This is a genomic window from Paenibacillus sp. FSL H7-0323, from assembly GCF_038002725.1.
Taxonomy (GTDB): domain Bacteria; phylum Bacillota; class Bacilli; order Paenibacillales; family Paenibacillaceae; genus Paenibacillus_AQ; species Paenibacillus_AQ odorifer.
Genome location: NZ_JBBODB010000002.1, coordinates 1 through 51,605 on the forward strand (window position 1 = coordinate 1; position 51,605 = coordinate 51,605).

Annotated in this window: 86 protein-coding genes (1 of these 86 running past the window's edge); 4 read left to right on the forward strand and 82 right to left on the reverse strand. The window is 42.9% G+C overall.

The annotated features are described in order from the left end of the window. Window positions 1-38 precede the first annotated feature (38 nt). A complete protein-coding gene (locus tag MHH89_RS30810) occupies window positions 39-245 on the reverse strand; it encodes a helix-turn-helix domain-containing protein (protein ID WP_341088842.1) in 207 nt (68 codons plus the stop codon). A gap of 292 nt (window positions 246-537) precedes the next feature. Here MHH89_RS30810 and MHH89_RS30815 point away from each other — a divergent pair, with 292 nt between their 5' ends. Continuing rightward, window positions 538-756: a helix-turn-helix domain-containing protein gene (locus MHH89_RS30815; RefSeq protein WP_341088843.1), complete on the forward strand. Its 219-nt coding sequence runs from the start codon at window positions 538-540 to the stop codon at window positions 754-756. Window positions 757-980: 224 nt separating this feature from the next. Here MHH89_RS30815 and MHH89_RS30820 read toward each other — a convergent pair whose 3' ends face one another. The 7 genes from MHH89_RS30820 to MHH89_RS30850 form a co-directional block, all read right to left on the reverse strand. Further along, window positions 981-1,361: a LytTR family transcriptional regulator DNA-binding domain-containing protein gene (locus MHH89_RS30820; RefSeq protein ID WP_341088845.1), complete on the reverse strand. Its 381-nt coding sequence runs from the start codon at window positions 1,359-1,361 to the stop codon at window positions 981-983. 12 nt (window positions 1,362-1,373) lie between these two features. Then, window positions 1,374-1,511 (reverse strand): hypothetical protein, encoded by a 138-nt coding sequence (locus MHH89_RS30825; protein WP_341088846.1) that lies wholly within the window; start codon window positions 1,509-1,511, stop codon window positions 1,374-1,376. Further along, complete coding sequence (locus tag MHH89_RS30830; protein WP_341088847.1) at window positions 1,504-1,989, reverse strand: accessory gene regulator B family protein; 486 nt, start codon at window positions 1,987-1,989, stop codon at window positions 1,504-1,506. The genes MHH89_RS30825 and MHH89_RS30830 overlap by 8 nt, the downstream gene beginning before the upstream one ends. Further along, a complete protein-coding gene (locus tag MHH89_RS30835; protein WP_341088848.1) occupies window positions 1,982-2,644 on the reverse strand; it encodes a hypothetical protein in 663 nt (220 codons plus the stop codon). The genes MHH89_RS30830 and MHH89_RS30835 overlap by 8 nt, the downstream gene beginning before the upstream one ends. 108 nt (window positions 2,645-2,752) lie before the next feature. Further along, complete coding sequence (locus MHH89_RS30840) at window positions 2,753-2,998, reverse strand: hypothetical protein (RefSeq protein WP_341088849.1); 246 nt, start codon at window positions 2,996-2,998, stop codon at window positions 2,753-2,755. 119 nt (window positions 2,999-3,117) lie between these two features. Beyond that, window positions 3,118-3,456, reverse strand: coding sequence for a hypothetical protein (locus MHH89_RS30845; RefSeq protein WP_341088850.1), 339 nt, complete (start codon window positions 3,454-3,456; stop codon window positions 3,118-3,120). Between the two features lie 36 nt (window positions 3,457-3,492). Beyond that, window positions 3,493-3,651 (reverse strand): hypothetical protein, encoded by a 159-nt coding sequence (locus tag MHH89_RS30850; RefSeq protein WP_341088851.1) that lies wholly within the window; start codon window positions 3,649-3,651, stop codon window positions 3,493-3,495. Window positions 3,652-3,798: 147 nt separating this feature from the next. Between MHH89_RS30850 and MHH89_RS30855 the strand changes: the two genes are divergently transcribed. Together MHH89_RS30855 and MHH89_RS30860 are read left to right on the forward strand one after the other, a co-directional pair. Beyond that, window positions 3,799-4,023, forward strand: a complete 225-nt coding sequence (locus tag MHH89_RS30855; protein ID WP_341088852.1) for a DUF6471 domain-containing protein — start codon at window positions 3,799-3,801, stop codon at window positions 4,021-4,023. 2 nt (window positions 4,024-4,025) lie between these two features. Then, entirely contained in the window at window positions 4,026-4,301 is a 276-nt protein-coding gene (locus MHH89_RS30860) for a hypothetical protein (RefSeq protein ID WP_341088853.1), read from the forward strand. Between the two features lie 41 nt (window positions 4,302-4,342). Here the strand turns inward: MHH89_RS30860 and MHH89_RS30865 are convergent, their stop codons facing one another. The 7 genes from MHH89_RS30865 to MHH89_RS31415 all read right to left on the reverse strand — a co-directional run bounded on the left by MHH89_RS30865 (window position 4,343) and on the right by MHH89_RS31415 (window position 9,074). Beyond that, the gene (locus MHH89_RS30865) at window positions 4,343-6,712 is read right to left on the reverse strand and encodes a hypothetical protein (RefSeq protein WP_341088854.1); all 2,370 of its coding nucleotides are present in this window, start codon (window positions 6,710-6,712) and stop codon (window positions 4,343-4,345) included. A gap of 4 nt (window positions 6,713-6,716) precedes the next feature. After that, on the reverse strand, window positions 6,717-6,947 hold the full coding sequence (locus MHH89_RS30870) for a hypothetical protein (RefSeq protein ID WP_076316615.1): 231 nt from the start codon (window positions 6,945-6,947) through the stop codon (window positions 6,717-6,719). A gap of 4 nt (window positions 6,948-6,951) precedes the next feature. Continuing rightward, a complete protein-coding gene (locus MHH89_RS30875) occupies window positions 6,952-7,377 on the reverse strand; it encodes a hypothetical protein (protein ID WP_341088855.1) in 426 nt (141 codons plus the stop codon). 5 nt (window positions 7,378-7,382) lie between these two features. Then, window positions 7,383-7,667 carry a hypothetical protein gene (locus MHH89_RS30880; protein ID WP_341088856.1) on the reverse strand — a complete coding sequence of 95 codons (285 nt, stop codon included), beginning with the start codon at window positions 7,665-7,667 and terminating at the stop codon, window positions 7,383-7,385. A 513-nt stretch (window positions 7,668-8,180) separates the two neighbouring features. After that, the gene (locus tag MHH89_RS30885) at window positions 8,181-8,516 is read right to left on the reverse strand and encodes a YolD-like family protein (RefSeq protein ID WP_341088857.1); all 336 of its coding nucleotides are present in this window, start codon (window positions 8,514-8,516) and stop codon (window positions 8,181-8,183) included. 11 nt (window positions 8,517-8,527) lie between these two features. Next, entirely contained in the window at window positions 8,528-8,836 is a 309-nt protein-coding gene (locus tag MHH89_RS30890; protein ID WP_076316620.1) for a hypothetical protein, read from the reverse strand. Continuing rightward, window positions 8,826-9,074, reverse strand: coding sequence for a LexA family protein (locus MHH89_RS31415; protein ID WP_076316621.1), 249 nt, complete (start codon window positions 9,072-9,074; stop codon window positions 8,826-8,828). Before MHH89_RS31415 ends, MHH89_RS30890 begins: the two co-directional genes overlap by 11 nt. 149 nt (window positions 9,075-9,223) lie before the next feature. Between MHH89_RS31415 and MHH89_RS30895 the strand changes: the two genes are divergently transcribed. Beyond that, window positions 9,224-10,087: an ATP-dependent DNA ligase gene (locus tag MHH89_RS30895; RefSeq protein WP_341088858.1), complete on the forward strand. Its 864-nt coding sequence runs from the start codon at window positions 9,224-9,226 to the stop codon at window positions 10,085-10,087. Window positions 10,088-10,123: 36 nt separating this feature from the next. On the opposite strand, the gene MHH89_RS30900 is transcribed toward MHH89_RS30895, so the two are convergent. The 67 genes from MHH89_RS30900 to MHH89_RS31230 form a co-directional block, all read right to left on the reverse strand. Beyond that, window positions 10,124-10,342, reverse strand: a complete 219-nt coding sequence (locus MHH89_RS30900) for a hypothetical protein (RefSeq protein ID WP_340391916.1) — start codon at window positions 10,340-10,342, stop codon at window positions 10,124-10,126. 98 nt (window positions 10,343-10,440) lie between these two features. Next, a complete protein-coding gene (locus tag MHH89_RS30905; RefSeq protein ID WP_341088859.1) occupies window positions 10,441-10,719 on the reverse strand; it encodes a holin in 279 nt (92 codons plus the stop codon). 3 nt (window positions 10,720-10,722) lie between these two features. Next, window positions 10,723-11,577 (reverse strand): M15 family metallopeptidase, encoded by an 855-nt coding sequence (locus MHH89_RS30910; protein ID WP_341088860.1) that lies wholly within the window; start codon window positions 11,575-11,577, stop codon window positions 10,723-10,725. After that, complete coding sequence (locus tag MHH89_RS30915) at window positions 11,577-11,978, reverse strand: hypothetical protein (RefSeq protein ID WP_076273758.1); 402 nt, start codon at window positions 11,976-11,978, stop codon at window positions 11,577-11,579. The genes MHH89_RS30910 and MHH89_RS30915 overlap by 1 nt, the downstream gene beginning before the upstream one ends. Before the next feature lie 81 nt (window positions 11,979-12,059). Continuing rightward, a complete protein-coding gene (locus MHH89_RS30920) occupies window positions 12,060-12,191 on the reverse strand; it encodes an XkdX family protein (RefSeq protein WP_339189829.1) in 132 nt (43 codons plus the stop codon). After that, window positions 12,192-12,677, reverse strand: a complete 486-nt coding sequence (locus MHH89_RS30925) for an XkdW family protein (RefSeq protein WP_341088861.1) — start codon at window positions 12,675-12,677, stop codon at window positions 12,192-12,194. Between the two features lie 14 nt (window positions 12,678-12,691). Then, window positions 12,692-14,284, reverse strand: coding sequence for a hypothetical protein (locus MHH89_RS30930; RefSeq protein WP_341088862.1), 1,593 nt, complete (start codon window positions 14,282-14,284; stop codon window positions 12,692-12,694). A gap of 11 nt (window positions 14,285-14,295) precedes the next feature. Further along, window positions 14,296-14,904, reverse strand: coding sequence for a putative phage tail protein (locus MHH89_RS30935; RefSeq protein ID WP_340034043.1), 609 nt, complete (start codon window positions 14,902-14,904; stop codon window positions 14,296-14,298). 3 nt (window positions 14,905-14,907) lie between these two features. Further along, a complete protein-coding gene (locus MHH89_RS30940) occupies window positions 14,908-15,246 on the reverse strand; it encodes a hyaluronate lyase N-terminal domain-containing protein (protein WP_340034042.1) in 339 nt (112 codons plus the stop codon). Between the two features lie 11 nt (window positions 15,247-15,257). Then, complete coding sequence (locus MHH89_RS30945) at window positions 15,258-16,280, reverse strand: DUF2793 domain-containing protein (RefSeq protein ID WP_341088863.1); 1,023 nt, start codon at window positions 16,278-16,280, stop codon at window positions 15,258-15,260. A gap of 1 nt (window position 16,281) precedes the next feature. Continuing rightward, window positions 16,282-16,695 (reverse strand): phosphoglucomutase, encoded by a 414-nt coding sequence (locus tag MHH89_RS30950; protein ID WP_076144332.1) that lies wholly within the window; start codon window positions 16,693-16,695, stop codon window positions 16,282-16,284. A gap of 1 nt (window position 16,696) precedes the next feature. After that, complete coding sequence (locus MHH89_RS30955; RefSeq protein ID WP_341088864.1) at window positions 16,697-17,761, reverse strand: baseplate J/gp47 family protein; 1,065 nt, start codon at window positions 17,759-17,761, stop codon at window positions 16,697-16,699. Then, entirely contained in the window at window positions 17,748-18,161 is a 414-nt protein-coding gene (locus tag MHH89_RS30960; protein ID WP_341088865.1) for a DUF2634 domain-containing protein, read from the reverse strand. Before MHH89_RS30960 ends, MHH89_RS30955 begins: the two co-directional genes overlap by 14 nt. Further along, a complete protein-coding gene (locus MHH89_RS30965) occupies window positions 18,158-18,451 on the reverse strand; it encodes a DUF2577 domain-containing protein (protein WP_076138688.1) in 294 nt (97 codons plus the stop codon). Before MHH89_RS30965 ends, MHH89_RS30960 begins: the two co-directional genes overlap by 4 nt. Before the next feature lie 2 nt (window positions 18,452-18,453). Further along, complete coding sequence (locus MHH89_RS30970) at window positions 18,454-19,419, reverse strand: XkdQ/YqbQ family protein (RefSeq protein WP_341088866.1); 966 nt, start codon at window positions 19,417-19,419, stop codon at window positions 18,454-18,456. Window positions 19,420-19,425: 6 nt separating this feature from the next. After that, window positions 19,426-20,124: a LysM peptidoglycan-binding domain-containing protein gene (locus MHH89_RS30975; RefSeq protein ID WP_339246903.1), complete on the reverse strand. Its 699-nt coding sequence runs from the start codon at window positions 20,122-20,124 to the stop codon at window positions 19,426-19,428. A 13-nt stretch (window positions 20,125-20,137) separates the two neighbouring features. Next, the gene (locus tag MHH89_RS30980; RefSeq protein WP_341088867.1) at window positions 20,138-22,570 is read right to left on the reverse strand and encodes a tape measure protein; all 2,433 of its coding nucleotides are present in this window, start codon (window positions 22,568-22,570) and stop codon (window positions 20,138-20,140) included. A 57-nt stretch (window positions 22,571-22,627) separates the two neighbouring features. Next, entirely contained in the window at window positions 22,628-23,182 is a 555-nt protein-coding gene (locus MHH89_RS30985; RefSeq protein ID WP_341088868.1) for a hypothetical protein, read from the reverse strand. A 255-nt stretch (window positions 23,183-23,437) separates the two neighbouring features. Further along, the gene (locus MHH89_RS30990; RefSeq protein WP_339189810.1) at window positions 23,438-23,860 is read right to left on the reverse strand and encodes a phage tail assembly chaperone; all 423 of its coding nucleotides are present in this window, start codon (window positions 23,858-23,860) and stop codon (window positions 23,438-23,440) included. 26 nt (window positions 23,861-23,886) lie between these two features. Then, window positions 23,887-24,348: a phage tail tube protein gene (locus MHH89_RS30995; protein ID WP_341088869.1), complete on the reverse strand. Its 462-nt coding sequence runs from the start codon at window positions 24,346-24,348 to the stop codon at window positions 23,887-23,889. Then, entirely contained in the window at window positions 24,349-25,665 is a 1,317-nt protein-coding gene (locus MHH89_RS31000) for a phage tail sheath family protein (protein ID WP_341088870.1), read from the reverse strand. It abuts the gene before it with no gap. 3 nt (window positions 25,666-25,668) lie between these two features. Next, window positions 25,669-25,863, reverse strand: a complete 195-nt coding sequence (locus tag MHH89_RS31005) for a hypothetical protein (RefSeq protein WP_036684228.1) — start codon at window positions 25,861-25,863, stop codon at window positions 25,669-25,671. After that, window positions 25,860-26,282, reverse strand: coding sequence for a phage tail terminator family protein (locus tag MHH89_RS31010; protein WP_341088871.1), 423 nt, complete (start codon window positions 26,280-26,282; stop codon window positions 25,860-25,862). The genes MHH89_RS31005 and MHH89_RS31010 overlap by 4 nt, the downstream gene beginning before the upstream one ends. A gap of 2 nt (window positions 26,283-26,284) precedes the next feature. Beyond that, window positions 26,285-26,689 carry an HK97 gp10 family phage protein gene (locus tag MHH89_RS31015; RefSeq protein WP_076296346.1) on the reverse strand — a complete coding sequence of 135 codons (405 nt, stop codon included), beginning with the start codon at window positions 26,687-26,689 and terminating at the stop codon, window positions 26,285-26,287. Then, window positions 26,686-27,060, reverse strand: coding sequence for an ABC transporter ATP-binding protein (locus tag MHH89_RS31020; RefSeq protein ID WP_341088872.1), 375 nt, complete (start codon window positions 27,058-27,060; stop codon window positions 26,686-26,688). Before MHH89_RS31020 ends, MHH89_RS31015 begins: the two co-directional genes overlap by 4 nt. Window position 27,061: 1 nt before the next feature. Next, window positions 27,062-27,430, reverse strand: a complete 369-nt coding sequence (locus MHH89_RS31025; protein ID WP_339189800.1) for a phage head-tail connector protein — start codon at window positions 27,428-27,430, stop codon at window positions 27,062-27,064. Further along, window positions 27,414-27,722, reverse strand: a complete 309-nt coding sequence (locus MHH89_RS31030; RefSeq protein ID WP_341088873.1) for a hypothetical protein — start codon at window positions 27,720-27,722, stop codon at window positions 27,414-27,416. Before MHH89_RS31030 ends, MHH89_RS31025 begins: the two co-directional genes overlap by 17 nt. A 45-nt stretch (window positions 27,723-27,767) precedes the next feature. Continuing rightward, a complete protein-coding gene (locus tag MHH89_RS31035; RefSeq protein ID WP_341088875.1) occupies window positions 27,768-28,811 on the reverse strand; it encodes a major capsid protein in 1,044 nt (347 codons plus the stop codon). 23 nt (window positions 28,812-28,834) lie between these two features. Then, on the reverse strand, window positions 28,835-29,206 hold the full coding sequence (locus tag MHH89_RS31040) for a hypothetical protein (RefSeq protein WP_341088877.1): 372 nt from the start codon (window positions 29,204-29,206) through the stop codon (window positions 28,835-28,837). Between the two features lie 19 nt (window positions 29,207-29,225). Beyond that, the gene (locus tag MHH89_RS31045) at window positions 29,226-29,870 is read right to left on the reverse strand and encodes a phage scaffolding protein (protein ID WP_341088879.1); all 645 of its coding nucleotides are present in this window, start codon (window positions 29,868-29,870) and stop codon (window positions 29,226-29,228) included. A 412-nt stretch (window positions 29,871-30,282) separates the two neighbouring features. Further along, a complete protein-coding gene (locus MHH89_RS31050; protein ID WP_341088880.1) occupies window positions 30,283-30,531 on the reverse strand; it encodes a hypothetical protein in 249 nt (82 codons plus the stop codon). Between the two features lie 5 nt (window positions 30,532-30,536). Further along, window positions 30,537-32,297: a minor capsid protein gene (locus MHH89_RS31055; protein ID WP_341088883.1), complete on the reverse strand. Its 1,761-nt coding sequence runs from the start codon at window positions 32,295-32,297 to the stop codon at window positions 30,537-30,539. Next, a complete protein-coding gene (locus MHH89_RS31060; protein ID WP_341088884.1) occupies window positions 32,294-32,518 on the reverse strand; it encodes a hypothetical protein in 225 nt (74 codons plus the stop codon). The genes MHH89_RS31055 and MHH89_RS31060 overlap by 4 nt, the downstream gene beginning before the upstream one ends. Beyond that, a complete protein-coding gene (locus MHH89_RS31065; protein ID WP_341088886.1) occupies window positions 32,499-34,013 on the reverse strand; it encodes a phage portal protein in 1,515 nt (504 codons plus the stop codon). The genes MHH89_RS31060 and MHH89_RS31065 overlap by 20 nt, the downstream gene beginning before the upstream one ends. 20 nt (window positions 34,014-34,033) lie before the next feature. After that, on the reverse strand, window positions 34,034-35,317 hold the full coding sequence (locus MHH89_RS31070) for a PBSX family phage terminase large subunit (RefSeq protein ID WP_341088888.1): 1,284 nt from the start codon (window positions 35,315-35,317) through the stop codon (window positions 34,034-34,036). 83 nt (window positions 35,318-35,400) lie between these two features. Beyond that, a complete protein-coding gene (locus MHH89_RS31075) occupies window positions 35,401-36,336 on the reverse strand; it encodes a terminase small subunit (protein ID WP_341088890.1) in 936 nt (311 codons plus the stop codon). 51 nt (window positions 36,337-36,387) lie between these two features. Continuing rightward, complete coding sequence (locus MHH89_RS31080; protein ID WP_339246860.1) at window positions 36,388-36,906, reverse strand: hypothetical protein; 519 nt, start codon at window positions 36,904-36,906, stop codon at window positions 36,388-36,390. 164 nt (window positions 36,907-37,070) lie between these two features. Beyond that, the gene (locus tag MHH89_RS31085) at window positions 37,071-37,292 is read right to left on the reverse strand and encodes a hypothetical protein (RefSeq protein WP_341088891.1); all 222 of its coding nucleotides are present in this window, start codon (window positions 37,290-37,292) and stop codon (window positions 37,071-37,073) included. 164 nt (window positions 37,293-37,456) lie between these two features. Then, the gene (locus MHH89_RS31090) at window positions 37,457-38,047 is read right to left on the reverse strand and encodes a sigma factor-like helix-turn-helix DNA-binding protein (RefSeq protein WP_341088892.1); all 591 of its coding nucleotides are present in this window, start codon (window positions 38,045-38,047) and stop codon (window positions 37,457-37,459) included. A gap of 265 nt (window positions 38,048-38,312) precedes the next feature. Then, entirely contained in the window at window positions 38,313-38,492 is a 180-nt protein-coding gene (locus tag MHH89_RS31095; protein ID WP_341088893.1) for a hypothetical protein, read from the reverse strand. Then, entirely contained in the window at window positions 38,485-38,691 is a 207-nt protein-coding gene (locus MHH89_RS31100; protein WP_341088894.1) for a hypothetical protein, read from the reverse strand. Before MHH89_RS31100 ends, MHH89_RS31095 begins: the two co-directional genes overlap by 8 nt. A 98-nt stretch (window positions 38,692-38,789) precedes the next feature. Further along, window positions 38,790-39,077 (reverse strand): hypothetical protein, encoded by a 288-nt coding sequence (locus MHH89_RS31105; RefSeq protein ID WP_341088895.1) that lies wholly within the window; start codon window positions 39,075-39,077, stop codon window positions 38,790-38,792. Window positions 39,078-39,092: 15 nt separating this feature from the next. After that, the gene (locus MHH89_RS31110) at window positions 39,093-39,491 is read right to left on the reverse strand and encodes a YopX family protein (protein ID WP_341088897.1); all 399 of its coding nucleotides are present in this window, start codon (window positions 39,489-39,491) and stop codon (window positions 39,093-39,095) included. A gap of 42 nt (window positions 39,492-39,533) precedes the next feature. Next, complete coding sequence (locus tag MHH89_RS31115) at window positions 39,534-39,674, reverse strand: hypothetical protein (protein ID WP_179087019.1); 141 nt, start codon at window positions 39,672-39,674, stop codon at window positions 39,534-39,536. A gap of 341 nt (window positions 39,675-40,015) precedes the next feature. Continuing rightward, entirely contained in the window at window positions 40,016-40,168 is a 153-nt protein-coding gene (locus tag MHH89_RS31120; RefSeq protein WP_341088898.1) for a hypothetical protein, read from the reverse strand. Between the two features lie 272 nt (window positions 40,169-40,440). Then, entirely contained in the window at window positions 40,441-40,587 is a 147-nt protein-coding gene (locus tag MHH89_RS31125; RefSeq protein ID WP_341088899.1) for a hypothetical protein, read from the reverse strand. Then, window positions 40,580-40,930, reverse strand: coding sequence for a hypothetical protein (locus MHH89_RS31130; protein WP_341088901.1), 351 nt, complete (start codon window positions 40,928-40,930; stop codon window positions 40,580-40,582). Before MHH89_RS31130 ends, MHH89_RS31125 begins: the two co-directional genes overlap by 8 nt. After that, window positions 40,927-41,268 (reverse strand): hypothetical protein, encoded by a 342-nt coding sequence (locus MHH89_RS31135; protein ID WP_341088902.1) that lies wholly within the window; start codon window positions 41,266-41,268, stop codon window positions 40,927-40,929. Before MHH89_RS31135 ends, MHH89_RS31130 begins: the two co-directional genes overlap by 4 nt. Before the next feature lie 69 nt (window positions 41,269-41,337). Beyond that, a complete protein-coding gene (locus MHH89_RS31140) occupies window positions 41,338-41,544 on the reverse strand; it encodes a hypothetical protein (RefSeq protein WP_340391981.1) in 207 nt (68 codons plus the stop codon). A gap of 66 nt (window positions 41,545-41,610) precedes the next feature. Beyond that, window positions 41,611-42,987: a DNA cytosine methyltransferase gene (locus MHH89_RS31145; protein WP_341088904.1), complete on the reverse strand. Its 1,377-nt coding sequence runs from the start codon at window positions 42,985-42,987 to the stop codon at window positions 41,611-41,613. A 76-nt stretch (window positions 42,988-43,063) separates the two neighbouring features. Continuing rightward, the gene (locus tag MHH89_RS31150) at window positions 43,064-43,282 is read right to left on the reverse strand and encodes a hypothetical protein (protein ID WP_341088905.1); all 219 of its coding nucleotides are present in this window, start codon (window positions 43,280-43,282) and stop codon (window positions 43,064-43,066) included. Then, on the reverse strand, window positions 43,279-43,806 hold the full coding sequence (locus tag MHH89_RS31155) for a hypothetical protein (protein WP_341088907.1): 528 nt from the start codon (window positions 43,804-43,806) through the stop codon (window positions 43,279-43,281). The genes MHH89_RS31150 and MHH89_RS31155 overlap by 4 nt, the downstream gene beginning before the upstream one ends. After that, a complete protein-coding gene (locus MHH89_RS31160) occupies window positions 43,799-44,068 on the reverse strand; it encodes a hypothetical protein (RefSeq protein ID WP_341088908.1) in 270 nt (89 codons plus the stop codon). The genes MHH89_RS31155 and MHH89_RS31160 overlap by 8 nt, the downstream gene beginning before the upstream one ends. 2 nt (window positions 44,069-44,070) lie before the next feature. Beyond that, complete coding sequence (locus tag MHH89_RS31165; protein ID WP_341088909.1) at window positions 44,071-44,670, reverse strand: dUTP diphosphatase; 600 nt, start codon at window positions 44,668-44,670, stop codon at window positions 44,071-44,073. A gap of 58 nt (window positions 44,671-44,728) precedes the next feature. After that, window positions 44,729-45,904 (reverse strand): hypothetical protein, encoded by a 1,176-nt coding sequence (locus MHH89_RS31170; protein ID WP_341088910.1) that lies wholly within the window; start codon window positions 45,902-45,904, stop codon window positions 44,729-44,731. Between the two features lie 38 nt (window positions 45,905-45,942). Beyond that, window positions 45,943-46,209: a hypothetical protein gene (locus MHH89_RS31175; RefSeq protein WP_341088911.1), complete on the reverse strand. Its 267-nt coding sequence runs from the start codon at window positions 46,207-46,209 to the stop codon at window positions 45,943-45,945. Between the two features lie 34 nt (window positions 46,210-46,243). Further along, the gene (locus MHH89_RS31180) at window positions 46,244-47,065 is read right to left on the reverse strand and encodes an HNH endonuclease (protein WP_341088912.1); all 822 of its coding nucleotides are present in this window, start codon (window positions 47,063-47,065) and stop codon (window positions 46,244-46,246) included. Further along, a complete protein-coding gene (locus MHH89_RS31185; RefSeq protein WP_036684300.1) occupies window positions 47,062-47,364 on the reverse strand; it encodes a hypothetical protein in 303 nt (100 codons plus the stop codon). The genes MHH89_RS31180 and MHH89_RS31185 overlap by 4 nt, the downstream gene beginning before the upstream one ends. Further along, window positions 47,357-47,890: a Holliday junction resolvase RecU gene (locus tag MHH89_RS31190; protein ID WP_341088913.1), complete on the reverse strand. Its 534-nt coding sequence runs from the start codon at window positions 47,888-47,890 to the stop codon at window positions 47,357-47,359. Before MHH89_RS31190 ends, MHH89_RS31185 begins: the two co-directional genes overlap by 8 nt. Window positions 47,891-48,025: 135 nt before the next feature. After that, window positions 48,026-48,286, reverse strand: a complete 261-nt coding sequence (locus MHH89_RS31195) for a hypothetical protein (protein WP_076138857.1) — start codon at window positions 48,284-48,286, stop codon at window positions 48,026-48,028. A 2-nt stretch (window positions 48,287-48,288) separates the two neighbouring features. Then, entirely contained in the window at window positions 48,289-48,456 is a 168-nt protein-coding gene (locus tag MHH89_RS31200) for a hypothetical protein (protein ID WP_155986576.1), read from the reverse strand. Next, window positions 48,453-49,466, reverse strand: a complete 1,014-nt coding sequence (locus MHH89_RS31205) for a Lin1244/Lin1753 domain-containing protein (protein ID WP_341088914.1) — start codon at window positions 49,464-49,466, stop codon at window positions 48,453-48,455. The genes MHH89_RS31200 and MHH89_RS31205 overlap by 4 nt, the downstream gene beginning before the upstream one ends. 18 nt (window positions 49,467-49,484) lie before the next feature. Then, a complete protein-coding gene (locus MHH89_RS31210; RefSeq protein WP_341088915.1) occupies window positions 49,485-49,832 on the reverse strand; it encodes a hypothetical protein in 348 nt (115 codons plus the stop codon). Continuing rightward, a complete protein-coding gene (locus MHH89_RS31215) occupies window positions 49,832-50,230 on the reverse strand; it encodes a hypothetical protein (protein WP_036684313.1) in 399 nt (132 codons plus the stop codon). Before MHH89_RS31215 ends, MHH89_RS31210 begins: the two co-directional genes overlap by 1 nt. After that, window positions 50,220-50,693 carry a hypothetical protein gene (locus MHH89_RS31220; RefSeq protein WP_341088916.1) on the reverse strand — a complete coding sequence of 158 codons (474 nt, stop codon included), beginning with the start codon at window positions 50,691-50,693 and terminating at the stop codon, window positions 50,220-50,222. Before MHH89_RS31220 ends, MHH89_RS31215 begins: the two co-directional genes overlap by 11 nt. Further along, a complete protein-coding gene (locus MHH89_RS31225; protein WP_341088917.1) occupies window positions 50,683-50,991 on the reverse strand; it encodes a hypothetical protein in 309 nt (102 codons plus the stop codon). Before MHH89_RS31225 ends, MHH89_RS31220 begins: the two co-directional genes overlap by 11 nt. Before the next feature lie 25 nt (window positions 50,992-51,016). Beyond that, window positions 51,017-51,605 carry the 3' portion of an ORF6C domain-containing protein gene (locus MHH89_RS31230; protein ID WP_341088918.1) on the reverse strand. Its footprint extends 107 nt past the window's final position, so only the last 589 of its 696 coding nucleotides appear in the window; its start codon lies off the right edge, out of view; it ends in the stop codon at window positions 51,017-51,019.

Consider the following 51,605-nt stretch of genomic DNA (forward strand, 5'->3'; position numbering starts at 1 on the left):
TCACCTATTATACATTGAGGTTTGTTTATTTGAACGCCCTAGATATCCATTGTATTCCACATAATCAGGCTAGTGGGTAAATTATATAACTCGGATAGTTTAATTGCTTTATGTATGGAAACTTCCGAGGGTGTACTCTCCGCCATTAACAACTCATCCTCAGTAATCCCCATTACCAAAGCTGACTCTTTCACTGAATAACCAGCTTTTTCACGCGCTTCATTTAGGCTGTATTTATTTTTCATCTGAATTATCTCCTTATTAAGTGCTAGCCATAACGCAATGATTTTTAAGATAGCTTTTGTGCAAATCATAACGTCTTTTTCTTGTCAATAAAAATTCACCGTACAATTCCCTATAATCAATCGACTTAAGATGTGATACAGTAAAGATAGAAATTTAGTTAAGCTTTTCTTTTTAAGGATTTGCCCTGGCCGGCAGGTCCTTATTTTTTTGTTTCGAATGCGTTAAAAACTACATCATGTTATAATTTCATTGTTATTAAATTCCACCTCATTTCTGCAAGGAGATAACGTTGTGGTTAAGCTCTCCCGTGGGAGATGCCGACTAAGATATTTACTAGCAAGGACCAAGATTACACAAGCAGAGTTATCAAGGAGAACTGGATACTCTAAGCAACAGATATCAAACTGGGTTAATAACCGTGAACTCATGTCGTTTGAAGCTGCTGCAACTCTTGCTTATGTACTCAAATGCCAAATAGAAGAATTGTATGAGCTAGTAATTAATCATTGAGCCGGTCGGCTCTTCCCGGGAGAAAGTATAGACATAACTATACTACATGTTTTCCTGTATAGCCTTAAAAGACAATTAGAGTACTGATTCACTCTTTATATCCCTATTTTACCATTCATAATGCATGAAAATTGTCGATACTTGCTGTCGAATCCGTATTTCGTACCCGGGTACGAAATTTCTTGACAAAATTATAATTTGGTGTATAGAAAAAGACACAATCATTATGATTGCGTCTTTTTTATTAAACTTTCAATTATATCTAACTTTTTTTTGTTATCCGCGATTGGCACAGGTTCCACTCCGTCTCCAAAATGCGCAATATATACACCAAATCTTCCTTGTTCAATGCTTTTAATTTCATTAACATTGACCAATAGTCCGCTGTCTAATTGCACGAACCCTTCTGACCTAAACGCATGTTTGGTGGAATCATAGGTTCTTGTGTGGCCGTACTTGCCTTGTCTAGTATTGAACAACGGGGCATATAGTTTTCTTCTAGCCTCAAAACTATTTATGTAACAAAGCCCCTCAAGCGAGTATATCCCATGATTTCCAGTCTCTTTTCCATCGACAACTTCAGTACCAATTATATGAATGCTCATTGTTCCGCACCACTACAAAAGTTCTTTCGGTAGTTTTTGAGAACCGATGAACACTTTCAATGTTGTAGCGCCTGTCTTTTCTCTTGCAACAGATTTTCTAGCGCTTCTTTCCAAACCTTCAGTCATTTTTTTAGCCAATTTCTTAATCATACTCTGGTCCCTCCTTTCTTTCTATAATCAGTGCTGTTTGAACGATAAAAACTATCGTTAAAACCGGAGATTGTATAAATAAGTTAGCTACCACTAATGCCAAAGAAGCTAATTTTATAGGCAGTTCCTTTTTGGAATACAATAACAGCAATGAGACTGTTAACCATGTTAATAATACCATATATCCATTACTTATGGATAGTATTGGGGCAATAGTAAATAAAGAAACAGATACTATTGTACATGCTGTAAGTGGCAAGTGACGGCCACCGCTAAATTTTCGCAGGGCTGCAAAGCCAAACATACCTAAACAAGATTCCCAAAAGTGATTTGTTATTGCTCCGATCCCTGCTGTCAAAATGATAATTGAGTATAAATTTAGTTTTCGAGCAATTTCATAAGACATAATATTTACATTCGATTCAGGCACAATTGAATTTAGCTTCATTGATATTTTTCTTGCAGTATATTCAATCAATGGTTAAGTCCCTCCTATTTGAAAAGTAGTATGACAATCCGAAACTAATTATCGCTGAAGGAAAAACTAGCAATTCATTAACGTTTAGTAATAGCACTAAAGATAAAGCCACTACAATTAATGTTGTTGCAACTGCAATATTTAACCCCAGATGCTTCGAGTAATCATTTTTTATCAAAAATTCATGAGGTGGAATCGGGATAAACGAAAATCCATAACCAAACAGTTTCATGAACGTGGCTATCACTAAAGTTATTGCTATAGAAGTAATCTGAAATAGTTGTACCTCTACACCCTGTGAGTGGAATATAAAAGTTTGTTTGGCACCATCAACAGCCATGAACGCAAGCAATACTGCTAACTGCACTAAAATGTAAGCGTTCAGCCCTGCACCAGTAACTAGCGCGGCATAAAATAACTTCAGCTTCATTGCTAATCTAAAAAATGCTATTAGAAACGCAGCTAGTATAGCTAGATCTAGCCAAGGAAGCCCGATTAATATCCGGACGAAATATGAAATTGTAGAAGAAGCAAGACAGAATCCGAGAATAGGAAATATGTATCTTTTAAGTGGCAAACGATACAATTTCAAAGATAAAACAAGTACTGCAAAGACGTCCGCTAAACCAATTAAGATGTAAACAACAGCTGACACAAGCAACACCGCCTGAATTTATTTTATTTCACCAGATTAATTATATAATTGAAGTAAGTTGATCGCATAGAACTATTTTCCAATGCAGGCGGTGCGCCTGACCTAGAATTATAGATCGTATTCAGCCCATCCTTTAGGTAAATCCTCCTTCTTTACTCCTTCTAAATGTTCAGATTCAACAAGAACTAACAACGGTTCTTGAATATCGATTTTAGCCCCCTCAACTTCTAGTGATCCATCGAAAGACTTAAACTTCCCTTTCTTCGTTACATATCCAATACGTCCACCATGCCCACTTGAATGGCCTACTGCGATCCTTACCGACATCCCAACTTTTAGATCCTCTTGTTTCATACTTCGTCACCTTCCAGATTAAGTGAGAGCGCGCGCTGCTCTCAAATGGCGGATTCCGCGACCATCCCGGCATATATAACCGGTAGGTTTCGACCAGCTCCGCAGCCAGTCCAAGGCGCTTAGCGCTCATCAGGCGGTGTTAATACGCTTCTTAGCTCTTCTCCTATCCACTTTGCTTTCGTTGCAATGATCAGCATTTCGGCTGTGTTAATCGATGTAAAATGAACTTCTCCATCAAGTGGGCTTCCTCCAGTTGTTAAATAGGTCTTATAAATGGCAACTTCAAATCCGTACTGGATAAACACCCGATAATCTGTCATAACAATAAGTTTATCTTTGAACGGTGTAGTTTCCCATTTTTGAACAGAGATAATATCACCCGGAAGATTCTGTAGCATTTGTTCAACCCGATCTTGTAGAATCTGAGGACAATCAGTTAACAATATCTCTTCTCTCATTTTTCTTGTTCCTCCTTTAAATGGGCTGTAGCCCCGTTATTGCTCACAACGTTTGTTCGCTAGAGCTTCTGCTCCTCGTTGCGTCTTACGACTGCCAACAAGCTTAAATCCACTACCGTTTGATTCATTGTGTTTTACAGCTGCTTCGTCTTCGCATATGATCACATCTGTTTTATTTTCTATCACATAGTACATTCTCTTATCCCTCCTACGAATGCGCTTTGGCTCAATTTCTAAACTCTACAGTTTAATAATAAATCAAATAATTAAATTAGTCAATATAAAAATAAACTGTTTGATTTAAAAGTTTACTGTATAGTATAATTCTAGTGAGGTGTTGAAATGGAAGTTAAAAATGAAATAAAGGCAAATATTACAAAAAACGGCTGGAGCATGACAGAAGTTGTGAATGCTCTCAATGAAAAATACGGGCGATCCGACACTGTTCAAAATCTTAGTAATAAAATGAGAAAAGGGACTCTCCGGTATTCCGAAGCTATGGAGATAGCAGAGGTAATTGGCTGTGAAATTGTATGGGAGAAAAATAAAGAATCGCGGAGGGAATAGCTGTGGAAAAGACAATTGAAGAGTGGAAACACTCTCTAATGACAAAAAGCCTTAAATACGCTCCAAAGGATGCTGATCAACTCGGTGCTCGCATGTGTGTAGAAATTGGGATGCTAATACAAGCTAATAAAATGGGCAAGTCAGCTTTAACTGAAACTGAACTCCTTGGTGAAATCGAGAAAATGTATGAAGCCTACTATTATCTCCAACCTGTGTATTTCGGGTTTGATGATTGCCCGGAATTATGGTTTGCGAAGCATGGTGAAAAACAGCAGTGAATAAACAAACCCCCGCCAGTATTATCACTGACGGGGTATTCTCATTGTATGGGCTTAGGTAGAGTAGTAATGAATCTGGCATAACCATTTTTATTCTTAAGAAGGTTCAAACTGCGAAAGCGTGGAAGTCGTAGAAGGTCTTCTAATTCAAACGGTGATAATTCATCCTTTAGCTCATTGAAGTTTTTCTTATCACATCCGCTTATGAGCATATAGGAAGTATTAGCACTTCTAAGCTCTTCACGGATATATTTCAGTTGGTTTAAATAATGACAACTAATAATGGGTTTAGCTGCAAACTTAGCCAATCGGCTGAGCTTTTCGGTCAAGAACTTTTCTGTATTTTGAACCTGATACAATTCATCAAATACAATATTCACTTTTGTAAGCTTACTGCGCTCTGGGATATGCTGCCCACGTACCTGGAGAGCCAACCAAAGCTTTGTAATCCAATACGTTGTGTATACATCACGTTCACCGTCAGTACTAAACATAGTTTCTGGCATCCGAATGGTAATCAATTGGTTCTTTTGCAGCTCCTTAGCTAAATCGATATTTCCAGCCGTCGATTTTTTAAGCATCATTTCCATGTAAGTATTAGCTTTAAGTTTATTTAAACGATCAATTACACCAGTGATAAGATGTTCTTTTGTTCCGATCAGCTGCGAAATTGATGTAGTTACCCCATCCTCTTTAAGCTTTATATCCTTGTATTCATCTAGTTCACAAAGGCTGCTGATATACTCAGTAAGGTTTTCTTGCTGTTGTCTCGGGACCTTATCAATAAACACATGACGTGCCGTATGATCCTGCAGGACGCTGAATACATCCCGTATACTACCTGATGACACAAAGACTACAAGGGCTGCACTGGTTAGGTATCGCTCCATCTTGGCGCTGAGGCGCGTATCATCGGCGTTAATACTATTAATAAGTGTCATGAGCTGTGTAGTCTGCTTTTTAGCATTGTCATACTGGACAAAGGGATCCGTGCTAGTTCCTACTTCGTTGTATCCTAATCCCTGTAATGTCTTTACATCGCCACAATTAATCGTAAGTGTTTTATGTCCTGGAAATGCAGCAGATACTTCACTGCTCAATTCACAGTTTTTAATGTAATCAAAAATGACTACACATTCACCAGCTTCAATCGCGTCTTTACTCATGTTTCCGATCAATGCCGATTTTCCGGCGCGTGTTGGCCCGATCAAAACAAGAGTTAAATTTTTATACTCACTGTCATTACTGATATAAGCCGCTTGCTCTTTTCCTCTATATAGATTGGCTCCAATCCTAATAACGCCTTCCTGTAAATCCTCTGGTACTTGCGTTTCTTGAGTCTCGACCTTATCTATAAAATCATATCGTTCCAAAATATCACGCCCAGCAAGCGCGATAAAATTCTGGAGTTCTTCGTCACTCATCTTATTTACGGCAGCTCCACGAAAAGAAAAATCATTATACTGTGATTTACTCCTGAGTAATCGAGAAGCAAGCTCATTGTCTCCACTAACAGCATCGAAACTCTGTGTAAGACTTCGCCCATTATTCCTCTGACGTAAACCATTTTTGCTCTCACTCATTACTATTATTTGTGTATTAAGAATTGCTGCTGTTGCCTTTTGTTCTGTGCTAGAGCTAATCTTTTCGCCCCCATTCAGACGAAGTAGGAGCCCATCAAACAGGTTCTCACTTGCAGCCTTACGTTCACCCCCTATCAGCTCACTAACTTCTCCAGCGATACCAGCAAGCATTGATACTGCCATTCGTAGTAAGTACCCAACCCCAACTTTATTACGATCTACTGGCATCCCTCGTCGAACTTTATCTATTGTTGCTTTATATGTGCTACGCCAGCTAAATTGAGAGGTTGGCATAAGGTTAAATAGTATTCCTGCTCGATCTCCATCCTCTAACGCTTCAATTACATTTAGTGATGAGTTAAGCCAATCATTATTCCTGCGATCAACATTGAGGCTAAGAGCATCTTCTTTCTTATAACTCAAATGATACTTTGCAGCTCCACATTCAAATTCAGGCAGTTCAGCAACTTCCTCGATCGTAACACCTTGCCAAGCATCACCCATCTTTTCTTTAATCAACCCTAAGTGCTGGCGAGGTATAATAAAGTAAAACTCCACCTTTTGTTTTTCTACATAAATAAAATACGTCACCTTAGCAGGCAAGGAATATGACACTGAGACTGGCACGGATAATCGTTGACCTAGCACACGTATAACCCTTTCTTCTTCCATCCGGACTGACTCAAAAACATTCTTATACAGGGATCCTATAACCCGGGCCAGCTTGTGAGTGTTATTATTTCGAATACTGTTGCTAGGCTTCAGCCGCAAGTACACATATTCTGGTTTGATTATTCGCATGGCTTCGCTAAACTTGATAGCCTTCATACGATCACCCCACTAGATACTTAATTAGCGTGTAACCAACAACTAATAGACTGGTCCATCGTTTCCCCTTTTCCCAACCGGCCACATATAAAATAATAGACAAGCCCCCACCAACCAACGCGATGGAATATGAAAGATCGACCGCTACATCCTTTAATCCACTAAGAGCCCCTAGCACAATCTCCTTCACTGCTTCCCGTGAATGCTCCTTCAGTCCATCTATAAACGGATTCATATCCTCACGCTCCCATATCAGCGAATACAACATCTACCTGCTTTAATCCCCACGGTAGCGCCCATAGTACAACGTATACAAGTAAATATCCCAAGAAATTTTTCTTAGCTGATTGAACATCACCTTGAATCGCACTCTGAATTGTATCGATGCCACCTTTCATAACAATTATCCATTTCCCAACGTTGAGTAGTTTCTTATACAATTTGTCGGCTACTGCATCTATACCGGTGGCAGCGTGAGAAGTAGCCGGTAATCCTATGAGTAGCAACAATGTTATTCCTGCAACCTTGATAAGTGTTTCTTTTTTCATAACGGATTTAGTGACCTTTTCGTGGATATCATCCAAATCAATGAATATGAAAGGCTCATGCAGTTGCTTTTTCTCAATGAAAAACTCATCCCAATTTACTGTTTTCACCTTGGACATGTTAATCATCTCCTATTAGGGATGTATACAGCAGGTTTACTTACTACTGGCTTGCTTCTAGTGTCGGCAGTTATCCATGGCAATGCCCTATCGGGCACAATAAGAGGCCTATCAGGAACTACTAATGGTCTCTCAGTAACCGTTGAACTTTTAGTGGTCTTAATCCCTAACATCAACCGCAATCCATCCCTGGACAGGCTGCTTACTGTTTTCTTATCCATGTCTTTAACAGCCTCTTTTATATCTGCGTCGAGATCCTTCCGAAGTCTAAATGTAATTGGATCGTTCATCTTGTTTACCTCCTGTAAACGTTGGTATACAAGAGCTTATGGCAATGGATTTGTCCAATATGTTCATTTTTTTATTCCAAAAGGTTTATTTTTCTGAACAGTTGTCCATGCTAATAAAAAATTAAAAGGGCGTGGTGTAATGTTCGGACTGGGAAAGCCAAGGTCTAAGTTAGGCAAATGGATAGATCGACGCGGAATTAAACAAGAATGGATTACTCAAGTGGGAGGAGTTTCGAAGGGTACGGTTGTAAAACTGTGTAATGAAAAGGATTACGTTCCGAGTGGAAGTACTATGAAGAAAGTAATAAAGGCCCTTCGAGAGGTTGATGCCTCTGTCCGGGCCGATCAATTTTGGGATTTGTAGACACTATGTACACATTGGGGATAGATCCATGCCCTTAACTTTTGCTTCCGCTTCCTTGCGGCTTGCCGCTGCGGTTCTCAGCGAAAGTTTATTTATACTGTATACCTATGTATTAATGGGGCTTGATATGCCCCTAATGATTCGCATTATTAGAGTTCAGCAGAAATAATATCCGTTAACTTTATCCAGTCCCAATCATCACTATGACGGAATTTAATCTGTTTGAGCTGTTGGTCTACTCTCGTCACTATTCCATGTATTTGCATATCCTCATACTCTTTAAACACCGTTAATGTGATCGGGCTGCAATCTTCTAATGATTGAGCTAACACCTGTGAGATCTCCACTAATGCTTGGGGATCTAAATCAGGTTTTTTACGTGTCTCTTCATTCAACGCATCGTCTAGTATCCTTGCCTTATGTTCTGGCATAATCATACGACTGCCTTCCCATAGTCCATTTCCTTCTAGTTTTTTTCTAGCCATGTAAAGTCCTCCTAGTGCATCGTCCAGTAATCAATATTACCGCCATCCATACCCCATTGTATCTCCTGTGATGCTATCTGACGCTTTTTAAAACGTGAGTCAGGACGTTCCCATCCTTCAATTATAACCGCCGTCTCAGGCGGCGTGTTTGGATTCCACTCAATATAATTTTCCTCAACCAGTTCTTTCAGAGCTGCCTTTATTGGTACTGGCATACGTCCACTAAGGCGTTCCAACTCCGGTAGACTTGGCATATGTGCATGATGATTTGCTGAGTGGGTCATGATCATAAGCAGTTTCCGGGCAGTATCACTTAACATGTCGAATCACCCTCAGCGCTCTTGGAGAACTCTCTTTTCGTTCTAAATACCCTTTCTCCTCCAACCCCTGAATGTACCTGAAAGCTGTAGATTTTGAGGACAGCCCCATTTCATCAGCAATTTCTTGCACAGTCGGTGAATATTTCAAGCGATCATATAGATTATTGATTGCCTTCAGAGCATCTTTTTCTCTTCTAGTTAATTCACTAATGCTGATCAGCTCCTTTAAGAAATTCAAAGAGATCCAAAAACAAGAACATTTGTTTGTATTATAACCGCATTAGGGAAATTTAAGCAATGGGAAAAAGAGACAGCATGCCTCATGATCCAAGACTTACCTGCCCTCTTATGTCATTCAAAAGATTATAATTATGGAGAGGTGAAACTATGTTTATATCCCCAATGCTGTTGCAAACGGCTCACGGGCCATTTAGTCACAGTGATTATATATTTGAACCTAAGATAGATGGCCATCGACTTATTTATTCCCAAGAGTCCGGTAAAATTCGGTTATATACAAGACACGATAACGAATGTACTCTGCAATACCCTGAACTTCATCTACCCTTTACGGACGATGTAATCCTAGATGGAGAAGTTGCTTGTGTTGATCCGATGACTGGTGTATCCGATTTTGAATCTATTATGAGCCGATTTCAGACGAGGCGAGCAGATAAGATAGTACAACTCACAGGGACTCTCCCCGCGTATTATGCCATCTTTGATATATTGATGTACAAAGGCAAGGATCTGCGCGGGTTGCCCTTGATGAGCCGTAAGGATATACTGGCGGGGTTAACTCTGCCATCTAATAGCTTTGGAGTAGTACCTCATGTGGAAGGTGCTGGAGAGGCGTTATTTGAACAGATCGAAACTCGTGGTATGGAAGGCGTAGTAGGTAAACGTAAAAACAGCATATACGAGACTGGCCGCCGCTCTCACGCATGGCAAAAGGTCATCAATTGGACTTATGCAGAAGTATTTATTACAGGTTATCGCAAACAGGAATTTGGGTGGCTGGCTGCTGTTCCATCCGGTACGTCCGGAAAGCTACGTCCAGCAGGAATCATTGAACTCGGCGCGTCACCGATCCATAAGCAGGCATTTAGAGGCGTTGCCCAGCAACTTGTAAAAGGCGAGGATAAGGATTTTGTACATCTTGAACCAAGATTACGAGCAAAGGTAAGAATGAGGAACTGGACCAAATCTGGCATGCTTCGAAGCCCGGTATTTACGGAGTTCATCGTATAAGCAAAAATAGGCCAGTCGGGCTTGTACCTGACTGGTCTATTTTATTTCTGCTCTAAATTCAAATCGTCCCCGAACAAAATGAGCACCAGCGAGCTTAATTGAATCCGGGGTATACCTCTCTACAATTCCACCATAATCCATAAGATGACCTATTGGATCTGGGTCCATCCTAAACCATACGGATACCTTTGATTGGGCTAAGGCTGCTGTCAAAAATTCCGCATCACTCTCTAAGACTTTGTATGTAGCGCTCAAGTAATCACTCCCAAACAACAAAATACCCCACCAGCGATGGCAGGGTACGGTGCTTCCGTTGCTTTTATTTTAACGGAATATGGGGTAATCTGTAAATCTTATTCTTTAGTTGTCCCTGATCTATTACTAAACGCCAGCTCAAATAATCCCGTTGCTGATAGTCCCGCTAGGCCGCCCGCCCATAATCTAAGCACTAAGCCTAACTCTGTAAACGGATAAGCAGCTGCGCCGATCAACAGGCCGATGACTAATCCAATCAAGGGCAATATATTTTTAGGCACGTTAAACGAAGTCTTTACAAACTGCACTCCTGCCAACACAAAAACGGCGATCACCGAAGCGAACGCCAGTACATCCGTTAAGTTTTGATTATCCATACTTTACTTGTCCCCCTTTTGTTGTGCTGCCAGCCCAAGCCGATAAAGAATTGTAATTATCCGCGCTTCCGAATATGTTGCTGATCCCGGTGTATCAATCACTGGCTTGCCATTGAGGACGGACGGCGTACATGCAAAAGCCTCTAAAGCCTCCTTGGACCATACAGGAGGGTTGGTATTTGTCAATTCCAACAGTATAGTGCTCAGTTCCTTAATCTCCGCAGCCTGCTTAAGAGACTGTTCTTTAAGAACATCTTTGCTATTGGTCAAGCCTGTTACGACTTTCGATAGTTCCTTCACTTGTTCTTCAAGTTCTGCAATTCTACTCATATCTTCTTCCTCCCCTTTTAGTCGATCTATAATAGCCGTTGCTTTTGCCATAGCTGTTTCTGATGGTTTGCTACCAGCTCTAAGCTGAGTAAGAGTTAAGCCAAAGACCATTTGGAAATGAGGGTAATCCTTAAATGTTGTCCAGTCACCGCCCCAATCAAAGCCGAGCTTCTTAGCCTCTTCCACTACTTCAATCCAGTCTTTAATGTTGTTTCCGTTGTAGTCTCGGTTCATATCCCATGACACACTGGACCCGTTCGGCAGTAATAAGGCAAAATCTACAGCGAGTCCAAAATTGTGATAGCTATATCCACCTCGGGCATTGGTGACGATTACTCCTGGATTTGAGCGCCCTTGCTCGTATAAAGCGTTTTGCTCAGCTATTGTCCGCAACCCCTGAGTTATCAAGATAGGAACTCCCCGAGAGTAACAGTGTTCAATTAAAACTGTTGCAGCAGCCATTACTACCGGGTGCAATCCTATCAATCTCGTAGATGATTTACTTTTCACTTGATCTAAGGTTAACATTACGCCCCTCCTTTAAATAAAAAAGCAATAATAGCGAAGATAGTACCGGCCAGAACGTATTTAAGTAGATCGATAAACACTTTCCGTTCGCTCTTACTATCCGTTTGCGATTGTTGTAATAACTGAAACACACGAGAATCCAATGTGTCCCACCGCCGCATAATCTCGTTGAATTGGATCTTCATTTCGATTGTAGATTCTTTGATTTGTTTTACATCTTCCTCATGTCTAGACTGCTTCTCTTTTAGCAATCGCAGTTCAGTGCTAAATGTGGCATGTTCTGCGCCGAAGCGCATCAACTCGTCGGACATTCCGGACAAACGATTTTCAACATCATCCATACGATTCTCCAAGGCTACACCTCCGGTCCCTCCTCCTGAATTGACTCCCCCAACTGACATAAAACAACTCCCCTCTCTATCTATTGATCAATATAAAAAACAGCCCCCGGATCAGATCCGAGGGCAAAATAAAAACGCCTACTACTCGGCGTTGGCTGTAATCTCTGTAGCTTGTTCGGCAGTGATTTTTTTCGCTGTGACAAATACCTGTACCTGCTCTCCCGTATACAACCCTGCGTCAAAGTATCGCTTAACCAGTGCGTACCAGTTCATTTATAGCACACCTCCTTCCACGAGGCTCAGGAGTAAGGCTGCCTGATCTTGTTCCGCTTGATCTTGCCTAGCTTGCGTCTGCACTAGCTCCAGTAATAAAGCAGCATTATCAGCGCGTAGTTGCTCGATCTCCGTCAACTCCGGCGGCTTATTAGCTTCGGCTTCCTGGTAGGCTGTCCAAGCTGCTTGAAGTTCGGCTTCAGTCGGTTGTGGCGCATCCAGATTCCACATTGCAATATGTGGACCTCTCTCAACTAGGTCGTAATCCTCGCCCTCGGTAAGCAGATTATAGTCGATGCCGTAACGGTAATGTATGCCCTCTATGGGTTCCTCTCCCTCGTCCGGCTGCTTGATCTCATACCGGACACGGCCTTTGTCTTCGGCTCCCGGGCGCAACACTGGCTCTGGTCCGTTGTCCTGCACTACAAAATCCCGCATTGGGTCAGCGTTAGAATACAGGTACATAATTGCTGTTGGTATATTCATCGGATTGCCTCCCTTTATGCAATTTGTGTGATTGCGAATAAACTAGATGCGACTAATGTAGCGGCTTGAGTTGATATTGCAAATATTTCAACATAGTCACCAGCGGCTAGTTTCAACTGAATAGCACCGTTAACAACTCCGGTAGCGCCCGTTAGTTGTGTTCCATTGTACAGTTGTCCGGTATCTACATTATTAAGATAAACGGATACATTTACCGGATTGTTTGTGGCTGGATTGGGAAATGCAATTGTAGTGGTAATAAGGTATATTCCTAATTTTTTCGCAGTAAATCTACTTGATACAAACTCACCAAGATGGTCATAGTTTAAACCTGGAAATAATACTTTTGTCGTTACACCAGCACTAAGTGATTGTAGTTGACCCGTGGTTTGAAACGCGCCAACTGTACTCCTGCTGTTCATTGTATTATCTCCCCATGGGTTAAGAACTCCACTTGACAGCACCAAGCCAGTTGCAGCGCCATTGCCATTTGTTGACGAGGGTTGTGTACCGCTTTGTGTAATTAATCCAGCACCTTGATAGACATACAACCCATAAGTATTTCCAGAGCCAGAGTTGGAATCACTATGAATTCGCGATCCATCAGCAGATAAAATAGCTTGACCTTTGTTGGATATCGCACAACCTTTTACTCTAACGGTTGATGCCGAAGCATCTACCCCCGATGCGGTCGGAGCCGATGCTATCAGATTACAATAGGAAATTTCAACATAAACGGATTTTGATATAGATACTCCGTTTGTATTTGAAGCATTACAATTAAGACCATTCAGCGCAGTGCGTGTGCTGTTGTTAATAATTGCAATTGCTTGTACGGTGCGGGATGAAGATGCCACGGTATCACCCTGTATTGTTATAGATCCACCACCGGAAAAACCGCTAAGACTTATAATCTCCGAATATGTTCCCGCCGCGACGTTAACAGTAACAGCGTGATTTACAATTTGTGGAATAAAACTAATAGCCTTTGTAATCGTCTTAAAAGCCCCTGCTGCTGTATTGGCAAGACCATTATTACTATCACTACCATCTGTACGGACATAGTAGGTAATGTCTGCTGTTGTTTGTTGCGGTGTAGTATCTAAATTGGGTTTACCGTTCCAGTTAGACTTTTCTGTGTCAGTCGCAAATCTATGAGTAGCATCCTCAGTAATCATAGTTGCTGGATGATTTGCTGGATGAACATAGTTATTTGCTCCTGTGGCGATTCCATCGAGCTTTATTTTGTCAGTTGCCCGCATCAACCCGTCACTTTGCGGTGCTGCTGAAACAAGAGTATTCGGTGCTTTTCCATTCCATGCTGCCTTTTCAGCATCAGTTACAAATCGATTACTTGCATCTTGCGCGATTATAGATGGTGGGTGAGTTGCCGGGTGAGTATAGTTCGTTGCTCCTGTTGCGATACCCGCCAGCTTTGTTTTCTCAGCTGCTGTGTAATCATTGGTAGATAACTGTTTACCTGTGACCTTATCAACCTTGTTATTAACAGTCGTATCTAAGATATCCATATTTCCGTTCAAATCGGCAATATCAACGATATCTGTCCCCTCGGGCTTCTTTAAGCCCAAATTCCCTGTGGTTTGCATGTGTCACTCTCCTATCCAAAAGTTCTTAAGTCGTTCCACGTTCCAGCGTTGGCATTATTCCAAGTTATAGCTTTAAGCGAATCCCAATATGTGTACGTATAAGCAAACTCATAGGCCAAGTGTGCCGGCTTGATTTCATCCAGTATCTGAATTAGCCCAGCCATATTCGGTGGAATGCCTAGAATGCCTATGAATCGGACGATAAATCGATATTCCCCTGGAACTTCTTCTACCGATACTTCCCCACCAGCAAAAGCCGATGCTGTTCGTTGAATCATTTCAGGTGTCGTTGTGCCTGTGCCTCGTCTTTTAGCTTTGACCATTTCACGTCTACTGACATAAGACTTTGATGGATCCGAGCTTAATCCAAGTTCAGCCTCCCAACGCGCAAGGCTCCATGTTGCAGTTTCAACATATGCCTGATCTAGCACCTCTTGAACCCTCGTAGTTAAGCCATATATTTCAATGCCTAATGATTGCTGCAGTTCTTCTATTTCTTGAACACCCTTGTAATATGCCGGTAGGTATTTCATAAGATCAACCGTATTTACATCGTCTATATCCTCTAATTCATTAGCCGTGAAAAGAAGAGTGCTATATAAAGATTCTCCATAGCTCAAACATCACACCCCCTTTAATTGATTCCATGTTACGGGACCCTTACTCATATATTCGGAGTGCATATGTGTTGAAGGTGGATACGTTGCTGGTTTCCCAGCTACACCGGACCAAAGGACTGTATCGGCGTTGGCTGCATAATCCACTTTCCCGTCATTGTTAGTATCATAGATACTTTTAAGCATATCTCCTGAGCTTTGAGCAGCCACCAGCAAGACATTGCCATTTGCTGTACCAATATAGAGTTTGCTTGTATCAGTACAATAGCCAAGTTCACCGATAGCTAGTGTTCCGATGGCACTTTCCAAACCTCGTCGGATCTGGATCATTACTTTTCTAGCCATTGCCTCGCCTCCTAGAACGTGCCCCCATCGATCGTAGCGACCGTAAGTTTATTGCCATTAGCTGAATCGTAGACGATGCTGGAACTATCAATATTAGCCTCAATCCCTGTCGCATTCACAACAATACCTTTGCCTGCCTTGGCTGCAACGGTTGTAGAATCTACAACAACCCCGTTCCCGGCTCCAACCGTCAATGTAACGGAATCTGATTGACCACCGCCAGTTAGTCCGTTGCCCGCTGTGATCGTCTGTAGGGCTCCACCAGTCCTAACCCATGCCGTTCCATTCCAGCTGTAAATTTTTTGTTCGTCATCCACATAAGCAGTCCATCCTACAGCAGGGGTATAGTAAGCCCAGGCTCCAGACTGATACTCTGCTATCTGGTTTGTCTTACCTGCCCATGCCCCTGTCGCTGATGCTGGAATAATATAACGGTCGGCTTCTGCTGGGCTTGCCGGTGGGGCTAATAAATGTTGGTCTTTTACAGATGCTTGTGGTTCGATATTATGTTTTGCTAATTCGATTTCATTTTTGATTTTTTGTGCGGACCAGATGTCGGTAATGGCTGTACCTGAATCATTAATGACTCGGTGTTTAGCTATATCATCAATATGGCTTTTAATCTCAGCTGCAGTTTTAGTATTCGTGCCATCTGACACCTTATTGATATGTCCTGCACTAACATCCGCCTTTAATATCTTTGCATAAGTAGCGCCATCCGCTATATTGTCAAGCGACCCTGTTAAATCACTGAGCGTTTGGGCGTTCACTCGCCTCCAAGCTGCCCCATCATCAAAATAAAGATATCCACTATTTGCCCCACTCGTTACGTAAAACAAACGTCCAACAGATGCGGCCACCGGACGAGAAGCCTCTGCACCTGACAATGCTCGCCCAACCATTGAGTTTGTTGTACCGTCTCCGATATATATTTCTTTCGTATCTGTACAAAAGCCCATTTCGCCAACAAGCAATGCACCATACGTGCTAAGTTGAGCTTTAGTACCACGTTTTATTTGTATCGTCTGTGCCATCTTATACCCCTCTCGTAAATGAACCACCGTCTATAAGTCCACTCGATTTATACCGCTCTACCTCTGTTTGTGTGGCTGTTACAGACTTTTGTAGCACATTAATATCGTCAGCCTCTACCGTGTCCCCTGGTGTTTCATAGGTTACGTAAACTTCAGCAGCTCCACTAAATATCTTAATTAACCTGCGCCATGGTGTATCACTCGGAATGGTTAACGTCCAGTTTGTCAATTTATCACCCGTCAATTTACTACCACTATAGACTTGGACAGTAGCGTTATTGATATTATCGTGATTCAGTAACCCCTCATAAACGCCTGCTACAAGTGTTATCCGTTCCTCAATGACATAATTGTTTCCCGTTGGGTTTTTATTCAACTTCTCCTGAAATACATCAACTTTACTCGGGTAGGCCATGTTACACCCCCAATTCCACAATACCGATCAATGGCACCTCTTCTTCCGCAAGAACAATGTTCCCAGCAGCTCCATTAAGTAGCAACTCAAGATAATCAATAACACCGTCAGTCCCTAAAAGGATTGATCCAATTACGGCCTGACTTACATAAGTAGATACAAAAGACGCTGACTTACGCCAAGTCTCCAATCGCTCCAAAAAGGAATTCTTTACACCCTGCAAGCTATAACCAGGCGCTAAAGTTACCTTAGCTGATATATTGATCGTCTTACCGATTGCTGAAGTAACTGTGGCTACTGCCCCAATAGGTGCTTGTCCTTCACCTTTCCCAGCAGCTGGATCAATATAGTCTTGTACTTGATTCACAAGAACGCTTGAGGCTGGGGCACCTTCTGTATTTACAATCACAACTTTTACGGTCTTCGGACCTGACCATAATGGGAATACACGAGCGCCGCCCACTCCGGAAACTTCAAGAGCCCATTCAATATAATGATATTTATTCCCGCTGGTTGCTGGCCGTCTGGCAGAATCGAGGTACCGCTGCCGTAATGCATCATCTGTCTCTCTATCAGACCCAGGGATAAGTAACTCCGTCAATTCAGCCCTTGCTAGATTATTAATAAAATCGATAGGAATTAAGGCTCCGAAGTGCTGATTACCCGTAACTCCTTCAACCTCTGCCTCAAGGCGATACTCCCCTAATGAGAGTCGAGAGATTACTTTATAGTTGATTGCACCAATAGCGAAGCGACTACCAACTGGAATATCCATTAAGGTGTTAGAAGCATTATAAAAAAGCCCTCTTAATTGGGCTTTTGTTGCCTTCTTGCGGGTAACACCAGACCACGCAATCGATCGATCCAGATAATCACCACTAGCTGTATCAGCAAATATTAAATTTGCGTTGATATCCAACTCGACATACATCTGAGCTAATTCCATTGCTGCTGGAGCCATAGCATCATAAATAATGCTACCTTCTCGCTTGTCCAGCCCATCTGGTACCCGGTCTAACATCCGTTCTAAGATCGTTTCAAACGTTTGATTTTCATACACCGCCATTCACCTCCAATCGGTCTGTATAGTTTCCATAATCACTCTCTACGTCAAACAAGACGAGTACCTCATCGCCATCATAGTTAAATCTAAAGTTGGTTACGGAAACGATACGATCATCCTGAAGTAATGCTTCCCTAGTCCAGCGTTCCACTTCGGTTTCAAACACCGCCCGACCCCGCACCGCTCCAACATCTGCCTCACTACCGTAATTGTCACTGTAAATCAGGTTTTCAAATCGGATTGTCGAGAGTATTTTTATAACTGCCTGTTTTACGGCATCCAATCCATCCACTACCACGGATCCTATACGTCCATTTACAAGGTCTAATTTATAAGTAAGACTTGGTTGGGGTGTATCCTCCATATCCTCATTCAGCAGCACGTTATCGCTCTGTGGTATCAAACACTCACCACCCTATCCATGATTACGTAGCGTTGACCACCCTGCATGCGGATAAGTAAAAGTTTATCTCCAGTAGCTAACGGCTTACGAATTACGTATTCTTGGATTCCTATTGTTATTTTCTGTTCAGATAAGGTTTCCGGAACAATTAAAAAATCCTCCGTAAGTGAAAGCCGATTATCGACCAACACTACAAGAGGATTAATTTTTTCTACAATTCCTAGCTGTACCAGAACTGGACCAGCAGCATTCACCGCTTCAGTGGCAGCGCGTTTTATCGCATCTATCATGATCACACCAACCTTAGCTCTAAGTCCATGGTATGCACTCCGCCTTCTTTCTTATGAGTACATTCATCGACTAGGAAGAATTTATTTATGTTCATTTCGTTGATATATAGATTAACGTAGCATCCTGCACGCATCCGGTAATCTCCAAGGGCCTCTATACTAAGCGTCCGCTTCTCTCGATTTTTCATAAACAGTTGCTGAGTTAGTTGCTCAGTAATTTGAGCCTGATTCAGATTCTCATCTACTGACTCGTAGAGTTGTAGCATTCCCCACTTAGCAATGCTGGCGCTATCCTTGGTAACGTAAGTTTCCCGCTTACCAGTCTCCTTGTTGTCTCTGTACAATACAATTTGATTATATGTCTCATCGTCAATGTTGCGGCTGTAAGAATAATCCGTCATGAGTGAATCATCACCCACCACAAAAGGAAAGCGCATATTTGAAGCATTACGTATCGTCAAGCTCCCAAAATCGTCAAAGAATACGAAGTTGGTCCCGTAGTTAATCAGAGTCTCATCTAACGCCATGCAGATCATATCGATAAACGTTTTATCGTCGCGGATCTGGGAAGGAATAATGTATTTTGTATCTTCCAGCGTTCCGGTCTTGAGCTGCATGTCTTGAGCGATCTTTTGAACTACCTGGGTTGCTGTCTGTTTCGTAAATACATAAGTTCCGCTATTCATCAGATACCGGATCTGATCATAAGCAAGGATGCTTATTTCTTCCGTCTTACCAGTTTCTATACTGAAAATATATCCATAGAAAACCTTATGTCCCTCATCTGTGTACCTAACCACATCGCCATTATTCAGTTGGAATTTTTTATCTTGCCATGGGCCATGGTCTACAAGGGTGAATTCCAAGGATGCCGCCTTACCTATACGGATCGTCTTCCAAGATATATCAGTAACGATGCTGGAAACATCCCAGACGGCGCCATTTTTATTATCGATCAATAATTCCATGTATCATCACCCCGGTAGCTTCAGAACAGAGCCGATTTTGAGTGTCTTCAGCTGCGCATCTGTTAAGCCGTTTAACTTCTGAATTTCTTTCCACCGGCTACCGTCACCGAGTTCTCTTTTAGCTATCTTCATCAGGGTGTCCCCGGATTTGATGGTAACCGTTTTAGACTTGGTACGTTCATCTGCGCGTTTCGCTGGCTCTTTCTTAGTGGTGGTGGTGGTTGTACCAGCTGGTGTTGTATTTGTCTTCAACGTCACCTTTTTAGCGGCGTAAAATACATACTCCTTCAGGCTGATTTCATATTCAAAATCGCCCGGGCTCCCGGCAACCTCTTTATAATTAAATTCTTCGATACTGGCAGCAATATTTATTTTGAGACCTGTTGACGTAAAAATAAACCGGATCGGCTTGCGCTTGTTCATCCAGGTTTCAATTAATTGGATGTAGTCCGCAGGTTGCCCCCAGTTTTTTGATGATACATAGCTTGGTACAGTACCACCGACTGCGATAGCCGGAAAAAAACTACTAAAGCTAATCTCTTTCAGCTTAGCGGCCTTGATTACATTAATTTCACCAAGATCCGTTATATCATAAGTCTCTCCGTCACCTTCCCCGCCGATCTCTATTTCTTCCGGAAGGACGGGGATTTCAAACCATATTGCGCGGTTGTTAAAACTCAGTTCGATGCTGTAGTCATTAGCCACGCTATCGCCTCCTTTAGCTATAGAGACCCTTTGCAGTACTAGCTATATCTTCGTTAAGTTTAGTTTCAATCTTCTTAACAATGGAATCGACATTAGCCTCATTGGTTACTGGTCCTGTCTTGACCTGAATAGTCGGTGTCAATGTCACAAAGTTTTGAATGTTCTTCATTTCCGCGACATCGCGCATAATCTTCAGGTCTTCTTTAGAGATATCAATAGGCTTCTCTACTTTGCCGACCTTATCGACTTTTTTTAACTTATCAGTTTTTGGAGCTGCAGCAGCTGCGGCACCACCACCACCAGCAGCAGCAAATCCCATGCCCACTTCTTTCCCCGCATTTTCTAATTTTTTTTGTTTGTCAGCTGCGGCTGTGGATTCCTCTTCTCGTTTCTTTGCACGATCATCCAGCATTTTCTGAGTTTTCGCTTCACGTTCCTTCGCCTTAGCAGCTGCATCAGCGTAGGCTTGGTCTTTCTTGGCTCCTGCGTATTCTAATGCACCATCGGCGATTTTCTCAAAACTGAAGCTACCGGCCACCTCATACGATGATCCTGTGATCTTATTAATAAGCCAGAGCACATCATTGATTCCATCGATAATGCCATTTATGACGGTATCATAAATCTTCCCAACACTACTAGCCCACCACTTAAATGCTTTAAAAATCGCTTCGACTACTGTCCAAAAATAAGCAGGGACAGTTGAAAAGAAATTTAATATCCCATTCCAAGCTCTTTCCCATCCTGCTGCAAACTCATCATTAGTTTTATAAAGTTGCCATATCCATGCTATGAGGCCGACGATCAGAGAAACAATTAAAATTATTACGTTAGCCTTCATGGCGGCGTTAAGGGTTGCCCATGCTGCTCTTAAACCAAAAACGGCTAAAGTTTGTAAGAAAACTGCAGCTGTTCCTGTTCCTGTAGCTAAAGCATTGAGCCCCTGATTAATGGCCACAGCTAAGGTAGCTACTTTCCATGCTACAAAAGCAGCTACTATCCCCCACACTATAGGTTCAATTGATGACCAATTGCTGGAGAAAAAATCATACACGCTTGCAGCTTCTTGACCTAAATAAACAACCGCATCGACAGCAGCAGAAATTCCATCACTAAGTCCACTTAAAAATTGATCCCCTGCACTCGTATCCAACCATGCCGTAAAATCTTGGACCATTTTTGTTATTTTAGCTAAAGGTCCTTCAACTCCATTAATTGTTCCTACCCATTCAGCCACTCTATTCTGTAAGATTGTGGTTGCAGAACCAAATGTCATCGGCATCTGAGCAAACATTTTATCGATTTTATCACTTTGCTTTTGAAATGCTTTAACGATCATTGCCGATGTTAACTCACCATCAGCCCCCATTTGCTTGAGTTGTCCACGAGCCACACCCAACCCCTCTGCAAGCAGAGTCATCATTGCCGGTGCGTTTTCTGAGAGAGAACGCAGTTCATCCCCTTGTAAGACACCAGACCCGAGCGCTTGCCCCATCTGGAGTATCGCTGCTGTTGTTTCCTGTGCTCCTGCCCCGGAAAGGACCAAACTTTTATTAAAGCTCTTTGTGAAAGCAATAATATCATCATCATTTTTAAAGATACCTTGAGTGCTCATACCAAGTTTAGTTACCAAATCAGCAGTAGCTTGGTAATTGGATCGAGTCTCATTTGCGGCAGCCATAACTTGCTTTTGAAGTTGGTATTGGGTTCTTAGACCATCGTTAACCATACCGAGACGCGCATTAGTTAATGCTACATCGTCAGATATTTCAAGTATGCTTTTTGCGGCAGCAATTGAAAGATAAGCTGCAACTACGTTTTTGAGACTACCGAGCCAATTTGATGTGTTTTTCGTTGCTTTATTAATTTGTCCGTTTACTCTAGACTGTAGGTCGGCAATTTGCCGTTCTAGCCTAGCGATACGTTCTAGAGCTCTTTGCAGTTCACCAGCATCTGCACTTCGTGTTCTCAATTGTCGCGTTGATCTAATGAGTTGAGATACTAGGCGTTGAAGGTTTGTAAACATAGCCTCCAACGACCGAGGCAACTCAATTCGAATCCGTGCAACAACGCTACTTAACTCAGATTCTATTTGTCTTTTAATAATAGCAATTTGCGAGGAAATATCAGCAGCGTCGATTCTTATTTTAATTGCCGACTCTTCATCACCTAACCGCTGCCTAATCAGCGCTAATTGTTGTAATACTTCTGTTGAGTTAATGTTTATTCGTACTAGGCTACCTGTTCCTAGAGCTGCAATCTGCTGTTTAATCATATCTAAACCACTAATTACATCAAAGGCACTAATTCGAATCGTCATCGGATTACGTATTTGAGCTTCTAATCTCGCCATTAGTTGGATCGTCGCTGCAAGAGCAGTATTCACCTGACCCAATCGCTGACTAAAAGCATCATTAAGCGCTAAGCTTGTAGCAATACTTGGCATATGCTTCCTCCTTCCTGAACAAATAAAAGAGCACCCCGTTTGGAGTGCCCCCTAGAATTATAATTGAACTGTCTGCTTAGGATTATCAATAATGATCGGTCTCAGCTTGTTTGCTATTTTTTGTGCTCCAAAAGGATTATTACCTCCATCGAACATTAGGGCAGTTAATTCACCTGCTACGTTAGTGTAATTAATGATGAGGTAGTATGTGTTTGTTTTCTTTTCTTTGCTAGTTGCTCTGGCTCCAACTACCAGACCGATTGGTCCGAACAACAACCCACCTGCTATTCCTTTAGCGGCACTTGATTTAACGATATTCGCTATTTCAGTATCCGTCTTGACTTCTGTCGCACGAATTTGAGTTGCATCAATTTTAAAGTCTGTCCCACCACCATTGATGACAAGTCCCGTATCAGTAACAGATACTTGGCATTGAGTTTTTTCCAAAAGTGGTAATCCTTCGACGTGATGCAACAACACCTGTGCAGAAATTTTGTTTTCTCTCATTTGTTTTTTGGCTTTCTGCCGCCCCTTTATGGATATGACTATTAGATATATCAACAGAAACAAAAGTAAAAAAAGTGCTCCCATGGCTATTAATGCACCTGTCACTAAGTACACCATCCCTTCAAAATCATGAAAAATATACCATCAATATATCAAATGTTCCATTAATGGTCTATTACTTTTTACGTGATTTTGATTTTGTTTTTGCTGCATCCTTCTTATCTTTGTCAATTCGAACAGATATCATGGCATATATAGCTGCTCGTTCTAGCTGTCCCATCGCCATAAGGTCATGCGGTAAAATGTGAAGTTCATGGAGGGCGTAGTAAGCTAAGTTAGCCTCACCATCACCCTCCTCTATTAGTTTTTTACTTCTGCAATTTGATCATTGATATCCTGATCGAAGCCATTGAGCGCTTGGACTTTTTCCATTAAGGATGAAAACTCGCCAGGAAGCAGCATTTTACGAATTAGTGGCTCAGCACCCATAACGCCGTAAGACTTCTGCAAATCCGCATTTTTCAAATCTGGGTATGCAACAGAGGCCACAACCATTTTTGCCAAATACTCATTGGTATCAACTTCAGAAGTGTATTGTCCATATTTTGCCTTAGAGCGCTTGGTAGCCGCTTTCCGTAGTGCTTGATTATCTTCTTCCGTGATACTACGCAACTTCCACGGAATTACCTTGTTATCCTTATCTTTAAATCTAGGAGAGACCACGAAATCCTCTGTAGTCTCCACCGCTGCGTTTTGTGCGTAGAATGCTGAAAAATCGCTCATATTATTAATTCCTCCTGAATTTTATTTTAATTGGCTGGTGGGTTAAATGCTTGACCCATATCAATATCCTCAAAGGTAAAATCGATATCCTCTTCTAGTGCATCAGATTCTGTATCCAGTGATACCATAACTACACTATCAAGGTTCACACCTAGTAGAGTAATTGTTTGAGACCCAATGGTAGATCCCGGATCTTCATTAGTTACCGTAATATCAAAGTTGGTATCTCTACCCGTTTTGATATAATCGATCATCAACTGGCGGAAACGACTTGTTACATAATAGATCGTCATGCTGCCGGTACCCGACCATCCAGTAGTTTTATGCTGAACACCCCGGCGGCCTAATGTTTTAACTTCAGCCTTTTCCTTCTCTACGGAAGCTTCTAGCGTTTTGATATAAAACATTTCCTCAACCTGGCCGTTAATTGTGGCGTAAGCCCGCCCCTCTTGTCCGCTAATCGTGTCATTCGCCTTTAAAAACGACATTTATCTCACCTGCACTTTCATATATACTTTTTCGATACTATCTACTGGTTGAATATTGGCTTCCACGTAGATGGCATCTGAGTCAATACCAGGAAGTACCGTGATATCCGTCTGGGCATCAAAGTTTTCAATGGCATCAATACTCTGTAGGTTATCCAGATAGATCACAGCCTCTTTACGAAACAGAGCTCGGCCATCAACATTGTTTGATACCTTACCGATGTAAAATGATTCAAAGATACGCTTCATATCATTCGCAATACCATCCAGCACACGGAGCACACGGTTTTTTTGAAGTTGTTTTCCCTTCTTTGGGGTGTAAGAGAGGAACGTATTAATATCCTGTTCTATCACAGCCCGATTAACGGAAGGGGTAAAGACAAATTCTCCGGCTTTCAGAGCTGCTTCAATTTGTGTACTTGTATACCTTGGCGCCACATCTACAGCATCGTCGTATGCCGAATAAGTAAGAGACTCATTCATCTCAGCTGCTGCCGAAGCACCTGCTACCCAAGCAGTAGCCTGGGCTGCTGTAAGTATGGTCCCGTCTGAAAGTACCACGCCATTCTTGACGCTGATTACACCTTCGAAATCGGCTACAGGGTAGTTCTCAAGTGCTGCCTGTACCTTTTTACCTTCTGACTCTCTCAAGCGCCGTACAAAGGCAGCATATACCGCTTTGAGTGCATTGTCCGTGGATGTCAGTGCCACTGTCTGGAAATCGTACAGCTCTAGTGCAGCTAGATATGCAGTATGATCTGCATTAGTCACAGTGCCGTTTGCTCCACCAATCAAAGGAGCTCCTGCATTTGCTGTTAGTGTGCCGGTCCCGCTCCATACAATCCAGTCATTCGGGATGAGCCCCGCAATATTAGCGACTACCTGTGTGTCCACTACTGCGTTATCCAGCAGTGTTTTTACATCAAACTTGCTACTATCATCAATGTTGGTTTGTACGATAACCTTCAGCGCATTACCTCGAATGCCACCATATCTTGCTGTAGCTACCAAGGTCCCAACTGTGACCGTTGACTTTGTTCCGTCATTGAGTTTGTACAGCAACACTGTCCGAGCTCTTTTAAGCGCCTCACGCACCAACAACAGCTCTGGGGCTGTAATGTCATAGCCAAGCGCTTTGAATGTATCCTCACCAGCTATAATCGGTGTGATGACCTTAGCCGCTCCCCATGGAAGCGTCAGCGCTAGAGAGGTTATTCCCCTACTACCAACCGTACCCAATGCCCCACCAGACGTTTCCACGTTAATATATACACCGGGTCTTACTTTATTTTGAGTGGTCCATGTTCCACCGGCCATAATCTACTCAGCCTCCTTATTCTTAAAATCATCGATCACTTGTTGCGCCTCAAAAGCTGTATACAGTTTTTCTGGCTCCAGCAGCGCCGATAGGACGTCTTTGTCTTGATATGAATACTTAGCAGAGGCTAAGAACTGCTCCTTGGTAAAGGACCCCTCAATCGGTGTCTCAGCTGCCTTAATGCTTTTCTCACTCACTTAATACCGCCTCCTTGCTTCATAGTCTGCATTTTAATATCCGGTGCTTTATCCCGGATCAGGTGAACATTGTACTCAACGAAGAAATGCAATACTCCATCCACTATTTCATGCCTCATACCTGTTCCCCGGTAAAGCCCATCATGCCCAGTTACATATTCCAACTCGGAATACAATTGTTCAGATATTAGCTCGCATTCTTCTCGGGGAGTCGCTGATTCCTGTTGCGGGAAGTAATGAACGTCAAAGGGATTGAAACGTTGATAGCGCCGGTTAACCCCTCGGACCTGACTACTTTCCAATAACAGCACAAAAAAGCACGGCTGCTGCATGCCCTGCTTCACTGCTTCGTCATAAACTGGATACTCCGGAGTAAATAACGATATCTTTTTTATGAGTGCGTTTTTTATATCCTGCATACTCACCGCCCCATATGCTTATTAAGGAATTTCTGAAACTTTCGTTCTATGATAGCTGGCATTTCCCTCTCCAACTCCTGCTCCGATAGCGTTAACATAAACCTACCGTTAACCCAACCAGTACGGAGTCGAGTGACATGCCCGAATTCCACATATAGCGCATACTCCACGTTATTTGTGATCTCAACATGCACCCCACCGCCTGGTAACTTTACCACCTGCCCGATCTGCCATCCCCGCCGCAAGTCTCCAGTCAGTACGGGAGTCCGAGCTATAGCCTTTGCCAACAGCCGTCCAGCCAATTCCCGGATGCATTCCTCCATAAAGGCTGGGAACTCTTTCTGCATCTGAACCATACTTTTATGCAGCTTCTTCAAATCAGTGAAATCGAACTTCCCCATACTCATGCGTTCAGGACCTCTTTTAGCTTAATCTCCTGATGAGTAGCATATCTAAATGCCTTACCCGTCTGCTCTCCTTTGAACTCCATGCCGTTCTGCTGAACCGTGATTCGGCTTCCTGGCTTGATAGTTACATCAGGAGAGATAAACAGCTTAGCATCATAATTGACCTGATCCGCTGTCACTGTTTGTGTGGCAGCAGGTAAGGATGACTGAGAGAGTCCACACGGCTCATTAGCCAAGATAATGATAGGCTGCTGTCGTGTTTTACCGGTTACTGGATCTTTTAAATCCTTCATTTCCGAAACAGTACATAAGCCTTCATAGGTGCTCTCAATAGCTAACCGCTCCGCTGGTATATTACCGAAACTGACCATGTTACCACCTCAATCTTCGGAAAGCCTGTAATTGAGCTGCGTAGTTCCGAACGAATGCTGCTCCGTTGCCTGCTACAACTGTAGCCTTAGCTGATCCGAAAGCCGTAGTCACATCACCGCGCTTGATGCTAGTGACAGCCGGGACCGTCTGCTCAAACTCCGTTGGATGCTTGGTCCGATAATAGTCCTCTGCGATCTGCAGCACGACATTATCCAAAGCAGCCGGAATAGATGAGATGTTACAATAGGTTTTGATCTCCTGGATGATAGTCTCCAAAACAAACTGCAGCCGGCCATCCTTGGAAGTATCTTCGATGGGGATGGAAAGCAGTCTCTTCAACTTATCGAGATACTTAAGATACTCCTCCATTAGGGTCACCCGCTTTCAGGATTGCCGCGAGCACTTCCTCCTTCTTAGATGCATCACCCAGATCGATTGCATGCTCAAAAGCGTAAGCCTTAAGCTCATCCACTTTCATCTTTTCTAGCGGTTTATCTACCTCATCGATTTCTGGTACATCTTCCTGTCGGATTACTCCATCCTTAATGAGCGATTCAACTTCACTCGGCAGAATCAAAACCTTCTCCCCCGGCATATAAAACTTCCGATTGTACTTAGCTGCTACCAAAAGAGATATTTCAATACGTTTTTCTTCAGTCACACAGATCACCCTTTCAAAATAAATAGGAGAGGCGTTAGCCCCTCCTTAAACCACTTTAGCAATAAAGATATTGTCGATAGTTTCAAATGATGGCAGTGTGATTGCAGAAACGATAGTTTCCACGTTAACCGGGTGCGGCTGCTTAATTGTGGTAATAGCAACACCTGTGTTTACGATGGATACTTCAGCACTTGTGGCACCGCTCATTAGGTCTGCTTCCTCCGGTGTAGTACCAAACCATGTATGCCCGAGTGTGCCGTCAGGGATTAATGTAAAGTAATCATCAGGGTAGTACAGGTGATTACTTCCATCTTGCAGTGCGTATTTTTTGTTATATACAGCAATTGTTAGTTCCAACTTATTTTCGAGATATTGGCGCATAAGTGTATCCGTCATAATAACGTTTTGGCCGCCCAGCGGGTTCATATCCAGACGAATTTTAGTATTCTTAAGAATGTTGTTCCACGTTTTCCGCGTGCAGATACCTTTGTTTGGCCGAACCCCCTGCTCATCTTCAATGGTATCCTGCCATTCTTTGATATCTCCAACAATGTCCGCATCAGGATTATCCCATTTATCCATACTCGTCAGAGTCACTTTGTGTCCTGGTTTCATTTTGTAGTCGTAATCATAGTCAATCCGGTTAGCAGTAATACGGATTTTACCGGAAGATAGCAATTGCATACGCATGCGCTCGGCGTTGACTTCTGCACCGGAAACCAAAGCAGTTCTGTCATCAAAAATCTGGGTGATCAGCGATTTTACATAGTCACCGTTATTTGTCTCTAGCAGTTTCAGCAATTCTTGACGATCTTTTTCCTTGAGGATCATTGCCTCGCGGAAGAACGGCATCTCAGTTTCCACCTTGCCGAATCCGATGCGGTCACGCACAGTCGCTTTTGCATCAAACTCTGAAGGCATCAGAGCAATTGGAAGCCCGCCGGCGCCCTTAATCCATCCTAAATCCAGACCGCTCTTCTTCTTTGATGGAAATAGTGTTGCCCCCAAATAAGGAATCTTGTTGGAGGGTTGCGCTGCGTAATATGCTGCGATCTCGGGAGCTCTTACCAAATCTTGAATGTTAGGCATAATTAATTGTCACCTTCCCTTTCTTAGTCGATAAATGCGATCTGCTTCAGCGCCGTAAGTTCTTCAGCGGTAGGAGCAGTCGGAATTTTATTTTTATTAATGAACGCATGAATGAGCATTGCTCCTGGTGCTGGACCACTTGTAACATCTGTATCATTCAACAGAACACCTTCAGCATTTGATACTCCAGTAGTGGTTGTAGCCTTAACCGCCAGTTTAGTGTCGTCAGCAATCACACCGCCACCTAGAATAGTTCCAGCTGGCACAATCTTTTTACCATCAGCGTTAGCTGTAACACCTGCATCGCTCACCGTGACGGCAATTGTTACATAGTGATCTGGGAATTTAAGAATTTCTTTCTTATTCCCATAGGTAGTTTCTTTAAATTTACTCATTTTGTTTTATCCTCCGTTCTTATTTGAAGTAGCTTTCTCGGGCTGTATCCAACCCTTCATTACCTTTAGCGGATTCAGCCAATTGCTTGCCGAAGCTGCCGACCTTGTCATCGCCTTGTTCACCCTTAGATTGATCCTTGCCGTCCAATAGAGAGGTTCCTTTAAACTTGAAACCTCCACCACCGCCGCCTTTATCCTCGGTTTTAAACAAGTAGGCATCCGATGTTTGTAGAATCTTAAGCTGCTCGTCTAGGCCGACCACTTTACCGTCATCACCAATGACTAGCTTTTCCTTGTCTATAAGCCCAGTAACATGCTTCTCGTTATGCACCTTACCGTTCAGCGCAGATGTGATGGCATTGTTCAGGGTCATGTCCTTCAGATCCGCTTCATATTTCTCCTTAGCGGTCTTATTCTCACCCTGCAGTTTCGTGATTTCCGCTTTCAGTCCCTCAGAAGCATTAGCATCCTTACTGAGTGTTTCGAGCTGAGCATCGCGGTCCGTGATGTCCTTCTCCAATTTCTTTTTAGTCTCGGACAAATCGTTATACTGCGACTTCGGGACAAAATGCTTCGGCAGCTCCTTGCCAGCATCACCAACAATAGAATCAACCTTCGTATCGTCCAGCCCTGCTGCCTTCAAAATCGTTTTTAACCAATCCATCTATTATCTACCTCCATAGATTTGTATAGCTGCTCTCCAGCTTAGGGAGTGAACCGATATGCTCCGGTTCATGAGCAAATAGGCCGCGGTAGTCTCAACCACGGCCTAACTTTTTCTTATCCCGTTTCCAAATGTCCGAAAATCTCATGTAACATCCTAAAGGCGTCTTCATGATTCCGACTTTATTAAACCAATGATATAGCCCTACTCGCTTGGAACGAAAGAATACGTAAATCAGCTTGAAGGGATATGCCCACCATCTGCATAAGCGTATGGATTGAGTCCAGTGGTCTATTTCCCAAACAACCCATCCAACAACTGGGGGTTTCCTTCTATAGTCACTGAAACTGACCTTCATGGTACCCTCCTGTTCAGCAATATAAAAAAGCACCCTCGCATATTGGAGAGTGCTTCATATACCATATTTCTGTTTGATTAGGACCCATTTCATACCTTCTTCACGATTTAACCGCCGTTCATCCGCCGCATTAGCGTCTAGAACACCTACTGGCTGTTTCGAGAGCTCATCGCGCTTCTGGAGGTACTCATATCTAACGGCGCTGATCTCGTCTACCAAAGCGTCAAATCGTTCGCCCAGTTTATCACGTTGCGGGGTAAACTGTTCGGCAATAGCCGCTCTATTCTCTTCTTTAGTTCGCAAGATCATCACTCCTTTGTATATTGTAGCGATTCAAGTAGCATTACTAGCTGTTCCATGGTTAAATGCTTCTCATCATATCCCGTAAGTGCCTGCTCAATAGTAAGCAATGCGAGATATGAATCTTCTGCTTTATCAAGTAAACGGTTTATCTCATCTGTACTCAGGTTTATTGGGGCTGACTTCTTCAGGATGTATGTGCTGCTAGAATCAACAGCTCGTAATTCCTTGATTCCATGTCTTATAAAGGCTAAGACATCATCCCGGCTGAATGATCCTCCGGGTTCTCCATCCACTGTAGGGTGGTTATGGGTGACGATGCTCTTTTTAAGTACTTCAGGTGGTTTGATCTTTGTAATATCAACAGATGCCTTATCACCCTTAACATGGATAACCTCACCTTCTTTAGTGAGAGCAATAGCATGTTCTTCTGGTGCGTTCCTAATAGCTTGTTCAGCATCCTTTACATAGTTGCGAACGATATCAGGTTTGGACAAGTCGATATTACCTAATTTACGCGGTATGTCCGGCTGCAGCTTTGGCAGATCCATCTTACTGAGATTAATCAGCGGTGGAGCAGTCTTTCCGGTTTCATCATACCATTTCTCCGGTTCCGAGGTATATATGCTTTTCACAGGAATTGGAATATCCTTTGTTGGCCCACCTGGAACCTCAATAGTAGGTAATGGAGTCTCCGGCGCTTGCTTAGTTGGGGTTTCAACAGTAACTGTCTCAGTAGCTTCGGGAGCGTACTTTTCAGCCCAGTCATTGTAGTTGATATCCTCTGGAACCTTATACGTTTTGCCATCTTCATCCCTAGCTACCCGCTCTTTGATGTTGTCCTCATAGTGCGGTATGGTGGTTGATCGGCAATAAGCATGCATAGGTGGATAATTGACATTAACCTGAGCATCTTCGATATCAAATACTTTCCCGTCTAGGTCTCGGCAAGTAATGGATGTCCGGCTGTCCAGTGTAGCAGTGTAGCGGTATTGCTCTACCCCAAGTTCTTTGTAGCCGGCTATACGAGACTGACCAGCGAAGTATGCTGATTCCGTCAGTATTAACCGCTCTGCATTCTTCCGTGACACATCGAAGCGTTTCATAAGCTGCTCTATCATTTGCTTAGAGGTATCACCACTAATAAGCCCCTGACTAAAGATGTTACGAAGCGTTCCAGTCAGCCTGACGCGATCAGTCCATATACGTTGGGAAAAGCTGCTGCCATCTGGTGCCCAAGGTGCTGATAGGATAGCTTCCAACTGCCTTTTATCGATCTTTGCAAATGAAGCTCCTATACCGATACCCTTTTCAAGTTCAAAAATACTTCGATAGTAACCATCCTTGTAGACGTTGCCTAATAGCTCTGTTGTGCCTGATAGACGCTTAACAGATAATTCCTCGACATGTTGTTTCATCTGCAATTGAATGGATTCTAAGCGGGTAACACGTACTCTAATGCTGGCATTCTCTAGTTCCTTCATCCACCGCTGATCTATGGCGTTCTCTTTACCACGAGCAATGTAATCCTCAACGGTCCATTTGAATTCTTTGAGCTCGCCTGCTTTGAGAACTTGCTTAGCAGCGGATAAGCTAACGATCCCGTTATTATCTGCGAACCGCTGATAGAAATTGTTAACGTCCATCTGGATAGATATTTGAGCCTTGCGGTATTCCTTTTGCATTGCTTTGTTAAATGGTACACCCTTATTCAGTAGCGATTCATTCAGCTGCTCCATCCGTTTGGACCAATAGGCGGCTGATCTCATTCTTCATCAACTCCACCGCCCTCTGAAGGTGCAGGAACTACGAACCCGCAAACAGGTGATCGATCTCCTTCGCCACCCTGTACAGAAGATATCAGACTAGCTAATGATTCAATATCCTCTGCGTCTATGGTTTTCCCAGATTTATAGGTTTCAATTGCTGATCGAGTCATACCTTGAATCAGCTCATTTACCAACATCTCACTATTTTTTGTTATCGCCATCTTTATCACCTCCTGGAGGAGTGTCATTATTAGGGAGCCCGTATTCATCCATTTTCGCAAGACTCGCGGCCTCTTCAGCTTCCAGACGTTTCAATTCTTCCTTCACATCAGTAACCCAAGGATGATTTGCTACTTGTGTTTCTTTGGATACGATCCCCTCACTGTTCTTAGCATCAGTGATAACCTGTGATTCATTAATGACGATATCTCGGTTAAACAGAAAGTTCACCGTCTCATTAGAAAAATCTTGCTTGGTCGTGTTGTCAATATGGGTATTAACGAACCAAAGCAATTGTTCGAGCGCCGCTTGAAACTCATTTTCAATATCATTTGCATCCATATCCAAATCAGCATAAAGGAACTTTAATGCCTCTCCGCTCGGTGCTGTAGCAAATGAATCTGCTTGAGTATCTACCCCACGGCCAAATTCATAGATATCGTTTCGAGTCATGTCCATATGAGTCTTGTACGCTTCCGTGTCGATCTCCAAGTTAAGAGTGTCTACTCCACTGTTATCATCTGCTGACACCTTAACAGCCCGTAGTATGGACAGATTACGACGGAACTCACCTAAATCAGAGCCCTCATATCCACGGATTACATAAACACTGTTCGGCAAATCCTCCAAGTTATTGCTATTGTCAGATTTTTTTTGATCATACTCATCAATCTGGCTCTTGAGCAATGATATCAGCGGCAGCTCATCCTCGTTGTATTTAAAGCATATGAAGGGGATTCGCTCCCAGTTCAACGCCTTCTCATCTGTCTCTTCCTTTTCATCAATTACAGAGAAGTGGCCGCTATTCCCTCCCGATTCCACATCAGAGATGAGACCGCTTATAGACGGCGTGGGCAAATGGCTGCTGGAGCCAACCACATAACGGTTAACACCCTTAGAATGCCAATACTCAACTTTCTGGATAGTGGTCTTTTTAGTTCCTTGATAGGCTTCGACCTCGTACACCCGGATGAGCGCTTGCAGATCAGTGTGAGCAGCGTCCCTCCATAGGGGAATAATCTCTTCTGACGGCAGCATTTTAAACCGGAAATTGCCCTTTTCATCATAGTAAATGTGAAGCCAAGCGCGGCCCTTCTTAATGGACTCCTTTAGCAGGCTCTTGAGCATCCGTTTGAATCCTTTATCAAAGAATCCGCTCAGCATTTCATCGTAGACTTTGTTTTCTGTTTGAATGCTCATTTCCTTACTCAGCAGATACCCCGCTTTCTGGTCAACAAGTTTCCTCAAGAATCCATGAACGATTTTATTATTAGCCAGGTTTTTAGCTTCAATTTGTGCCCCACCATCACCGATGGTCATACGCTTTCGGTCCAGTATGTCGCTCTTATTTCGGTAATACTTCTCCCCGGCAAGCATGTCCTTGCGCTCTTGGGAGTTGTACCAATCATCGATTTCCTGTTTGATGATCTGTTCAATCGTCATAGCATTTGCTGCTCCGTCTTCAATGATTTTGAAAACTTCCTGTGTGGTACTCAAATAGGTTTCCTCCTCTCCTATTAATCAAATGAGAATGAAGCTGGACGCATTACAATGGTGTTCACAAAATAGCGGTCACCGTCCATCTGGTGGTCATTTTGCTTAATGGGCTTCTCTTCTCCTCTATCAGCTGCTTTTTCATCCCATATGTAGGAAGAGAACTCCCGGAATGTTTCCTTGCAGCAGTCATTATAGAGAATCTTCCCGGTATTCAGCGCCGAAGCTACATTACGGATGCCTTCTAGCACATCATTTTTTGCCTTCTTCACTATGAACTTGCCGTATTTCCTCACAGTAGCTATAAAGCTTGCTGCGGAGGGGTCAATGATAAGACTTTGAAGAGATACATCTCCAACAAATTCAACCAAATCATGATAGTACTCTTCATCCGTCTTCTGTTGGCTCTGTTGGCGACCGTCATAGTGGTATTCCTTCACCTTGTACCAGACACCAGAAAAAAGCCCCCACAGCCCGAACGTCATCGGGTTTTGGGTGCCGTAGTCACAGGAAATATGATATTTGCTGTAGCGGCGGTCCTCAGTTTTAACAGTGTGCTTATCTCGGTCAAACATATCGTATATAACGCCTTCTGCCAGCACCCAGAGTCCGAGGATATAGCGCTTATAGAAGATCCCGCTGTACATCCTGCGGTAGCGCTCCTTAACACGTTCTGATAAGGAGAGATTATCATCCATAGTAAAGTGAAGGTGTAGCGCAAGCTTCGTTACCAGTTGATCCAGCCATTCCAACTTAAACCAATGATAAGGTCCAGCCGGGTTACAGTTAAACCAATACTTTGCCCCATCTACTGAACATCGAGCAGTCGCTTGTTCTACAAATGAGCGCGGCATCAAGGCCACCTCATCAAAAAACATTCCTGCAAGTGTGATCCCTTGTATCAAATCCTGACTTCGTTCATCCTTACCCCCAAACAAGTAGAAGTCGTTACTTACCAATCCCCTGCTGATAGTAAGATAGTTCTCTGCCCTATGATCTACTACAGTGTATCCTCTGGAGTACAGCATTTGCTTCAGGGGACCTATAAGGTTACGTCTCAGGGCTCCTATGGTCTTACCAGCCATCCCTAGGTTCTCGCCATTGAATGTTTCAGTGGCCCAAACTACGAATGAAAAGGACATTGATGAAGTTTTACCAGAGCGGACAGCACCATCACAAATTAAAGCATCCTTATCTGCGTGAGGGCTATGCCCCTGCATCCACCAAGTAAGCACCTTAATCTGCTTAGAGGAGAGTGGTTTCCATTTGAAGATTGCAGTTTTACGTTTTGTCGTTCTTGTCGCCATTCTTACACCACGTTTCTGCTATTTCCCCATACCCTAGGAAATCCAAAGCACTAATAATTTTAAACTTTGTGCAGCTATCTGGATTAAGCATCAGTGCTTCGAACAGTGTCTGTGCCACTCGATCCACTTGAATCATCGCTCCATACCTCCTTTGCAGTCCCCTTTAGAGCACTGATGAATCCATCATCCGGCAAATCGCTGGCATCCGGAGGCGTCATACCCTTAATTTCAAGCTGCAACTTCTGAACGCGGAGCTTAGTTTCTTCGTCCATGTAGCCTAGATACTTCTCTAGCTTATCCAGTGCCTTGAGCTTGTCATAAAACTTGATACTAAGACCTTCACGTCCCTGCTTTACCTCGCTCACTAACGTTCCATCAACTTCTTCTGAGGATTTAAAGCGCATATAGCTTACTGGTCTCGTAATTGGATCACCTTCGTTATCTATCACTGGACCATGTTCACTCATAACTGTTTCTTCTTGGGACCCGAATTCCACATAATCAGAAGTATCAGCAAATGCGATTTTAAGATACTCGGCTATAACTCGATGAACGCTCAACCCGAGCTCACCAACCATCTGATCCTTCAACCTTGTGATTTCTGCCTGAATTTCAGGTTTCCTCAGGTTTTCCCATCCAATGGAATAAGCAGCTCTTTTTGAATAACCGGCAGCTAATGCCGCTCTAGTTGCGTTGAAGTCTCGCATATATTCAAGTACAAACATTCTTTGCTTATCGGTTAGCTCAGTTTCTACTTCCGGCGGATCGCCCCGAGCTACTTCTTTATTCTGTTTATTGGACTTCTGTTTCTTTTGTTGTACAACATTCTTCTTTGGCTGTTGTACAACGTTATTTGATGATTGTTGTACAACACTCCATTTATCACGCTGCTTCCAGACGGCTACCTTCTTTTCGTCAATATCCAGTTGCTCGGCTATCTGCCTGTTTGTTATTTCCCCACCATGTTCACGCCATATTTCTAGTGCGCGGTCTCGGTTTGGATCGCGTGCTCTTGGCATTACATTATCACCACCCCCGTATTTAAGGCATGAAAAAAGCACCCTAAGGTGCTAAATTTTTTTTATCAATTGCTCTACCTCATTAGCAACACCAAACGCCATAGTTTTGATAGGGCCTGAATTAAGTTCATAATGTGAAAAAGTAAAGTCATCTGTGTCATTATCAAACCAAAAATCACTATAGTGTTTATCGAACACTTTAATTATTTTTGGTAATGCATCGATCTGCGTTTCATTGAAGAATTGAGCAAATTCATAAGGCGATGGAAGTGTAATTAATTTCGCTTTCTTTATCGCCAATTTATTAGGCGCTCCTGAAGCAATCCCAGACAATACATTATGGATGTAAATGGCATCATTTCTATACCTTTCTTGATACACCTTACTCATAATTTCTCTTTCTTTTTCCTGCATAACGTTTTGTCTCTCGTTAAATTTGAGGCTCTCCTCAGCAGCTAAAGCACTCCTATCCGCCGCTTTTGCAGCTTTAACAGAAGCGATCAAGAGAAAAAAACTAAAAACGATCGATCCTGAAGCCGCTACTGCATCCCAATTTATTTCTACTGTCATTCAATCCCCTCCTAACCAAATATTTCGACTACCGGGGAATATTTTCCTGCTATTATTTACCCATGTACCTTACTTCACCGTCACCTCTTCAGCTTTTGGGGTTTAGATTATGGGCTCCGTGAAACAAAAAAGCCGCCTATTGGCGACCTTGAAAATTAATATAATCAGATAAGCTGGTGCAATGCCTCTTCGTTTATTAAGGCCCGTATATTACTTTCGCCAATTACTAACTCTGGGCCTCTTCGCAATGCTATTGTAATGAGAACATTGAGAATGTCCACTGTTCGATTGACAGTAGAAATTGCATACTCATTTGCCCTTCCCTCAATAAGACCATAATCATCACCAAAGACTTCCTTTGCCTTCTGTATTATTTCGAGGTACATCTTTCCAACCTCCTAATATCATTTGTATCTATAATAACATAATGGTCGAGCTCAATTAACCGTGAGCTCATCGGCTGGCGTGGATTTTTCACACACCATTCATTATAAGAGCCGAACCGTTAATAGGTTCCTCCTATATATAGGTGGCAGGCGTACGGCAAGATTTAGACACATTGGAGGAATAGACTCATTCCCTTGTTAATTTCTACTTTGGTTGTAGCGCGATCCAGATAAGATTGTACTGTGCTTTTTTTAGTATCAAGTTCTAAAGAAATCTGTTTTAGTGACATTCCACAACCGTGGTGTAGAACGAAGCATTGCCTTTCTCTCTCAGATAAATTGTGCATGGCATCCTCAATAGCATATTGTTCATGAGGTTGCAAACATCGTCCTTCCTCTTCTTCCTGTTGAAACTCTACTTCATAGGCTGTCAGATATTCCATCCATGCAGGATCCCATACACTTGTACGCTGAGCTCCAGATCTTCGATCGATCGTTCTACGCCAACCTGGAGGATATCCTGTTTCCATCCATTCAATTGAATAATCTAGATCACTTATAATTGCAGACATCATATTTTTATCTAATGTGATTGGTTCCATCTGCTTACGTAAGAGTTCACGCTCATTCCTATCTTTGGAGTCTTCTATTTTCTTCTTCAGCGGCTCAAGTTCTTTTTCCAGTGAAGCAAGCTTTTTATTTAACTTCCCTTTAGTGTCTTTATAACTCGCAATCAACGCCCGATCATTCATCATTAACCCTCAACTCCTTTGTGATATAATCGACTTGAGGATAAAAGCTGCTATTGCCCTGATGCGTCAGGGCTTTTTTCTGTATAAATACCTTCCACCAACATAGAAAACATCTTCATATTTGTACTGATAGGATATGTGTTATACGGATCTTTGAATCTAACCCAGCTCGGACCCCACGCCAGTACATTTACAGGCTCTCCAGGGCTTGAAGTAAAGATAAACTGTCTATGCCCGTCCGACAATGCTTTTTGAGTGTCCTTGTATCTCATTCAACTGATCCCTTTAATATAAATGGTCTCTCTGCTGCTTTCCCAGTCGGACGTGGATATTTAGCCTCAATTTCCGCGATTTCCTCAGAAGTTAGTTGTGATCTCTTAATCTCCCCTTGTCCACCACCTGTAACTTCGATGTCCTTACTTTTGATCCCCGAATACCAGTCACTCATTGCCTGTATCCTCCCTTGGTAGTTTGATATGGGCATAGTGAGTGACCTCATGGAGTTCAATAAAGTTATAATCGTCTCTCCATACCTTTGTTTGGTTATTATAGTCTGCTGTCCATATGCAATCCCCGTCCTCTAAGACGATATAATGGCCGGATTCTTTCGGCGGATTCTCCGGGTCATACTTTATCCAATTGATCATAGTGTCTTGTTCCTCTCTTTATGGGGAGCAGATTATGTAAACCTTATCCGGCCCCCGTTATCACTGGGATTATTCGGTCTGATTCGTTGCCCTTCGGCCTAATCCTTCATGTGGTCCTTGATCCGGGCTTTCGGCAGCCGCATTACAGCGAATGCTCCAAAGTCCGTGAGTGCTCCCTCGCCTTCTATCGCATCCTCAGGGATCCATATCTCACATTTGATGCGGTAATACCCCTTGTGCTTTCCTGACTTACTAGGTGCATGCGTTGACATGCTGCCTACGAATGGTGCCAATACCATCATGCTGTCTTCGTTAACCTTCTTAATCTCATCCATTGCCGTGCCTACTGTTTCCTTGGTGACACCAAAGATTACCGCTTTGCTCATATCCGCTTCTCCCCCTTATACCTCTATTAGTTCTGGATTCTCGTAGATATTGCCGATTACCTCAGATGTAGCAGCGATATGAAAGTCAAAAAAGTGACCTGTCCAACCACCATTTCCAGCATTAAGTTTAAATACATCAAACGGAACCAATTTGTAGCAACATTTGTGGGTATCGAAGCATACGACTCCTTTCCGACGTTTATCACAATACACATGGGTGTTGTAGTCTTCTATATCTCCTTCGTAAATCTCCCGACCATTCTTGTCCTTTAATCCGGTGTATTGCAGCCAAACTGTGTCCTCCGAAAAATCTTCCAAGTGCGGGAAGTCCAGCAACCATTGTTCCAGCGTATGACCATAAGTCATCTTTTTGATTGTCGGCAACCATGCCTTGTATTTAATCTCTCTGCCCATCGTGTATCGTCTCCTTTGATTGGGGTCTCAGCCCCCTAAATGTCACTTTTTCGGAACTTTTGCTGTAGATCCACACTCCGGACATTCCATCCATTCCTCAACACCGCCGCAATCGTCTCCATCAGACCATTGGTATTTCATCTCAGTCTTGCACTTTCGGCACTTCTTCACTTTTTGTTTCATGTGTCTCAGCCCCCTTATAAGTTCATCCAGCCCTGCGGCCTCCGCTACGCTAAGTATTGCGGTCGTTTCGGAGGCCTGACGGCCCATTCATATCATTTATTCGCCTGTATCTGACTCTCTGTCGAAACACGGTATGCACCAAATGAATCCATCATTATCCCGTTCATACTTCGATTCATCTGCATCACTCAGGTCCTTCTTACAGAAGCAACATTGTTTATCGATCAAAACCGTTCCCTTTCCATCGCAAGCAGTACAAACTTCCTGTGGCTCATAACCATTGGGCCCATAAGGAACGTTAAATCCGTCACCAGCACAACCAGGACATTCCATTTCAATTTTCATCTCTTATCACCGTCTTTGTAGGTAATGACCACCTTGTCACCTTGGATTTCTACACTCAACAACTCGGAATCTGTATTGATCCCGTTTTCATCCAGGAATAATGGTATGGGTACGATTACTTGCTGCTTGGTAAAGTTAAATTTACTCATGATCTACACGCCCTCCTATTGAATTTTCTCGCCTTCTTCGGTGTACATAGTGCTGTCTAACACCCACATTTCGGACAAGATTGAAAAGCAGGTTCCTCCTTGACTGCAAAGAAGTAACTACAGTCGCAAATCATTAACGCCCACTCCTTTTTCATTCCACGTCCTCCTTGGGTGCTGGCTGGAATCACAATTGGTGTCCAGTGAGTATGATAATCGGGCCAGTCTACATCCAATGGTGATCCACAGTACGGAGATTCCTCGATGGGGAATGTCTACCAGAGTACATCCCCATAGTCTTCATGCCATTCTTCGATTGATTTCGCTTCGGTCAGAGGTTTAAACCATTCATCAACAACCCATGATGGACCATCAATTGCTCTTTTCATCGTCTTCTTTAAATCTTCAATTTGATTATTCATGATTACCTCTTTCCTCACCGTTGGGTGCTGGGGTATCTGGGTAAAGGGTGGATATAGCCTCTCCATATAATTCATCGGCATCGCCGCTTATCAACCAATCATTTTCATCGTTTGCCGCCTTAATGATTGATTCCAGTTCTTTTACTCGTGCCTCTGCTGCGTCTGCACGCTCTGAGTATTTTCCAGCCTCAACTATTTGTTTCTCATATGCTGATTCTAAGCCGCCATACGCCCCCAACCAGTAGAACAGTGAATCAAGCACATTGTTAAGGTGGCTAATGTCATACTCATATCTGGCTGTATGGGCCATCTCCATATCCTTTTGCCAGTCCCTTTGTGTCATTGGGCTTCCTCCCGCACCTTAGTTCCCGAAAACAACCGTTCCTTACAAAGCTTCTGCCACGGTATGAAGTACACTTCAAAAGCCCCTTTTCCCGGGTTGCAAAATGTATAACCGCTCTCCATTTCAAGGTGTGAGTAATCTTCTGGCATGCGCGGATAGTATCGGCAGTATGCACCGTCTTGAACGTCTTCCACTGTTATTTCAAAATCAATATCATCAAACTTCCAATCGAATTCACCTTTGCATTTTTCCAAGAAGTCAGCAGCATCCTTGAATGCGCTTTTCTTGCCGACAATTTCGGTTGTGCTTGATCCGTCCGTGAATTCTATAATGTACATGGTTATCCTCCCTTAGTGGGAGAGGAGGGCTATTAACCCTCTCTGTCCCTGTATCTTCGTACTCCGAAATTAATCTCCATCCACCATTCTCAATTTACTTTCAAACTCTAACTCTTTGCCATTTTTCACTTTCCAATAACGCAGATTTCCATTCGCCATTCTTAATTCATAGGCTTGATGACATTTAGATGCGTCCATACAAGCAAAATTCTTAACTCCGACTTCGTTCACTTCTACTAAGAACTTCTCTTCAATTTGCTTCGCTGTCAATCTCAACTTAGACCCCCTATTACATAGTTTGCGTCTACTCTGACTTTGGGAGAGGAGGGATACTCCTACTCCCTATTTCAAATTATCTTTACGGATCATTGCATCATCTATTGCTTTGATTGCCGCCATCACCGGATATATCTGTAACGGATCTACAGCATTACCGAGAGCCTTCAGCCGACCAGTACGTTCCTTTACTCCTGTTGCTACCCGAGGTGGTTCCCAACTGTATTGATCCAAACTGAGTGGTGCCGGCTGTGGATAATTCGCGATATACTCCCCAAATGCATCCAAGGGATTTACTCCACTTCCGTCCATCCAAGAGGAAAATTCATTAGGGATTCCACCCAATAAGGATTGAGTTGTCCGCTCTGTTCCGAAACACACATTGAGAGATTCACTTGTTTTCCGTTCTCCACACGTTTTTGAATCGATGGGTTGGATAGGTTTCCTCTGTCCCTGTCGTCCGAAGCTTGAGTGGTCGGCCACATTTTGACTGTCGTCGCTAAATCCATGCTGTGAGAGTTCCCGTTCTTGCATGATCTCCTGCCTGTTTCCGTCAGTTCCACATTTGCCCTGCCCGTTGTCTCTGAGGCTGTCGGTGTCGGCCAAAACTTCACTTGATCGTTCAAATTCTGCGTCCATCCTTGTTCCATCTTGCGGGTTGCTCTCGGACCATCTGGGTTGTCCCCACTGCGGTAATCCCTTGCTTGTGGTGTCGCCCAAAGCTTCATTGTCCGTTCGTCCACTTGTTCCCGAAGGTTGGCTGGTCTGCTTCTGCCCTTCCTTGAGGTTGTCGCTTGTCGAATCAGTGCCTCGTCCGAACGCTGTGGCATTACGTCGAAAGTGTTCGGAGTAGCCCACAATGAAGACTCGCTCTCTGAGGTGCTTCGCCCCGACAGCCGCAGCCGGTACAACAAACGGTTGGACTTCATAGCCAATGTCTTCGAGATCTTTACAGATGTTTCCGAAGAGCATAATTTCTTGTTGTGTAAATACCGCCTCGTAAAAGTCTTCTTCCTCCCCAGACTGTACGGTTCGGCTTTCCACCGCAGGCAGCCCATTTGGCTCTGCCATACTGAGGATTCCAGCAACATTTTCGCCAACAAACCAAGTGGGCTGGACGTCTTGTAATATCCGGACAACTTCCGGCCAGAGATAGCGCTCATCGTCAGTGCCTCCACGCTGTCCAGCATTACTGAAGGGCTGACAGGGGAATCCAGCTGAAATAATGTCAATTGTTCTGGTTGCTGATAAGATGCCATCTTTCTCTAGCACCTCCCTTGTTAGTGTGCAAACATCATCGTATATTGGTACATCTGGCCAATGCTTCCGTAGTACCTTCTGAGGGAATGGTTCACGTTCGCAGAATGCTATTGTCTGCATGCCGGCCCACTCAGCTGCTAAATCAATTCCAGCAATTCCACTGAACAGGCTTAAGGTATTCATGTCTCCCCCTGTAGCGTGATATATGCCGCCTCTGCCCTCTCTCGGGGGCAAATGTTTGTCTTATCCTTTACCTGTGTCATGACTGTGCCTCCCTACGCTTGGATTCGCACTGAAAACAATAGTTCTTGAATACGTTACCTTCCTGCTTAAACATATATCCGTTCTTCAATGCACCGTTCATACGGTTATCAAATCCAAGTGGAATGTCACTATCTGCTATAACTTTTTCTTTTCCGCAATCGTCGCAAATCACTATTGTTCGATAGGTCTTTATTTCATCTGTTCTGAAGCTCATGCCTTGTCGCTCCCTTCCTTCAACAGTTCACGCGCTTTACTTCCTCTGTCGCTCGTTACCTTTGATTGACCTCTACCGAAGCTTGGCAACTCCCAATGTTCTTGATTAGCATAGAAATCCAGTACCTCTCGTTGTCGGGCTATGGTCTGCTGTGCCTCTGCTAACTGACGATTCATATCAGCCCGATTATCCTTGTAAGTCATTAATGCTTCTTCGTATAGTTCTACTTTCTGTTTCAGAGTGATGATATCTCCTTGTGACTCTTCTAGAGCAGCCAGCATACGTTCATCCTCTGAAGGTAAAACGACCTTTTGCAGAAATTCAGGTGCGAATGATCCACTGTACCCTTCGAGGAATACAGAATCCTGTGCAAATACTCCCTTCCCTCGCGTAAACTGATCTGACTTGCACGTCCATATCTTTCCCGGTTCTTCCTCGGATTCAATGCAAGTGTGCATTACGACACGATCACCCTTTTTAAGCTTCTTCTCTTCTATCCGTTCTGGTGTCATAGGATTAGTCATCGTCCGTGTCATCCTCCTCGTTATATAGATTGTCTGGGTGTTGGCGGCTGTGGCGTATGTCCTCAAGCATACAAAGGATTGTCGCGTGCTCGGATAGCATTCTGGCGCGCCCGGAGTATTTGAGCCTATTCAGTTCGTTTCCTCCACCGCACCGCGGCTTCGTACCATGCTTCTCAATCCTACGGAGCTTCCGACGTAGATACTGCCGCCGCTTATCCATACCTTGCAGGAGCAGTTCAAGTGTTTCTTCAGCCGATCTCATTCCTAATATCCATTGGATTGACGATCATGGTTTACTTTGTTCTTGGCTGTATAGGCTTCTGCAATCTGCTCGAAGGTAAACCCTAATCTTTGCTCCCCCAAAGCGTAGAAAGCATATAGTGCCCCTTTGAAAAAATGTTTTCGATGCATATCGAAATTCTCCATTGGATTTGCTAAAAACTTGTCACCGATAATCGCTCCAACCTGATGGAGAATCTCTGTGAACAGTACGGAAGTTTCTCCATCCACGCATTCGTCGTAGCAGTAAAGGTCATCTGGCGTAAGGTTGAGCTGTCGCGCGATGCTCAGGAAGAAGTGTAGACAGTCTACGTACTCTTCTAGTAGAGGATTGTAAGCTTCTCCGCGCTCGACACCAATATCATCTACGCCCAAGTTCCGCACGGCACGAGTACGTGGTTTCTGATTCTTGCTCCAATGTTTGAATCCGCGCCATTCATTTGCCAATTCTCCGATTTCTACCTGAAGAGCTAATATTGTACTAGGCAGCAGATCAACGCCTTCAAGGCCCTTTTCTTTGATGATTCGTGCATCCAGTACTTTTTGCATTTCAAGCATTTGTTCAAGAGTTAACGTATTTTCCATTGCCAATCGTCTCCTTTATAGGAAAGAGGGTGGTTAACCCTCAATTCTGTTTGGTCATTTAAGATGCTAATGCACCTATTTCCCAGGCTATCTTCCGAACTTCCGGCCAGTAATGCGCGTCTGGTCCCTGCCCATTACTATCCTTACAAAACCATTCTGTAATCGTTCGTTTGCCATGAACCACATATTCCCTCAGAGCCTTCACCCAATAGCTTTCTGTACTGGACATTGGTAACGTTCGACCATATAAACTAAGCTTTATGGGGCTCTCATGTACCTTGTGGTTCCCCCATGCCTTGCTTTCGATTTCTATTAAGGACAACCGTCCGTTGGCTTTTAATTCAAATGCGAAAAATCTTGAAGTCCAATCAAATTTATAAAGCTTTGAGAGCATCTCATTTGCTTTCACTAAACGTCCTTCTTTGCCTATACTCTTGCATTCCTTGCTAATCTGGGCTGCCACAGGTTCGCTGAATTTAATGCGCGCTGCTGGTTTGTGATGACCAGATTTCTTGATCAGTTTTCGCTTCCGGTTTTCCTCACTGTCTAAATCAAAGAACTCAAAACTCGCAATATTTCTGTAGTTATATTCATGCAGTATGACCCACCACATGTTGTTGATATTGTGGTAAACAATGCCGCGCTGCAAACACCCTTTACGATCTCTGAAATACTTAACTTCTCCATTCCGGATGCGTTTCCCGTCTTTATCTTTGCTGTTGTAACTTGGTACCTCGTACTCCGGTAATTCTTTACCTTCTTTGTAATGGCATGAGCTTTTAATGTGGTCCATCACTTTATCAAAAGCCCTGACTGTAACCGGCTTGGATTGATCCAGATACCCATCTGCCTTGCACGTTTCTTTGATGTGTTTTAATTCAGTTAGAAATGACAAGCGAAGCAAGTATGGCATGAGCTTTAATTTATCGAAATCATAGTAACCGCCGCTTCTATTGACTGTGTTAATTTCTTGGAAAAATTCAATTTTGAATCCCATGCGGTATTTTTCAGCCTTAAACTTAAGATCGCCTTTATGCCCCTCAAAGTGGTCTTTTGCCAAACAAGCGTAATCTCTTAAAATACGCTGATCTGTCTGAATGAACCATCCTCGCAGTTTCATCTTTTCAAAAATAAGACCCATAACAGCCGAGGCATTATCTGATTCATCTCTTAGATAAAAACTTGTTCCCTGCGAAGCAAGATTGTCTTCGAAATACATTTCTTTATTGATCATTTCTCGCTCTCTCCTTACGGCCTATACCCGAATTTGTATTAAACTCCCAACTCTCGCATTTCTGCATCCTCTGTAGCATCCAACGTGATTGATGGCATGCCATCCCATAACTCTCGAATCTCATTAGCCTTAGCAATTACTGCTGCTTTTTGCTTTGGTGTTAATACGATATCCATAGCCTCTTGATAATGGTTTTCTGCCTTGGTATAAGCTCGGGTATGCAGTACATTCATGTACTTCCAAAACTTTTCGTTACTCAGGGATTTAATCCGCTGGAAGTGTCTGCGCTGTTCTGTTTCAGTCATCCGACTAATCACCTCACGTTGTTATAAGAATTACTTAATCTTCAAATCGGTCATTAGGATGGTAAGATCCCTGAGCAGCATAGCCATTAAGAGCGTCAGTAAACATTCCAGTAAAGGTATTTAAGTCCTTAGTTTCTAAAGACTCCAGTAATCTAATTTCCTTTACTCGGAGATCCCTACCGGCTGCCGTTGCGATTAGATCCGCTATGGGTTCAATCTGCTGCAATCGTTCTTCTTTTACCTTCTCTAGTTCCATCTGCTTATTTAGCTTGTGATTGTATTCGTCCCAATCTTGTTCATCAAACCAAAAGTAATCGCCGTATTTATTCCAAAACACTGAAATCCAGTACTGCAAGAGCTCTTCATCCGTTTGGATAATGTCATGGCAGACCCCACAAAGGCGTAATCCATTTGTCTTAACTCCCCTGCCCTTTCTTCCTCGTGGCATTACATGATGTGTTGTTGTATCCGGGGCAGTTTTACAATGTGAACATTTACCGTCAGCCTCTGCAATCAATTCCTTAATTACTGCCGCTGGAAACTCACAGCGCTGTTTTGAACTTTTACCTGGCTTGTGATCTGCGAATATCTTTTGCTTCAAAGGAGATACCTCTTTCTTCTCCTTCTTCCACTGCCCTAAGCTGCTTGTCTTCTTGGGTTTCTCTTGTTTCTGCGGTTTCCAGAAAGTTTTATGAGGGGTTTCTTGAACCATGCTACACCTCATCTCTCTTTGATTTTGTTTAGTAGGTTGTTCTATAGATAATTGCTCTGCCTCCCACTCACATTCAGTACAACGATATAAGTCCAGGGTAATTTCCCTCATATCTGATCCACACTGGAGACATACCAGAATCATGATCCTCTCTCCGCTTCTGCAAGTTCGCCTGGCGTAAGCTGGCTTACTTCGATCTGTTGCTTGTCCCGAGCGTACAATGGAGCATAGCTATAAGGTGGAATTGCATTTCGTACATGAAGATAAGCAATAGGCTGTTCGGTAGCTTCCACATGAGCTTTAAGTTGCGCACATCGATATTTTGGTAGGATTGCCCAACCTTTGGGACGTTCTGGACGCCATCCGGGACCGCCTGTGATATAAAGTGGCTTACCACATTCTGCAGCTTCGTTACGGGTCAGCCAGCCATTTCTATCAGGCATTCTTCTGAGTGTCCTCGAACCAAACTCTATCAACTGTAGCTAAATAATCTAGTGGCATGCTTCGTCCTGAACTAACTTCATAGGCATCTATCTCCATGTTATCTAGTGTCATGCTCTTACGGCCTCCACGAGCTGCCTCAGTCTTATAAGCTCTCAGCGCAGTGAATGGTAATAAGTACGTCTTTCGTTGCTTTCTAAACTCTACCAGCACGAAGCATAGAGCCCCAAACTTATGACATTTTTCTAAGTGCTCGTATTGGTGATCTGCAACGTTTTTAAGGTCAAATCGATCTAGCTCTTGGATTGACTTAGCTTCGAAAAAAACAGCCCTTCCACGATAAATCCCATCATAATCAACGGTTGACTTAGCCTCAAAGAATCCTGCAAGTACCTTTGTTCCTTTGCTCCTAGTTACTTTTACTGGTGTGGATCTTTTGTTGATAACCGCAAGCTCTCTATTCTCGTAAGATTCATTTGTGTAATTTAGTAGATTCTCGAACGCAGCTCCCCGGTTCCCTTGTCCCATGTTTAACCGCCTTTCTATTAGCTCTAGAATCAAGTACATAGTTCATACCATCGATATTAAGTATGTTTGGTGCTTCATTTTTGACTTTCATTACTGTTACGATCTTTTTATATTTCTTACCAACCTCGTAATGTGTCATTTCGAATCTTTCCTCGCTCTTTTTGGGGTTTCTAATTCACGTTTTTCAGCTATTTGGTCAATCATATCTTCAATCTTTGCCCTCACAACTTTTTGACTAGTTGATAACCCAACACCTGCAGTTGATGCCTCTGAAATAATTTTAGCTACGATATGGTCAGCTGCTGCCAAATGTTCAAAAAGTCGATATTCCAAGGATTCAAAGATTCTATCGAATTCATTTAGCAAGTATTTCTCCCGGCGTTCAGCAGCAGTCATAATCACCACACCTCTGAACGTCTACGATCGACGAGCACCATTATGAGCTTTTTTATTTTTTCTCTGGCTATAAGTTCCATGGTGGCGTGAATGCGTATGTCATAATCTAGAGAGTCATTGTTGATTATCTGCAGAAGCTCGGTGTCAGTCTTCCAGTTTAGAAATTTCAACGTCTTTTTTCCTCCTCAGCTCGTTTTCTTTTATCAAGAAGCTCAGCCATGGACTTCTCATGAAGTTCGATTTCTTCTTGTGTAGGAGGAGCAACGGGGTTCTTAGTAATTTCAATTTGTGGTTTCCCACTTTGCCCACCCCGCCCATTCCTATAACTATTACTAGAAGGATTGCTTCGTAGTTCTTTCTCCTTTGTCCATGGCTCGTCTATGCCTTCGGATTTCCATCGTTTTAGAATGGCACGAACATAACTAAGATTTCGCTTGCCAGCAATTATCGAAGTACGCATAGCCTCGCAAAGCCATCTTTCGCCATATTCATTTATAAAGTCATTAAGCTGATCAGATATCACAGAACTGATTGTGCCAAACCCTTCAGCTTCAAACATCCGGAACGGATTAACTGGCAGAGGCACCTCTATCTCTATTGGTTTTATTTCACTTTCTTTTTCTTTTTCTTTACTTTCCTCTCCTTTACTTTCCTTTACTTTACTTTCCTTTACTTTACTTTGTGTACTTTCTGCTGACATTTTCCCTTGTTTGTCGGGATTAATGTAAACATTAACTGGTGTACTTTCAGCACTGACGATCACGATTGAGTGTGATACTTTCTTACTTTCTTCTAACGGATCAATGAGTAAATGACCTTCAAATAAAGTTACTTCTTTACGTCTTTTCGCTGCCTCAATATATCTTTTCTGGAACCCTCTTGATGTCAACACCTTGTAATTTTTGTATACATTTTCATTGAAGAATCCCCAGTTTATGCATTCATTTACGATCTCTTTTACAGTGTTAATGTCAGCATTAACCTTACTGGAAAGGGCATAGTGTTCACGCTCCTCCCAGGGATAAAAATATCCATTGCGATAAATATTCATCATAATTTTTACGATAACTCCGAGTCCCTGCATTCCATATTTAGCTATTGGGACAACTAATTTATCATCCTGATCAAAATCAATATCCAATGGGAAATAGTCTAGGCCTTCTTTTAATGGCCTTGCCATGATGTCAGACCCCTTTCCTTAGCTTCCATTCATCGCACCAATCAGACACTTATAATCGCAGCACAACCCCTTATGACCGTATTTAACAACTGCTTGTCCGATTGGTATCTTTTTCCGACACTTAGGGTTAATACAATTTCCAAGTGATCTTTGTTTGTGCAGAGTTTTAGGATTAAGCTTAAGTTTAGGCTGGTAGGTTTTATTAAGAGATTTCATTTTTTGTTGCAACTCAAAAATCTCTTTTTCTATTTTATTTTTTCGTTTCTGAGTAAGCTTCGAACCTTTTTTATGTTCAGCGTATAGTGTTCTCAACCGTCTCCTAATAGCCGTTGCTTCTAAAACCTTCATGGCAGATTCGTCTTTCATTAATCCCCACCTCCTAATGTGTTCATATCAACCCGTACTCTTAATCTGAGTTCATAAATGTACTCACGGAGAGAAGAAAACTCATTCTTCCACATCATCTTTTCTTCAAGAGCTGTAGCCTCAACCATTCGCAAGTCCTCAATAGCAAGATCGCCGGCTATCTCTTTCTCTCCGCGCTTTGCTTCCTTTCTAGCTTTGGCATAAGCTATTTTACGGGCTGCATAGATACGAGCATGCTCACCGTCTCTAACAGCCGATACTCGTCCAATAAGCATGTGAGCAGCTGTAAGCAGGCGTATTTTTTCCATGATTGCTCCAGGAGCATTGTCATCGTATGCGTCAGCCTGAGCACGCAATTTTCTGATGTCCTTGATATACTGCTTAATATCAATGTCCATCTGATTTCACTCGATCTCTTATTAATTTGTTACCGAAGCAATGATAATTACAGATATGACCGCCATGGGCTGATAGATGTACCTTCCCTTCAGGAATAACTGTCTCGCAAGCTAGACATTTAAAATTACCGTTGGTCCAGCCTGAAGTTACTTTCTCACGCTGTATCTGACGCTCTAAAAAGTCTCTTCTCCTTTGTTCTGGAGTTCTCATCCATGCCGGATAATTCATCGTTTTTAAAACAAGGTCTAGCGCCTCTTCACGCATGTCCTTTACATATTTAGAGTGAGCTATTGCAGCACGTTCTTGAGCCGTGAAATCCATCCCATCAAGGATGGGATCGGCATAGGGTTGGCGCTTATGCATAGATAAAACTGCATTAAATAAACTTGTAGATTGGATTGTAACCTCATATTTTCGTCCAGTTACATCTACCATAGGTAAATTCCAATCTTTAGCTTGCATTGCTTTTTCCTCCAAATCCTGATAAACTAACCGTAATTGAATTTGTTATGTTCGTGTTTAGCCTACCGGCTCCTACCCCGGTGGGCTGTTTTTCATTTGATCGGCCATTTCGGAACTTGTCTAAGGCGATTTCATCCCACACTTTCAGCAACTTATCCTGACATTCCCTCCTATTTCGAGCAGCAAATAGATAGATATTGAAATCAATCTCTCCACCACGTAATAACGCATCATCTTCAACTGTCTTCCAAAAGACAACCTCCTCGCGAAGATCCTTAGCTATCATATGCTTGTCCACAAGATCCCTCCTTTTCTTGATAAATTCAAAACAACATTTGACCATTTGCTTGTTCAATCTGTCTCATTAGGTTATTGGGTGGATTCCAAAGTGGAACATAGTGAAGCGCACGATCGTAATCTTTAATGAATGTGTTGTTATATGAATTGATCTCAAAGAACTCAGTGAATTCATTCCACAGCGCTGAATATACTTGCGTCCGAAGGCTGCTATCCTTATAGGCTGCTGATTTCTTTCCACCCACGATTTCTAAAACTCGCTTATTCCCTGCCTTTTTTAGTGTTCGTTGCTGCCCGTAATCAATCGTTGTGCGGTTTTCTAAATGCTCTACCCGATCTTCCATTTCTTTAGTTCGAATATCCAGCATCAGAATTGCTTGTAATTCTTTACTAGCCCCAGCGAATGGATTCTTGATCTTTTCTTCCATAGCTTCGAATTTAGTCACATAAGCAGCTGTGAAGAGCACACCCTTTTCTCCTGTCATTTTATTGGCTACCATATCGCAACCTTTACGAGTCAAGAGGTAATTAGGCTGTTCTTTGTTCTGTGCATTGAGATAATGGCTTAGAATGAAGAATTGATGACTCCCGAGATCTTGGGAGTCCAAAATCTCT

Excerpts from the sequence above, each read along its gene's own strand:
- MHH89_RS30810 (WP_341088842.1), bottom strand. The coding sequence starts at position 245 with ATGAAAAATAAATACAGCCTAAATGAAGCGCGTGAAAAAGCTGGTTAT.
- MHH89_RS30820 (WP_341088845.1), bottom strand. The coding sequence starts at position 1,361 with ATGAGCATTCATATAATTGGTACTGAAGTTGTCGATGGAAAAGAGACT.
- MHH89_RS30825 (WP_341088846.1), bottom strand. The coding sequence starts at position 1,511 with ATGATTAAGAAATTGGCTAAAAAAATGACTGAAGGTTTGGAAAGAAGC.
- MHH89_RS30840 (WP_341088849.1), bottom strand. The coding sequence starts at position 2,998 with ATGAAACAAGAGGATCTAAAAGTTGGGATGTCGGTAAGGATCGCAGTA.
- MHH89_RS30845 (WP_341088850.1), bottom strand. The coding sequence starts at position 3,456 with ATGAGAGAAGAGATATTGTTAACTGATTGTCCTCAGATTCTACAAGAT.
- MHH89_RS30850 (WP_341088851.1), bottom strand. The coding sequence starts at position 3,651 with ATGTACTATGTGATAGAAAATAAAACAGATGTGATCATATGCGAAGAC.
- MHH89_RS30855 (WP_341088852.1), top strand. The coding sequence starts at position 3,799 with ATGGAAGTTAAAAATGAAATAAAGGCAAATATTACAAAAAACGGCTGG.
- MHH89_RS30865 (WP_341088854.1), bottom strand. The coding sequence starts at position 6,712 with ATGAAGGCTATCAAGTTTAGCGAAGCCATGCGAATAATCAAACCAGAA.
- MHH89_RS30870 (WP_076316615.1), bottom strand. The coding sequence starts at position 6,947 with ATGAATCCGTTTATAGATGGACTGAAGGAGCATTCACGGGAAGCAGTG.
- MHH89_RS30875 (WP_341088855.1), bottom strand. The coding sequence starts at position 7,377 with ATGTCCAAGGTGAAAACAGTAAATTGGGATGAGTTTTTCATTGAGAAA.
- MHH89_RS30880 (WP_341088856.1), bottom strand. The coding sequence starts at position 7,667 with ATGAACGATCCAATTACATTTAGACTTCGGAAGGATCTCGACGCAGAT.
- MHH89_RS30885 (WP_341088857.1), bottom strand. The coding sequence starts at position 8,516 with ATGGCTAGAAAAAAACTAGAAGGAAATGGACTATGGGAAGGCAGTCGT.
- MHH89_RS30890 (WP_076316620.1), bottom strand. The coding sequence starts at position 8,836 with ATGTTAAGTGATACTGCCCGGAAACTGCTTATGATCATGACCCACTCA.
- MHH89_RS30895 (WP_341088858.1), top strand. The coding sequence starts at position 9,224 with ATGTTTATATCCCCAATGCTGTTGCAAACGGCTCACGGGCCATTTAGT.
- MHH89_RS30905 (WP_341088859.1), bottom strand. The coding sequence starts at position 10,719 with ATGGATAATCAAAACTTAACGGATGTACTGGCGTTCGCTTCGGTGATC.
- MHH89_RS30910 (WP_341088860.1), bottom strand. The coding sequence starts at position 11,577 with ATGTTAACCTTAGATCAAGTGAAAAGTAAATCATCTACGAGATTGATA.
- MHH89_RS30915 (WP_076273758.1), bottom strand. The coding sequence starts at position 11,978 with ATGTCAGTTGGGGGAGTCAATTCAGGAGGAGGGACCGGAGGTGTAGCC.
- MHH89_RS30920 (WP_339189829.1), bottom strand. The coding sequence starts at position 12,191 with ATGAACTGGTACGCACTGGTTAAGCGATACTTTGACGCAGGGTTGTAT.
- MHH89_RS30925 (WP_341088861.1), bottom strand. The coding sequence starts at position 12,677 with ATGAATATACCAACAGCAATTATGTACCTGTATTCTAACGCTGACCCA.
- MHH89_RS30930 (WP_341088862.1), bottom strand. The coding sequence starts at position 14,284 with ATGCAAACCACAGGGAATTTGGGCTTAAAGAAGCCCGAGGGGACAGAT.
- MHH89_RS30940 (WP_340034042.1), bottom strand. The coding sequence starts at position 15,246 with ATGGCTAGAAAAGTAATGATCCAGATCCGACGAGGTTTGGAAAGTGCC.
- MHH89_RS30945 (WP_341088863.1), bottom strand. The coding sequence starts at position 16,280 with ATGGCACAGACGATACAAATAAAACGTGGTACTAAAGCTCAACTTAGC.
- MHH89_RS30950 (WP_076144332.1), bottom strand. The coding sequence starts at position 16,695 with ATGGCCTACCCGAGTAAAGTTGATGTATTTCAGGAGAAGTTGAATAAA.
- MHH89_RS30955 (WP_341088864.1), bottom strand. The coding sequence starts at position 17,761 with ATGGCGGTGTATGAAAATCAAACGTTTGAAACGATCTTAGAACGGATG.
- MHH89_RS30965 (WP_076138688.1), bottom strand. The coding sequence starts at position 18,451 with ATGATAGATGCGATAAAACGCGCTGCCACTGAAGCGGTGAATGCTGCT.
- MHH89_RS30970 (WP_341088866.1), bottom strand. The coding sequence starts at position 19,419 with ATGGAATTATTGATCGATAATAAAAATGGCGCCGTCTGGGATGTTTCC.
- MHH89_RS30980 (WP_341088867.1), bottom strand. The coding sequence starts at position 22,570 with ATGCCAAGTATTGCTACAAGCTTAGCGCTTAATGATGCTTTTAGTCAG.
- MHH89_RS30990 (WP_339189810.1), bottom strand. The coding sequence starts at position 23,860 with ATGAGCGATTTTTCAGCATTCTACGCACAAAACGCAGCGGTGGAGACT.
- MHH89_RS30995 (WP_341088869.1), bottom strand. The coding sequence starts at position 24,348 with ATGTCGTTTTTAAAGGCGAATGACACGATTAGCGGACAAGAGGGGCGG.
- MHH89_RS31000 (WP_341088870.1), bottom strand. The coding sequence starts at position 25,665 with ATGGCCGGTGGAACATGGACCACTCAAAATAAAGTAAGACCCGGTGTA.
- MHH89_RS31010 (WP_341088871.1), bottom strand. The coding sequence starts at position 26,282 with ATGCAGGATATAAAAAACGCACTCATAAAAAAGATATCGTTATTTACT.
- MHH89_RS31015 (WP_076296346.1), bottom strand. The coding sequence starts at position 26,689 with ATGAGTATGGGGAAGTTCGATTTCACTGATTTGAAGAAGCTGCATAAA.
- MHH89_RS31020 (WP_341088872.1), bottom strand. The coding sequence starts at position 27,060 with ATGGTCAGTTTCGGTAATATACCAGCGGAGCGGTTAGCTATTGAGAGC.
- MHH89_RS31025 (WP_339189800.1), bottom strand. The coding sequence starts at position 27,430 with ATGGAGGAGTATCTTAAGTATCTCGATAAGTTGAAGAGACTGCTTTCC.
- MHH89_RS31035 (WP_341088875.1), bottom strand. The coding sequence starts at position 28,811 with ATGCCTAACATTCAAGATTTGGTAAGAGCTCCCGAGATCGCAGCATAT.
- MHH89_RS31040 (WP_341088877.1), bottom strand. The coding sequence starts at position 29,206 with ATGAGTAAATTTAAAGAAACTACCTATGGGAATAAGAAAGAAATTCTT.
- MHH89_RS31045 (WP_341088879.1), bottom strand. The coding sequence starts at position 29,870 with ATGGATTGGTTAAAAACGATTTTGAAGGCAGCAGGGCTGGACGATACG.
- MHH89_RS31055 (WP_341088883.1), bottom strand. The coding sequence starts at position 32,297 with ATGAGATCAGCCGCCTATTGGTCCAAACGGATGGAGCAGCTGAATGAA.
- MHH89_RS31060 (WP_341088884.1), bottom strand. The coding sequence starts at position 32,518 with ATGGCGATAACAAAAAATAGTGAGATGTTGGTAAATGAGCTGATTCAA.
- MHH89_RS31070 (WP_341088888.1), bottom strand. The coding sequence starts at position 35,317 with ATGGCGACAAGAACGACAAAACGTAAAACTGCAATCTTCAAATGGAAA.
- MHH89_RS31075 (WP_341088890.1), bottom strand. The coding sequence starts at position 36,336 with ATGCCAAGAGCACGCGATCCAAACCGAGACCGCGCACTAGAAATATGG.
- MHH89_RS31080 (WP_339246860.1), bottom strand. The coding sequence starts at position 36,906 with ATGACAGTAGAAATAAATTGGGATGCAGTAGCGGCTTCAGGATCGATC.
- MHH89_RS31085 (WP_341088891.1), bottom strand. The coding sequence starts at position 37,292 with ATGTACCTCGAAATAATACAGAAGGCAAAGGAAGTCTTTGGTGATGAT.
- MHH89_RS31090 (WP_341088892.1), bottom strand. The coding sequence starts at position 38,047 with ATGATGAATGATCGGGCGTTGATTGCGAGTTATAAAGACACTAAAGGG.
- MHH89_RS31095 (WP_341088893.1), bottom strand. The coding sequence starts at position 38,492 with ATGAGTGACTGGTATTCGGGGATCAAAAGTAAGGACATCGAAGTTACA.
- MHH89_RS31100 (WP_341088894.1), bottom strand. The coding sequence starts at position 38,691 with ATGATCAATTGGATAAAGTATGACCCGGAGAATCCGCCGAAAGAATCC.
- MHH89_RS31105 (WP_341088895.1), bottom strand. The coding sequence starts at position 39,077 with ATGAGCAAAGCGGTAATCTTTGGTGTCACCAAGGAAACAGTAGGCACG.
- MHH89_RS31110 (WP_341088897.1), bottom strand. The coding sequence starts at position 39,491 with ATGGGCAGAGAGATTAAATACAAGGCATGGTTGCCGACAATCAAAAAG.
- MHH89_RS31115 (WP_179087019.1), bottom strand. The coding sequence starts at position 39,674 with ATGAAACAAAAAGTGAAGAAGTGCCGAAAGTGCAAGACTGAGATGAAA.
- MHH89_RS31120 (WP_341088898.1), bottom strand. The coding sequence starts at position 40,168 with ATGAGTAAATTTAACTTTACCAAGCAGCAAGTAATCGTACCCATACCA.
- MHH89_RS31125 (WP_341088899.1), bottom strand. The coding sequence starts at position 40,587 with ATGAATAATCAAATTGAAGATTTAAAGAAGACGATGAAAAGAGCAATT.
- MHH89_RS31130 (WP_341088901.1), bottom strand. The coding sequence starts at position 40,930 with ATGACACAAAGGGACTGGCAAAAGGATATGGAGATGGCCCATACAGCC.
- MHH89_RS31135 (WP_341088902.1), bottom strand. The coding sequence starts at position 41,268 with ATGTACATTATAGAATTCACGGACGGATCAAGCACAACCGAAATTGTC.
- MHH89_RS31145 (WP_341088904.1), bottom strand. The coding sequence starts at position 42,987 with ATGAATACCTTAAGCCTGTTCAGTGGAATTGCTGGAATTGATTTAGCA.
- MHH89_RS31150 (WP_341088905.1), bottom strand. The coding sequence starts at position 43,282 with ATGAGCTTCAGAACAGATGAAATAAAGACCTATCGAACAATAGTGATT.
- MHH89_RS31155 (WP_341088907.1), bottom strand. The coding sequence starts at position 43,806 with ATGACTAATCCTATGACACCAGAACGGATAGAAGAGAAGAAGCTTAAA.
- MHH89_RS31160 (WP_341088908.1), bottom strand. The coding sequence starts at position 44,068 with ATGAGATCGGCTGAAGAAACACTTGAACTGCTCCTGCAAGGTATGGAT.
- MHH89_RS31165 (WP_341088909.1), bottom strand. The coding sequence starts at position 44,670 with ATGGAAAATACGTTAACTCTTGAACAAATGCTTGAAATGCAAAAAGTA.
- MHH89_RS31170 (WP_341088910.1), bottom strand. The coding sequence starts at position 45,904 with ATGATCAATAAAGAAATGTATTTCGAAGACAATCTTGCTTCGCAGGGA.
- MHH89_RS31175 (WP_341088911.1), bottom strand. The coding sequence starts at position 46,209 with ATGACTGAAACAGAACAGCGCAGACACTTCCAGCGGATTAAATCCCTG.
- MHH89_RS31180 (WP_341088912.1), bottom strand. The coding sequence starts at position 47,065 with ATGATTCTGGTATGTCTCCAGTGTGGATCAGATATGAGGGAAATTACC.
- MHH89_RS31185 (WP_036684300.1), bottom strand. The coding sequence starts at position 47,364 with ATGCCTGATAGAAATGGCTGGCTGACCCGTAACGAAGCTGCAGAATGT.
- MHH89_RS31190 (WP_341088913.1), bottom strand. The coding sequence starts at position 47,890 with ATGGGACAAGGGAACCGGGGAGCTGCGTTCGAGAATCTACTAAATTAC.
- MHH89_RS31195 (WP_076138857.1), bottom strand. The coding sequence starts at position 48,286 with ATGACTGCTGCTGAACGCCGGGAGAAATACTTGCTAAATGAATTCGAT.
- MHH89_RS31205 (WP_341088914.1), bottom strand. The coding sequence starts at position 49,466 with ATGGCAAGGCCATTAAAAGAAGGCCTAGACTATTTCCCATTGGATATT.
- MHH89_RS31210 (WP_341088915.1), bottom strand. The coding sequence starts at position 49,832 with ATGAAAGACGAATCTGCCATGAAGGTTTTAGAAGCAACGGCTATTAGG.
- MHH89_RS31215 (WP_036684313.1), bottom strand. The coding sequence starts at position 50,230 with ATGGACATTGATATTAAGCAGTATATCAAGGACATCAGAAAATTGCGT.
- MHH89_RS31220 (WP_341088916.1), bottom strand. The coding sequence starts at position 50,693 with ATGCAAGCTAAAGATTGGAATTTACCTATGGTAGATGTAACTGGACGA.